The organism is Paenibacillus zeirhizosphaerae, from assembly GCF_030705605.1.
GTDB lineage: Bacteria > Bacillota > Bacilli > Paenibacillales > Paenibacillaceae > Paenibacillus > Paenibacillus zeirhizosphaerae.
Genome location: NZ_JAPCKK010000018.1, coordinates 1 through 57,671, shown reverse-complemented (window position 1 = coordinate 57,671; position 57,671 = coordinate 1). Strand labels below are relative to the sequence as shown.

Below are 57,671 nucleotides of genomic sequence, written 5' to 3'. Positions count from 1 at the left end.
ACGGACGGCAATTGTACTCGCCTGCTCCAGGTCGTGTTCATCCAATTCGGCAATTGCCTGCTTCAGGCGTACTGTATCTTCAGAATAGGTCGCTGAACGTAAAGTCCGCGTGAGCAGTACTTTTCGCAGGTGAAAACGGTTGTACAGCCTGTACCCGTTGTCCGGGTTACGTTTGGACGCGATAAGTCCGACATTCTCCCAATGACGCAAGGTTGTGGCTGGCACATCGTAGGCCATAGCAGCTTTACCGACGGTCATCCAGTGGGTATCGGCTTGCTCGCTATTTTCAGAATTTTCTTCTTCGTTAAGCTCCCGCAGGCTCTGCATGGCTAATTGTCTGCTCTTGTAGAGCTGTAGTTCACTTTCTTTCACTCTCCATAATGCTTTGTCGATGTCTTGGGATTGGATAGCCAGAAGCACCTCTGCCGTAACGTCCATGCCAAAAGCAGGGGCCATGCTTTGCAGGCAAGCCAGGTAGGCGGCATGCTTGTCTGTATAGCTGCGGTAACCGCTCGCTGTTCGTTGCGCCGGAGGAATCAATCCCTTTGCCTCATAGTTTCTTAATGTGCTTGTGCTGATGGAAAATGTTCTGGCAAGATCCTTAGGTCTCATATTCCTTTGCTTGAGTCTCCTTGTTATAACATTAAAGTTGTTTGTAAAGCTTAACCGAAAGTATGGTCTTATATCAAGGATAATTCGGATTAAACCTTTCAATTGGCTTTTATGTTGTAGACTGAAGTTGAAAAAAAGTGATGGAGGCGTTCATTCATATGAAAAAACAATTACCCGTTATGGAGAGTGGCATGTCAATGGAGACGATCGGTGAGGCAGGCAATCGCTACATTGCTGCCGTGTGGGAGGAATTGTATAAGGAAAGGTATGAGCAACTGGCCCAGGCTTTCCTGGAGATTGAAGATGCGGCGTATGGTCTATATCTTGATCAGCTTATGCCGCCTTTGTTTGATCGCTTGGAGGAGGCCGGATTTCGGGCGCTTGGACCTGTAAAGGAAGATAATTTCATCATCGGTAAATGTCTGAAATTCAGCGATTCCCTGGAGAAATGGGGCACAGAGGACCATCGCATCCGCCTTTTTTGGAATGTGATCCGCAATGAACGTCACGAACCGCTCGGTACCCTGATTACGAGTATTCCTCACTCGCATCTGAAATTCGAAATCCCGAGAGCACCTCAGCTTTATGTTCTTGCACAAACAGAAAGAGAACAAATCGTGAAAGGTATGCGAGAAATCATGAGTGAGTCGGGCGAGGCGTGATACAGAAGTGAAATTGGGGAGATCTAATGCTTGAGGATTTTGGTTTAAATAGTTTCGAAAGTCCTCCACATATGAATTGGGCTCTACGATTTTAAGATTTGTGCCGAAACTCGCTAAAAATTGAAATCCGATATTGTTTTGAGGAACATAAATTGTTGCTAATAAAAATTCAGAACTATAGTTTTCAATACTTTTTCGACCGTACCTTTCAATGAATTGATCTTTTATGCTGGCGTGATCAATGCCTTAACAGCGACAAGCTGCGGTTGATAACTTGCTTCGTGTTCTTGTTCTAATCGATATTCTCTGGGGTTAAATGTGTTTTCATCCATAGTAAGACGATCGATCCGAGATAATTTAAACCTTCTATATCCCATACGATGTAAACAGAATCCTTTCAGATACCAGCTCGTTTCGCTGAAATGAAGTTGATAGGGTTCGACAATTCTCTTCGTCGTAATGCCATTTTTATCGATATAATCAAATGAAACCAACCTTCTCTTTAATATGGATTCTTGACATGTCTTCAAGGTTTCAAGTATCTCAGACCGACCCTCCCAATCATAAAATGACAGTTGAATTGAACTATTCAGAGACAATGGGCTAACCATTGCTTCTATTTTTTTAATCGTCATTTCAACTTCTTTGCTAATTAGGATTTTTTCTAATCCGCCGAGCGCAGTTAATATATTCTCTAAATCGGAGCTGCTTAAAAGACGTTTATCGACCTTGTATTCATCCATAATGCCGTAACCACCATTAACTCCATTGACAGAATAGATCGGGATGTTTGATAAACTAAGTGTCTCCATATCGCGAAGAATCGTTCTTTTGGAAACATTAAATAATTGTGCGAACTCTGTTGTTGAAACGACCTCTTTTTTCAGCAATATCATGATGATAGAAATGAGTCTCTCAACCTTATCCATATTTGCCCCCATTTTTTTCTATACTTAATCTAAGAAATGGTGACAAACCGTTGTCACCTTTTATAAATTATACTACATGTATCACAAGAAGGAGGTATTGCTTTATGACAGCTATTGCATATTTAAACTTCGATGGAATTGCAGAACAAGTAATTGAATTTTATGCGGAGGCTTTAAATGCAAGTGAAGTGAAAAAGGTTAAATTTAAAGATTTTCCACAAGATCCAAACTACCCACTGCCCGAAAATGAGTTGAATATGATCATGGAATCTTCCATTGAATTCGCAGGCGGGAAAATCATGATGTCGGATGTTTTGCCTTCTATGCAGGCGGTAACAGGCGAATTGGTCAAAGGAAATAATGTAATGATTAGTCTAGTCATTGATGATAAACAAAAACTGGAAGAGTACTTCAATCATTTGTCTGCCGGCGGCCATGTTATGATGCCGTTATCCAATACTCCTTGGTCTTCGTGCTTTGGGATGCTGGTTGATAAGTTTGGGGTTTCATGGAAATTCAATAGTGACGCAGATAAGTTTCTGGACAGAGTAATTTCCAACAAACTGTAATTCATTCTAAAAAAATGGTCTTTCTAGGAGACCATTTTTTTATGGGATATTTTGATCCTTATGTTTGCCATCTCTAATATTGTGTATGCTTGAAGCAGCAGCAGGAACCGCTTATACCTTCTTTATAGCCTGCTATTATGGGGCATATGATCAATTTAGAAAGGATGGTGCATTTTATTTATGGAAATTGAAAATTTAATTCCAGTTAAATCGAGAGATGATTTGAGGATTTGGTTACAGGAAAATTGTAAGATTGAAAAGTTCTGCTGGGTCTTGGTTAGCATGAAGCCTGTCCCTGATAGGTTGTTATATTTGGACACGGTTGAGGAAGCGTTGTGCTTTGGGTGGATCGATGGGGTCAAAAAGAAAATTTCTGAAACAGAGCTGGCTCAGAGGCTGTCTCCTAGAAGTGAAAAAAGTTCATGGACTGAATTAAATAAAGAACGAGTCCGCCGCCTTGAAAAGTTAGGGCTAATGAGAGATGAAGGAAGAAAGGTTCTTCCTAACATGGATCAGCATTCTTTTAGAATAGATAAAGTTATAGAGCAGAGGCTACAAGAGGAAAAGCAAGTATACGATAATTTCATGGCATTTCCGGATCTTTATAAAAGGATTCGGATCGACACAATACAAAGCATTAAAAATCAGCCGGAATTGTTTAGCAGCAGATTAGATAAATTCATAACAAGCACTAGAGATAATAAAATGTACGGTCAATGGAATGATAATGGACGTCTACTGGATTATTAAGATGCTCTGTTGTGAACTGGGGAAGGGTTGTCGACCGTAATGTAGAATACTTCTTATGCAGTCGGAATTGCAAAAGTAATTGGGAGCTGGGTATGATGAAGGGAAAAGCGGTATATTTGAGGCCGATCAGAAAGGAAGATATGACCAGCTTTTATGAATGCGTCCGTGATGAAGAAACCCGGTACATGACGGGGACAAAAAGGACCTTTACGATGGAGGATCTGTATAAGCACTATGAGCATATCACCAAGGATGAGACTAGGCATGATTTCGCCATCTGTTTAATAGACGGCGATAAGATTATAGGCGATCTGTCGATAGTGGACATCGATGCGGATAATCGCAAGGGATTTTTTAGAATTGCTTTGCATAACAGGCTCTATTTTAACAAGGGGTATGGGACCGAAGCGGTACGGCTGGCGCTTGAGTTTTCCTTTGAGAAGCTGAAGCTGAACCGGCTGCAGCTGGAAGTATTCTCTCATAATGTTCGAGGTATGAAATCCTATGAAAAAGCCGGATTTAAAAAAGAAGGAGTTTTAAGACAATCGCTCCTGTACAACAATCAATTCTCCGACGAGATCATCATGGGGATGCTGAAAGAAGAATATGACAAATTAAAGGCCGGGGGGAGGACAAAATGACGGAAATCATCATGGTAAAAGAATATTCCAGCGGGCACCAGCCACAAATTGTGGATTTAATCCTGAATATCCAGCAAAATGAATACCAAATCCCGATTACCGGGGAGGATCAGCCTGATCTGTTGAATGTAGAGGATTTCTATCAAAAGGGGGCAGGGAATTTTTGGGTCGCCCTGCATGGTGACAAAGTGGTGGGTACGGTGGCACTGCTCGATATACATAACCGTCAGACAGCTTTAAGAAAAATGTTTGTGGCGCAGGAGTATAGAGGAAAAGTTTTTGGTACAGCAAGTCTGCTCCTGAATAATGCCAAGGCTTGGGCTGAAGCCAAGAGCGTTGATGAAATCTATCTCGGAACAACGCTGCAGTTCGTGGCGGCTCACAGGTTTTACGAGAAAAATGGCTTTCAGGAAATACCGGTTGATGCGCTGCCGGAGAATTTTCCGGTCATGCAGGTGGACAAGAAGTTTTACAAATACAACGTTATCGGATAAGTGAAATCAGGGGATAGATCATCATCCTTTTTACAGGTCAAGAATTGGGGGAGTGCTCCTGATCTTGACCTTTTTTGCAATATCACCATTCACAGGGAGCGATATCATTGTTGTTAGGTATGAATATGCACGCAACAGCGGAGGGAACGAAGCGATTCCGGAAAAGCGAAGCGGTCGCCTTTGCCCCAAAGGGGCAACAGCGATTGTAGGAATGCTTCGTTCCCGGAGCGCCCCACAACACTCAAATTTAACACCCAATTGACATCATGCTTGCAGAATTTTGAAAGTATTGTTAACGTATTGTTAACGTTCAAGAAAAATATCCAGGACGGAAAAGGTGAACCCCTATGCTCCGGCGATATCGCATTCCGTTTAGATCCAACCCTCTGTTTGCCCTGCGGCGGCTTTCGATTAAAAACAGGCTGCTGATCGCTTTCCTGATCACCTCGCTGTTGCCTGTTGTCATTGTAGCTTTGTTTTCCAATATGAAGTATGAAGCCGCCATTTCGGAAAAAATCAGCGCCTCCTCAACGCAAATCCTGGATGAGCTCACTCAGAATGCTTCCCGCGAGCTTGAGCAATACGAGACATTAAGCGAAACGATTATTATGAATTCGTTAATTCAAACCAACCTGCCGAGTTACGCCACGATGACCGATTACGAGAAAAACGCCATGCAGAAGCGAATCGGCGACGAGCTGGGCGAGCAAATCTTTCGAATCAGCAACCTCGCCAACGTGCTTGTGCTTACGAGCAGCGGGGAGACATTTTTCGATCTGGGTTATGATTCCTATTCCAAAAATTTGCCGGACATGCTCAAGGCGGTTAACGATTCGCCCGGAAATGCATATTGGACTTATCTCCGCACAGACCGCGGCTCGAATAGAATTGCGCTGAGCCGCAAAATTTATTCCGAGCATAATTTAAACCGCCAACTGGGCTATTTAATCATTTTGATCGATGAAAAGGTTTTCTCCAGAAACATTTACCGTTTCGTCGATCTTGGCGAAGGAAGCCGCATTTATATTTCGGATGCGAACGGCATGATCGTCTCCTCTGTCGCTCAGGACATCCAGCAAGGCTCGTTCTTTGCCAAACAGGCTGTGTTTGACCGGATTCGGTCCAAGGATTTGCAGGAGGGGCTGCGGCCTTTTTATGCTGATGTTGAAGGCAGAAAGACGCTTGTTACGAGCTCGTATATATGGGCGGCTGACTGGTACCTGGTCGGACTTGTGCCTCATTCATTTCTCATATCGGAGCTGACGGCCATGCGTGGCAGCATCGTGCTTTTTTGCCTTATTACCCTCTTCCTGTCCGGTCTGCTCGCGATGTGGATTTACTTTAGCATCCAATCCCCCATGCGCAGTTTGCTGCAGTACGCCAAGCGTATTCGTATGGGCAAGCTGGAAACGACCATTGGGACGGCTTATGCTGACGAAATGGACAATTTGACAGAAACGATTAATGGCATGGTTGAGCAGCTTAAGCAGCTTATTTATCAGGTGGAGTCGGAGCAGCAGGCCAAGCGGGAGGCGGAGCTCAAGATGCTGCAGGCGCAGATTAATCCGCATTTTATGTTCAACACGCTGAATTCATTGAAATGGAGTGCGATGATTAGCGGCCATAACACGGTCACACAGGGCCTCGAATCATTGTCCGAGCTGCTGCGTAATACGATTCTTGTGACGGATGAGCTGATCCCTCTGGACAAAGAAATCGAAAATTTGCAGCACTATGCCACGATACAGCGTATTCGGTACGGTGATTCTTTTACCCTTGACTGCGAAATCGGAAGCGAAATTACTACCTGTCTGGTACCCAAATTTATGTTACAGCCTATTGTTGAAAATTCCATCCTGCATGGCGGTGAGGAAGATGGCCGTCGGGTCGATATTCACGTCAGCGCAAGGCGGGAGGGCTCCATCATGCGTATTCGGATTGTGGATAACGGCAAAGGCTTCGACGTCAAGGAGGAGCAAACAACGAGCAGCTCGTCCGCCAAGCTGTCAGGGATCGGCATTTCCAACGTGGACGAGCGGATTCGGCTGCATTTTGGTTCTCCTTATCACTTAAAAACAATGAGCGAACCCGGAAAAGGAACCGAAACAGAAATTTTATTACCCATTAGGATGAAAGAAGGTCGGGAATGTGTATAAAGTACTCATCATCGATGATGAAATCATTGTACGACAGGCCGTAAAATCATTAATCCGCTGGGATGGCAGCGATTTCACCTATGCCGGTGCCGCATCGAACGGGAAAAATGCGATGGAAATGCTGAGCCGGACAGGCGCGGACATTGTGATTACGGATATTAAAATGCCCGAAATGGACGGCATCGAGCTGATTAAACGAATGAAGGCCGCGGGTTTTGATGGAGAGACGCTTGTACTGAGCAACTATAACGATTTCGAGCTTGTCAGAGAGGCTTTAAAGCAAGGCGCTTACGATTATTTATTAAAGCTGACGCTCAAAACCGATAATTTTATGAAAGTGCTGGGTGAAATGAAAGACAGGCTGGACGAGCGGCGATCGGAACGGCCAAAGCGGCTGGTTAACGCCGCAGAATCTATACCGGCTCAGCCGCACAATGACGCAAGAGCGATACGTGCTGCGCTTGCTGTACTGGACAGGGAGGTTGAGGCTCTTGCAGGTGATGCGGATAGGAGAGATAGCAGGGAGGAAGAGTGCGTCTGCTTCACTGGAGAAGCGATGCGTATCTATTTGTTTATTGTTCGAATCTCGGATGATGAACAGCAGCGGCGGGCAAGAGATTTTGATCAAGCTCTGGAAACGCTTGCTTCAGCCCTGTTCACAGGCAGCAGTTGGGCGTATGCGGTACAGACTGCGGAGCTTCGCTTTATCCTTGCAGTGGCCTATCCTGACGGCGCATCCGCAATAGACCCGCGTGAATCGGCTGTCCGTCTGATCAGTCTGACAGCCATGTATCATGGCGTACCTGTCCATGTCGTTTATGCAGCGCCGGCATCCAATCGGGAAGGGCTGATTAAAGAACTGCTGCGGCTGCGGGGGACAGAGCCTGTGCTGTTCTATAAAGCGCTTGGGGAAGGAGGAATTCCGTCTGACAGGCCGACCGTAAACGCAGGAGATGAGGAATTCCGGAAAGCGGAAGCACTGCTGCACGACACCGTTCCGGGTCCGTCGCAGACAGAGATTGAGCGCTGGGCTTATGCTGCTTATCGGCTTATTGATGCCGCTGCGGCTTGTTGGCTGCATCCTTTTGCATTGAAGCGTGTGTTGAATGGCGGCATTTGGAGCGCGGTGAATGCAGCGGAGCTTCGCTGCCGGGAAGAGCTGGACGCCTCGCCGTGGCTGAAGCGTGTGGAGGACGCCGCATCGGATCAAGAGCTAAAGCAGGCTGTTGGCGAATTGGCCGCCGAGATTGCCGTACTTGCAGACGAGGACCGGGAGCCGTATCCCCTGCTGCGGACGGAGGTGCGCGCAGCGCTGCTGTATCTTGAAGCACATTATGCAGACCGTGTGTCGATTGGTGATGTTGCTGCGCATGTCGGTTTGTCGGAGCCTTACCTATGTCAACTGTTCAAGGCTGAAACGGGGCGCGGTATCGTCGCCCAACTGAATGAGATACGGATGAAAAAAGCGTATGAGCTGCTCGCTTCGGGCCGGTATCTGGTAAAACAAGCCTCGTTTGAGGTTGGCATCCATGATCCATTTTACTTTAACCGGCTGTTCAAGAAGCGGTTCGGCATCTCGCCCAAAAAAGTGAAACAACAGTGACGCAATATTCCGTGTTACATTTGCTGAAGAACAACTGGATGATTTTAAGAAGAAACTGTACAATTTTATGATTTTGCATGACAAGGCATGTTGCTTTATGGAATCGTCCATAAACTTCATGCTTTTTGTTTATTTTGCGGGTCTCCTGCTGTTGCTATAATCTCAGTAATCTTTACCACACAGCAACCAAGGGGGATGTTCGAGTGAGACAAAGAAAATGGTGGAAGGCCGTTTGTGCTTCGGTTCTGGGAGCTTCGATACTGGCGGGCTGTGGCACAAGCAGCAATGAAAGCTCGAATGCGGGTGAGACATCTGGAGAAGGGCAGGCATTTGAAAATATGGAGCTGGATGTCGCCGTGTTCCAGGGTGGTTACGGACGCGAGTATTGGGATGGCATAGCGGAAAGCTTTATGGCCGATTATCCGGGCACCAAAATCAAGATCACCGCAAGTCCCAAGATCGCTGATATCGTAAGGCCGAAAATTGTTGCCGGCAATCCGCCTGACTTCATGTACATATCCGGAAGTGATAACACGCCCATCCTGGACGGTCTGATTAAAGACCATGCACTGCTGGATCTGACAGCGCTGTTTAACGAACCGGCCGAGGAAGGCGGGCAGGCCTTGAAGGAGAAAATTTTGCCTGGCGTGCTCGAATCACCATCCATTTCGCCTTACGGTGATGGCAAAATTCATCTGGCACCATTCAACTACGGCGTGATGGGGCTTTGGTACAATAAAGCACTGTTGGATGACAAGGGCATTCAAGCGCCGGCAACCTGGGACGAATGGTTCCAACTGAACGCCACCGCGAAGGAGAATAATCGCGCACTCTTCACGTATCAGGGGCTGTATCCGGGTTATCTGGAGGAAATGATTGTGCCCGCAATTTACAGTGTAGGTGGTCAGGAAGCGCTGGACCAATTTTTCAACTACGATCCCGAGTTTTGGAAAAGCGAAGCGTTCGCCACCGTCTGGGGCAATCTTGAACGCATTGCGGGTGAGGATAATGCGCTGATGAAAGGAACGGTCGCGCTCAATCATACCCAGGCGCAGACGGCGTTCATGCAGGGGCAGGCGATGTTCATTCCGAACGGCACGTGGTTCGAAGATGAGATGAAGGATGCACCGCGGGAAGACGGCTTCCAATTTGGATTTCTTGGTGTACCAGCGTTCAAATCGGGTGACCCGGTATTGGCGTTGACCAACGTCGAGCAGATGGTAATCCCGGCGAAGGCGAAAAACCCGGAGCTGGCTAAAGAATTCCTGAAATATGTATACACCGATAAAAGCGTGCAATTGAACGCAGAGAAATCAAAAGCGGTTATGGCGGTCAAGGGAGCGCCGGATTTGGCGAAAAGCAGCCTGTCCGAAACGACCTACAATGTGTACAAAGCGGTGGATAACGGCATGATGGCTGTGGCAGGCACCTTTAAGCCGGTAGCGAAGGGCAGCAAATATAACCCTAGCGAAGAAGTGTATTCGCCGATTTCTTCCCTGATGAACAAACAAATGACGCTGGAGGAATACGGTAACAAGCTGTATGAGATTTATACCGACATTCAGGCGGAGCTTGCACCATGAATATGAAAATAAGAAGGCGGCTGTTCATCGCAGCCTGCCTCATTCCGGGCCTAGTGATCTTCGCGTTGTTTAAAGTGTATCCGACGATTCAGGTGTTTGAAAAATCGCTGTTTCTATGGACAGGGATCGGTGACGAGCCAAAGTTTATCGGCCTCAAAAACTTCACGGATCTGTTCCAGGATGATGTCTTTCTGCTTTCGCTGCGCAATACGGGTTTTCTTATGCTCGTTGTACCTGTCTTTACGATCCTGATTGCACTCATCAATGCTTCGATATTGACCCGGTCCAGGCTGAAGGAACGCGGGCTATACCGGACGCTGTTTTTCTTTCCGAGCGTGCTGTCTTTTGTCGTCATCGCGATATTATGGTCGTTCATCTATCACCCTACGATTGGCTTTGTCAATTCTGGTCTTGAACTGCTCGGGCTTGGGGATTGGGCAATGGCCTGGCTGGGCGATCAGCGGACCGTATTGTGGGCGCTTGCGATTACACTTGTCTGGCAAGCGGCCGGTTATTACATGGTGATGTATATGGCGGGCATCGACGGCATTTCACCCGATTTGTACGAAGCAGCCAGCATTGACGGGGCCACGCCCATTCAGCAATTCTGGCACATTACTATACCGATGCTGTGGGAAATTATTCGTGTCACCATCGTATTCAGCATTAACGGGGTACTGACGATATCCTTTGTCGTTGTGTCGATCATGACGGCCGGTGGCCCGGACCGCCACTCGGAGGTTGTAATGACCTACTTATACAGCCAGGCATTTACGAATTCCAACTTCGGTTATGCGATGGCGATCGGCGTTGTGATTTTTGTACTGTCGCTTCTGCTGGCACTGATCAGCAACAGATTGACCGAGAGGAGGGTGAATTAGATGCCGGGGCTATTCTCTACGGCGGGCCGTTCCCTTAGCTTTGCCGGGCGTTTATTGCTGCGTGTTTTTCTCATCGTACAGTCACTCGTGGTCGTCTATCCCCTGTTCTGGAATGTGCTAGCTTCCTTTAAGACGAACGAGGAGGTGATGGAAAGCCCATGGACGCTGCCTGCTTCGCTGAATTGGGACAATTATGTCCGTGCATTCACTACGGCACGCATGGGCGATTATATGCTGAATTCCGTCTTTGTCGTCATCATTTCCATGCTGTTCCTGCTTATCATGGCCGTACCTACCGCTTATGTGCTTGGCCGGATGGCCTTTCGGGGCCGGGGGTTCATCACCAATGTCTATATGGCGGGATTATTTATCGGCGGAGTGTATATTATCGTGCCTTTGTTCATTCTGATGAACAATCTGAATATGCTGGACAACCGATTTTGGCTGAGTGCCGTTTATGCTACGGGCAGCCTGCCGTTTTCCGTATACCTGCTGATCGGCTTTATGAAGTCGATCCCGCATGATTTCGAGGAGGCGGCGATGATTGACGGATGCGGATATTTCGCAACCTTGTTCCGGATTATTATGCCCATGACACGCCCGGCGCTCGTAACGCTGATCGTCTTCAGCTTCTTTGATTTCTGGAATGAATATGTGCTGGCGCTCACGCTCATTACGGACGACGCAAAGAAGACGATTCCGATCGGGCTTGCCAACCTCATGCAAATTCAACAGTATGCAACGGACTGGGGTTCCTTGTTTGCGGGTCTTGTCATTGTGCTTGTCCCGACGATTGTCATTTATACGCTGCTGCAGAAAAGGCTTACGGACGGCATGATGCTTGGAGGCGTGAAGGGTTAAAAAAGGTTCAAGGCCACTACAGAAACGGGGTGCAAAAAATGCCGGTGCTTGAAATCCGTGGAGATCAGTTTGTTTATGGGGAAAAACCGCTGCAAATCTTGTCCGGTGCGGTGCATTATTTCCGCATCGTGCCGGAATACTGGCGGGATCGGCTGCTGAAGCTGCAGGCGTGCGGCTTGAATACGGTGGAAACCTATATTGCCTGGAATGTGCATGAGCCGGAGGAAGGCTGCTTCCGGTTCGACGGCATGGCTGATGTGGAAAGCTTTATCCGGCTTGCCGGCTCGCTAGGGCTGCATGTCATTGTGCGGCCCAGCCCGTATATATGCGCGGAATGGGAGTTCGGTGGTCTGCCGGCCTGGCTGCTGGCGGATGCCAATATGCGGCTGCGGTGCTTCAATAGGGCGTATTTGGCAAAGGTGGATGCTTATTACGACGAGCTGCTGTCCAGGCTGCAGCCGCTGCTATGCACGAACGGCGGGCCTATCATTGCCGTGCAGATTGAGAACGAATACGGCAGCTTTGGCAATGACAAGGCCTATCTCGAATACATTCGTGATGCGCTGCGCTGCCGGGGCATCGACGTGCTGCTGTTTACCTCGGACGGACCGGAGGATCATATGCTGCAAGGAGGCACGATCGATGGTGTGCTGGCCACTGTTAATTTTGGCACCCGTGCGAAAGAGGCGTTCGCCAAGCTGCGCGAATACCAGCCCGACGGTCCGCTCATGTGCATGGAATTTTGGAACGGCTGGTTTGACCATTGGATGGAGCCGCATCAAGTCCGGCCAGCGGTTGAAATCGCAGAAGAGCTGGAAGCTATGCTGGAGCTTGGGGCATCCGTAAACCTTTACATGTTTCATGGCGGGACAAATTTCGGTTTTATGAATGGGGCCAATCATATTCAGCGTTATGAACCTACGGTATCCAGCTACGATTATGACGCGCTGCTTAGCGAAGACGGCGAACCGACGGAGAAATTTTATGCGGTACGTAGCGTATTGGAACGGCACCTTGGTTTGCCCCCGCTTGAGCTTCCGCCGCCGCTCCCCAAGCGCTCATACGGAACCGTACACCTCACCAAGCGTGCGGAGCTGTTCAGTCAATTGGATCAATTGTCTTCTCCGGTCCGTACAGCTTGTCCGGAACCGATGGAGAAATTGGGCCAGGCGTACGGATTTATTCTCTACTCAACGTTTGTTACCGGTCCGCGTTCAGGTATGGAGCTGGTGCTGCAGGAAGTACGGGACAGGGCCCTTATATTCGTAAACGGGGTACATAAGGGCACGATTGAACGATGGAATCCGCAAACCCTGCCGCTCGATGTGCCTCCAGAGGGCTTGAAGCTTGATATTCTCGTTGAAAATATGGGCCGGATTAACTATGGGCCCTTGCTGCGGGACCCGAAAGGGATTACGGAGGGGGTACGGCTGGGCAATCAATTTCTGCATGATTGGACGATCCGGCCGCTGCCGCTCGACAAGCTCGACCAATTGACGTTTGCGGAAATTGAGACTGAAGCCAAAGCTTCATCCGGAACGGGCCCCGCGTTTTACCGCGGCATATTTCAGGTGGACGAACCGGCAGATACCTTCGCACAAACAGACGGCTGGACCAAAGGTGTTGCATATATAAACGGTTGTATGCTCGGCCGTTATTGGGATGCCGGACCTACCCGCACTTTGTATATCCCTGCGCCGCTGCTGCGGAAAGGCGGCAACGTGTTGGATATCTTCGAGCTGCATGGCACGTCCAGCCTTTCCGTGGAGCTCACCGACCGGCCTGAGCTTGGTCAAGAGAAAGGAGTGCAGACTGAATGAATATCGAAGAAGTATTCAATATCACACCGTCCCGCAGGCAGTATGAATGGCAAAGACTTGAATTCTACGGTTTTATTCATTTTGGCATCAATACGATGACAGGCCGTGAGTGGGGCATGGGCCATGAGGACCTGTCCCTATTCAATCCCAACAAGCTGGAGGCGTCCGAATGGGCGGCACTGTTCAAGCAAGCAGGCATGAGGGCCATGATCTTAACCTGCAAGCATCATGACGGTTTTTGCCTGTGGCCGAGCCGTTATTCGTTGCACACGGTTGCTCAGACGCCGTGGAGGAACGGCAGAGGGGATGTGGTACAAGACCTTGCGGAAGCATGCCGGCAGCATGGTTTGAAATTTGGCGTATATCTCTCGCCCTGGGACCGGACGGAGCGAAGCTATGGTGAAGGCAAGAACTATGATGATTTCTATGTGAATCAGTTGACAGAACTGCTGACGAATTACGGTGAAATTGGATGTGTCTGGCTTGATGGGGCCAATGGTGAAGGGCCTAACGGCAAAAAGCAGTACTACGATTGGGACCGCTATTATGAAACGATCCGCCGTCTGCAGCCGCAATGTGTGATCAGCGTCTGCGGCCCGGATATCCGCTGGGTCGGCAATGAGGCCGGGCATACCAGAAAAGAAGAATGGAGCGTAGTGCCCAAGCTTTTGCAGGATGTGGAGAGAATTTCCGAAAAGTCCCAGCAGGTGGATGACGGTCACTTTTCGCGCTCATTTAACTCGATGGATGAAGACCTGGGCGGCCGGGAGGTAGTGACTGGCTACCGTGGGGAGTGGATTTGGTATCCCGCAGAAGTGAATACCTCGATTCGGCCAGGCTGGTTTTACCATGAAGAAGAGGACCAGCAGGTGAGAAGCGACCGCGAATTGTTTGATATTTATCTGAATGCCGTCGGCGGCAACGCGACCTTTCTACTGAATGTTCCTCCGAATAAGGAAGGGGTGATTGTGCAGCAGGATCAAGAGGTTTTAACAAGGCTGGGCGGCAGAATCGCTCAATTGCAGGATACTTCGCTCGTACACAATGCCGAATTCACCGCATCCAGCTCCAAGCATCCTTTGGACCAATTCAGAGAACTGACAGACGGCAGATTGGAAGGCTGTTGGCAGCCGGATGAGGACGATCGTGAGCCCTGGATTCAAATGACCTTGCCCGCGACGATTGAGCTGAACACCATCATTTTGCAGGAACAGATTTTACACGGACAGCGGGTCGAGGCATTTGAGGTGTGGGCTGTTGTTGATCACGGTGAATGGAGCAGGATCGCGGAGGGCACTATCATTGGCTACAAAAAGATTGTGAGAGTTCCGCACACGCGCGCAGACCGATTAAAAATCGTATTTAAAGAATTCAGGCATTTTCCTACCCTGGCCCACATCAATCTTGTGAAATTAGAGGACTAGCCATGCGAAAACAAACGGCGCGTAAAGGATACCGGCGGTTCGTTGTGATTTGCGTTCTGTTAACGGTGTGTGTTTTGTCTCTGACAGCATTTCTTTATCTCCCCAAAGCAGACCGGGTTGCCTCTGTCGGTCCATACGAGATCACAGCCGCAGAGCTTTCTTTCCATATGAAAAGGCTGCAGTCTCAAGTACAAAACGAATTCCAAACCCAATACGGCATCACGCTGGGGAAAGACGATTGGGAAAAGGAGTTTGCGGGCAGGAAGCCATTGCGTGAGCTGCAAGAGAAAGCGTTGGCAGAAATCATCCGCGATAAAACCATCTTTATTCTGGCGCAGGAAGCACATCTGATCGACTATGTTGACTTTTCCGACTTTCTGAAAGCGATGGAGCAGGAAAATCGAAACCGGAAAGAAGCTGCGGCCAGCGGGGAAGTCGTGTATGGGCTGATGAATTTTTCGGCTGAACCGTATTATTCCCATGTGCTCAGTTCTTTAAGAACAGCATTAAAAACGGCTCTAAGTGAAAACGAAAGCGATCCTTTGTACATTGAAAGGGGGGAAGTCGAAGCTTATTTTGACGCGAACAAAATGGATTGGGCAGTAAAGGGCACAAGCTATAAGCTGACCAGGCTGACCATCCCTGCGGCACAAGAAAACAGAACAGCAGTACAAGCTGAAGTCCAGCGGCTGTTATCACACAAAGCGGATCTGACTGAAATTCGCAGTACATTCAGTGATGCGCAGGCAGACGAAGAGGTGCTGGCAGAAGAAAGCGTTTCCTATCAGAACACGTTTGACTACGAGCTGCTGCTGAAACTGAAGGACATGGCTGCAGGCGAAATGACGGCGCCAATGGAAACTCGCCAGGGATTGACCGTATACCGCTTGGACGAAATTGTTTTTGATGAACAAAAAGCGCTAAACGGGTACCGGTACCAAATGACGCAGCAGTTGTTGGATGAGAGACTGAATGAGTATTTGGCAGGTTATCGAAAATCACTGGAAATCGAGGTATATGAGGAGAAGCTGTCCTCAGTTACAACCACGGGTTCATAAAAGGAAAGTAGGGCTCCAAAACCATTTCTGAGGGAGGTTCGGTCATGTCAATGATAAGAAAAAGCTGTTTTTTGCTGATATTGCTTTCTTTGTTCGTTACGTTGGTTCCCTATCTGGCTCCATTTGCTGTGTATGCCGCTGAATCCGATCAAGCCGAAATAGACGGGAATTTGTCCAATCCATATGGAGGTACAGATTATTATGTTGATGCGACCAAAGGCAAGGATACGAATAACGGCATGTCCACAGGAACAGCGTGGAAAACGCTGGGCAAGGTGAACAATACCACATTTGCTCCAGGCGACCGAATCTTGCTGAAAGCCGGTGAAACCTGGAGTGATCAGCAATTATGGCCCAAAGGCTCGGGCGCGCCCGGCAAACCGATTACCATCGATATGTATGGCGATGCCGAGCTTGGCAAACCCTACATCGCCACGAACGGAAAAGTGAATAACCCTGTGAAGTGGAATGGGAACGATTTTGTAAAGAACAAAGACCTGGTCGGCTTGACGGGGGCTGTGGTGCTGCGAAACCAGCAGTACTGGGAGATTCACAATCTGGAGCTTTCGAATGATGATGATTTTAACACCGACATCAATGTTTCCGCGAAGACCCGATCGGTCGTGCGTGACGGAGTTTCTATTACGATTAATGCGGATCTGCTGGGAAAGAACGATGACAAGATCATGGACTATTTCCGCATCAGCAACTTATATGTTCATGATATTGACGGACCGACGGATTGGCAAAAAATTCATTACGGCGGCATCGTGTTTCAGGTGTTCGGCGAGAAAAGCTACAAACAATATGACGAAAGCGCCTATTACTTCCAGGATGTCAAAATCGAGAATAATCAATTCTACAAAACCGAGCTGCATGCGATCCAGTTTGCCTTTAACTGGTTTTATGACCGTGACAGCAGTGCCGGCGAATATGATGAGACAGGGAAATATCATGAAGGCTGGGAGCAGCTATGGGTAAAAACCCGCGATTTGTACAGCCGCAACGTGTATATCGCCCATAACTATGCCGAGGACATCGGACAGGGCGCGATCCAGCTTGCCAATACGAAAGACATGATCGTGGAATTTAATGAAGTCAACGGCTATCTGCAAAGATATAATGCGGTTTCCTGTGGTCTGTATTTGTGGGCCGGGGCGGATTCAGTGATGCAGTATAACGAGGTGTACGGCGGCCCTTACGGGGAGTATGATGGAACTCCGTGGGATCTGGAATACACGAATTTCAATGTAACCTACCAATATAACTATTCCCATGACAATGCGGCCGGTTGGATGGCGTACATGGGGAATAGCTCCAATTCCGTTGCCCGCTATAATTTAAGTGTCAACGATAACGGTGTGCTTGTCAAAAACATGCTGTCCACGAACTATTCTCCTACGTATATTCTCAATAATGTATTCGTCTATGATGCTGACAAAATGGACTGGTTCCATGATGAAGTGTTCAAGGATAAGGTCTATTTCATGAACAATATCTTCTATAATATGTCGGAAACAACGCCGACCAAGTGGTACCGAAAAGACAACGCTTTGGACAAAGCCGTATTCTCGAACAATGCTTATTATGAAGCAGGCGGAGTCTACTCGGAGCAGCAGCCGAAGGATGCAAATGCTGTATTTGGAGACCCGATGTTTGTTAAGGATCCGGCGCAGTACAAGAAAAATAACGGTGTCATCAACATTGTGGATTCGGCGGCAAACTTCAAATTGAAGGACAACTCGCCGTTAATTGATGCCGGGCGCTATAACCCGCATGTGGGAGATGAGGACTTTTTTGACACACATCTCTATTATGGAGACAGTATAGATATCGGCATTCATGAAAGCAAAATTGGCGATAAAGTGGAAAATCCGGTGGATTCGAACCCGATTGAAGAAGAGGGACAATCCGACCGTGTGAATTTGGCCTTGAACAAAAATATTACAGCCAATTATACGCATCCCAGACCCGGTCTGGAAGCGGATAAGCTGGTGGATGGCAACACAACCACCCGTTGGGCCAGCGCCGACCCGGACGATATGACGGACGGGTACCCGATTATCATTACGATTGATTTTGGTAAAGAGACTGCATTTGATGAGATTTACCTGGATGAATACACGGACGGATCGACAAATCCGAGGATACAGGCATACGAGCTGCAAAAGTTTAACGATGAGACGCAGCAATGGGAGACATTTAAAGCCGTGACGAACGGCATGGGACATGATGTAACACTGGACGATTTCGGCGAGGTGACCAGCAGCAAGCTTCGGTTGTTAATCACGAAGCAGAAGGAGACGGAGTACTGGACGCCTACCATGACGGAAGTTCAGGTGTATAACGATGGCGGAAGCGGGGAAGAGACGAATCCTGCGCTATCTGTCGATCATGCAGCCTATGATTTAAACGAATCCAGGGTTAACGATCCGAGCAATTCGGTGACAGTTGATGTCTATTTGAATAACGATGTGCTTAAAACCATCCGGTACATCGGCACAGAAGGCAACGTATTGTCCAGCTTGACAGAGGGTGAGGACTATATTGTTGAAAATAGCTTAACCTATGTGCTTTTGCCGGCTTTCTTGCAGAGCCTGCCTATTGGGCAGTCCGGCTTGCAATTCGAGTTCACATCCGGTAAGAAGCTGAAGCTCGATTTGAACATTGTCCATTCCATTGGTAGGAATGGATTTTAAAGAAAAATGCTGCGATCAGGATGACCACGAGGTAGCAATCCAAACCATAAAACGCTATAATGGTCCTAAATCCTACTATAATCATAGGAATAAACGGAGCGATATTATGGTTAAAGCGAATCCCTCACCTGCTAACATAAGAAAAGCAGTTTATGAACGAATTGCGCAGCAGGACGATATTTCCAAGGCGGAGCTGATGGCGAAATTCACCCTTACCGGCAGTAGTCTGACCCGGCTTCTGGAGGAGCTTGTAGGCGAAGGCTGGATCAGCGAATCGGGGTTGGGGCAATCCACCGGCGGTAGGAGACCGATTTTATATCAGATTAATCCTGCGCACCGGTATATCTTCGGGCTGGAAATATCCAGGCTGTACTCTTCGCTCGGCTTATTTGATATGAAACTGAATGCCCTGTCGCACACACGCTGGACCATGGACGAAACCATGACTCCCGAGCGTCTGATTCAATACGTGCAGGAACAGGTTGAAGTGATGCTTGAAGCCCGTCATGTCCCGAAAGAACAGGTGCTCGGCATCGGGATTGGCGCTGTAGGTCCGCTGGACCGTAATCAGGGAGTGATCCTGAATCCTCTCTATTTTCCGGCCGACGGCTGGTCCAATGTGCCGATCTGTCGGCTGATTGAAGAGAAGACAGGGATACCGGCGCAGCTTGATAATGGAGCGAATGCGGCTCTGGCCGGTGAACATTGGGCGCTGCGTGGTGAGAATATCCAGCATATGCTGTATGTGCATGCAGGTACAGGCCTGCGTTCAGCGATGATGTCCGGCGGTCAGCTCGTGTATGGGGCGGTAGATATGGAAGGCTCTATCGGTCAGATGATTATTCAGGCAGACGGTCCGCGTTTGCATGGGACTGGGAATTACGGAGCTCTTGAAGCCTTCGCCTCCGTGCAGGCGCTGGAGCAGCAGGTAAGGACGCAGGTCAAGATGGGCCGCAACCAACTCAAGGGCGCGGAAAACATCCAGCCGGAGGCTATTCACTTCGGGATGCTGACCGAAGCGCTCCATAATGATGAACTGTTTGTGCATGAGCTTTTTTCCCAATCGGCAGCTTACATGGGGATCGGGCTGGCGAATCTGATCAATATTTTGCATCCCGAACTGATTGTGCTTGGTGGTGCCCTGATTAACGCGCATGGCTCGTATTACGATACGGCCGTATCTGTCGCACAGAAGAACATCTATTATTATCCCGAATATCAGCCGGTCTTTTCGAAAGGCATGCTCCAGGAGAATGCGGTGGCTGTGGGAGCGGCTGTGCTCGTGCTCAAGCAGCTATATATATAGAAGAAAGGCAGGAGGGAGTGCTTCCCAGCCTGCCTTTCTTCTATTATGAAACCACTTTTCAAGAGGGAATAGTATTGTTTTTGGTTCCATCCATTGAAAAAGCAGGATAGAAGGTGAAGGATACGGAATATTATTTATAATCTTTTTTTAATGGAGTGTAGTGATGATAAGTAAAAAACTATTGAAAACTTTTGGAATGTTGGCGGATGAGATTGAGGTAAAATTAAGTGAAGGTTTTAGCTTGGCTCTTTTGAAGCAGATGAATTCCACATTTCCTTTAAGTGAATTATCACTTCTGTTAAAAGAGATTACGGACCAGAAAAAAAGATCCTTCGCATTAAATATGAATATCCAAATCAAAACCTTGTCTAGCAAACCTTTTCCTGATTCTCAACTAATCACCATATTAAGAACGAAGTATGCAAAAGAAAAAACAAAAATATTATTTTACCAAGAAATCTTTAATCTTATATTCGATATCTATGGCGAGCCTGAAGAACTCACCGCTGACAGATTTTTGAGTGAAGAACGCAGAATCATCGGGAAATATGGACCTGCCCACTATTATTGGGGATTGCGCATGTTTCCGATCAAGGATGACAGCATAGAGCAGCGTTTCTTTGATTTCGGGAAGCAACTGACAACTTTTACTGATGTTTCAAAAGAAGTGGCAGTGACTGGCGATTTGACTTTCCCCAAAGATGAAGCTAAAGAAGAAAAAGAGAGTTCTCTTGTTGCCAAGGAACGAGGTCTAAGAGTAAAGGCAGAGAAAGAAGTAGAAAGTCTAAAGAAACAACTGAGGAGTTTAGAAAAAAGCAAGAGTCATTTACAGCAAAAAAACGAACTTTTAACATTAGAAAGACTAACGTTGCAGGCAAAGCTTGAAAAGCAAACAGCAAATGAGCAACTGAAAATTCAAGATTATGAAGATAAAATAGTAAAGTTGAAAACTGGCGAACAAAGGATCATTCAAAGGTATGAAGCAGCACTAAATAAAATGAAGGAGGAAAACTCCTCTTGTAATATAACTTTGAACGAAGCAGGAAAGATGTTGTTAGAGTATCTGCAGCAAGGTATTGAGCAATATGTTGCTCAACTGAAAGCCGGTCTTGAAATCCGGACAGAGCGAGAACAACTAAGGGGAAAAATAAACGATCACTTTCAGCTCATGAATGCGCTGGAGTTGCTTCTGGAAGAAGCAAAAATACCTGATGTACCTGACGTTCGAGTAGCACCGAAAAAAAATGCGGAAGGGCATTCTGCACTGCAGATTGAGGCATCTCCAAAGACAAACAATCAAAGTGATGAAACTATCCGTTCACAAACAGGTACCTTTTATCGAATGGATCATGGCGGTTATATTAAGCTGGAAAACGGTGCTGCTTTCAATATCCCGGAGTCAATGGTAAATTCCTTGGCTTTAGAGCATGAAGCTGAAGTTGAATGTGAACCTACACGTAGAGCAGATGGTTCTACACATTATTTTATTCGAGTACTTTTACAAGGGGATGACACCTACGCCCCAATTACACAATATATGGGGTATATTGAACTTGGTGAGCACTTCAAATTTTACTGTGTGGATATTTCCGATCCAACTCGCCGGTTCCCATTGTATGACAAGGATGCTGAAATTCAGAAGCCTAAAGATGGTGATCCGTGTTTATTTAATGTTGCTCACGGTGGAGAGCATGCCCGATTATCTAAACTCTTCACCAGGTATGAAAAGGAATATCTCACCAAGGAGAACCTGAAAAAAGAACAGTCCGTCAAAGGAAGTAGCGGTACCGGATCCAAAGAAAAATTTGGACAGGCTGTTGCCGAAGTCGAGCCCTTCCTCGAAGGGTGTAAGATTGTCATCATCGGGGGATTAAAGAAATGGTTCGACTCCATTGTCGAGGAAACGGGGGCTGAGTTCTATCATGATAATGGAGAAACGTCAGCTAGAATCCATCCGAAGCTGCGTCGAGCCGATGCGCTCTTTTATCTTATAACTGCCAACTCTCATGAGGCAACAACGAGTTGCATTCCAATTGCGAAAGAACATAATATTCCTCATTTTAAGATTGAAGGTTCGAAGTCTAATCTTCGTAAGCTGCTTTGGGAGAATCGAGATAGTATACGGAAAAATAAAAGACAATAGCTAAATATCGTAAAAGAGGAGCGCCTCTGACTATGGGAAAACTCATTGTTGGATGCGCTTTTTTGTTTAAGAGATGAACAGAAAGATAGACTTCAAGGCTATACCTATTTACAGAGAGGTTTGTTTTCCCCGCGACTTTAACATAACCTCTCCTTCCTCCTGAAGCGCCGATAACATTCGCCCTTTATATTCATAGGTGTAAGAGATTTAGACGTCTAGACTTCTTGGAAAGGGATGAATGGTGATCTGGTATTTACGTTCACTCGGCAAACGCAAAATCATTGAGTTTCTGGTACTGATCGTTTTTGTCGTGTTTTTCCTCGTTCCTTTATTGAACCTGCTGATTTTGGCCGTCTCCGGGAAATGGCAGTATCCGGCGCTGTTACCGCAAAGCTTTTCTCTGGAATGGTGGAGGTTTGTGTTGAGCCAGGATGACGTGCTCAGCTCGATGTGGCTTTCGTTCCTGATCGCTGTGGTGGTCACGGTGAGCTCGGTCATTCTGTGTGTTCCGGCGGCTTATGCCTTCGCACGGATTTCCTTTCCGCTCAGCAGATGGTTCCTGTTTTCCTTTTTGCTTACCCACGCTTTTCCCAAAATGGGGCTGTACGTGTCCATCGCAGTGCTGTTCTACAAGTTCGGGCTGATGAATACGTTTGTCGGCATCGTGCTCATCCATATGGTAAATACGCTGATGTATATGACCTGGATTCCGGCAGCGTCCTTTCGCAGCGTGCACCGGGCACAGGAGGAATCGGCACGGGATGTGGGAGCGGGGCCGCTGCGCGTATTCTGGAAGATTACCCTTCCCATGGCGATGCCGGGCATTCTGGTGGCTTCCGTCTTCACCTTCCTCTCCTCATTGGATGAGGCGCAGGGAACGCTGTTGGTCGGCATACCGGACTACAAAACGATGCCTGTGATCATGTATTCGATCATAGCCGATTATCCAAGCACCACCGGTGCGGTCTTTTCGGTCATTCTTACCTTGCCGACGGTCATCCTGCTGCTTGCCGCAAGGCGGTTTGTCAGTGCGGACGTGCTGGCAGGTGGCTTCCAGGTTAAATGACTTTTTCTGAAAAAGGGGCTTGAAGATGTCGATTCAATTATCCATTCGTGATCTGAACAAACGATTCAAGACAGGGGACGGCGTAAAGGGCATTTCTCTCGATGTGATGAAGGGAGAGCTGGTGACGCTGCTCGGTCCTTCCGGCTGTGGCAAAACGACCGTACTTCGCTCTATTGGCGGTTTTTTGGCTCCTGATAGCGGGGACATCCAGATCCGGGGCAGCAGCATCCTGCATCTGCCGCCGGAGAAAAGACCGACAGCCATGGTTTTTCAAAGCTACAACCTGTGGCCGCATATGACCGTCTATGACAATCTCGCTTTTGGACTTAAGCTGCGCAAAAAGAAAAAGGACGAGATCCGCAGCCTGGTACAAGAGGCGCTGAAGCTGGTCCAGCTTGAAAGCGCGGAGCACAAAACGCCGGGACTGCTGTCCGGCGGGCAGCAGCAGCGGGTGGCTTTGGCGCGTGCTTTGCTGCTGGAGCCGGAGGTGCTGCTGCTGGACGAGCCCTTCTCGGCGCTGGACGCCAAGCTGCGTATGGAGATGCGGGAAGAGCTGCGTGATATTCAGCGGCGAACCGGCATGACCATGATCTTTGTCACGCATGATCAGGAGGAAGCGCTGTCGATTTCCGACCGTATCGTTGTCATGCGGGCAGGTGAAATTGAGCAGTTGTCCACGCCGCAGGAGATTTACGATCAGCCGCAGACACTGTTCGTGGCGGGCTTCATCGGGCGCATCAATCTGATCAAGGGTACCGGCACTGGCCGCAGTGTGGCAGTGGGAGAAGCGCGATTCGAGCAGGAGCGCGCGCATGACGGCGCGGTCATTGCGGCTGTACGACCCGAGGATGTTTATCTGACAGAGCAGGAGACGAATTCCCTGCCCGGCATGATCCGCCAAATCATGATTCTTGGACACTATGCGGAGGTGTCCGTGGAAAGCGGGGAACAGGTGCTCAAAATGTTCGTTCCCCGTGAACAGTCCGCCCGGCTCCACCACGGGCAGCAGGTGCGCATTGGCTTCAGCAGAGTGGTGTCGTTTCCTTCGCCTGGGGCGTAAACCGGGTGCTGCGTTTCCTTCATCGCTTTGTTCATTAAATATTGACTCATTTGAGGAGGAGAAAGCATGTCAGTGAAAAAGAAATTCAGCATGATGTTAGCAGGGGTGCTCAGCCTGGGACTGCTGGCTGGTTGTGGAAGTGGCGGAGAAGCGGGTTCTTCCGCGACTGCGGGTGGAACTACGGAAGACGCTGTGACGGAAATCTCTCTCTACACCTCAGGATCGCTTAACGTCAAGGAGCTGTGGGAGACGCTGATTTCGGATTTCGAGGCCCAAAACAAGGATGTCAAGGTCAAGCTCGTGTATTTGCCTTCGGGCACCGGAGGAGCTACGACGATGGACCGGCTGATTGCCGCGAAGCAGAGTGGCCAGTCGAAAGGCGATATCGATCTGTATGAAGGAAGCCTGGACGACATTACGCGCGGAGCCAAAGAAGGGCTGTGGGAAACGCTGGACACAACCAAGGTGCCCAATCTCGCGAATGTGGACGAAGCTTACCTGAAGCAGGTCAACGACCAGGCTGTACCTTACCGCGCCTCTTCCGTTGTGCTTGCCTATAACAGCGCGAACGTGCCTGAGCCGCCGAAAACGGCAGATGAGCTGTATGAGTGGATTCGCCAGCATCCGGGCAAATTTGCCTACAACGATCCGTCCACGGGTGGTGCAGGCAGCTCATTTGTGAACACGGCCATTTATAACTTCCTGCCTCCGGAGGCTATGAACAGCAGTGATCCCGCGAACATGGAGAAGTGGGGTCAGGGGTTTGCGCTGCTGAAAGAACTGGGCCCTTATATGTATCAAAAAGGCGTGTACCCGAAGAAAAATCAGGGGACGCTTGATCTTCTCGCCAGCGGAGAGGCGGACATGATCCCAGCCTGGTCCGACATGGCGCTTGAGCAGCTGAACAAAGGGCTGCTGCCGGATACCGTGAAGCTGGCCCAGATCGATCCGGCTTTTACGGGCGGACCGTCTTATCTGATGGTACCTGCCCTCTCGACCAAGAAAGAAGCGGTGCAGAAGCTGCTGGATTACGTGCTTTCCCCTGAGGCTCAGACGAATGTCATTAACAAAATGTACGGTTATCCGGGCATTAAATGGGATCTGATGCCAGCGGAGCTGCAAAAGGAATTCGAAAGTGTGTCCGGAGGCTACCGCAGCTTTAACAGCGGCGATCTGCAGCAGGAAATCTACAAGCGCTGGCAGAGTGAAGTAGCGAGCGGATCATGATGAGCTCATCTTTTAAAAGAGGGATGCTGGGGCTGCTCCTGGTCATCCCCTCTTTTCTCATTCTGCTCGTTGTTGTGATCATCCCCATCCTGTATGCGATCAGGGAAAGCCTGATCGACGAGAACGGAACCGGTTTTGGCTTGGCGAACTATATCCGCCTGTTTACGGACGGCGCGATGCGCAAAAATGTGCTGTATACGCTCAATCTGACGCTCGTATCCACGCTTCTGACTCTGGTGATCAGCTACGCGATGGCGGTGTATTTGCGTTTTGGTTCCGGGTTTGTCGTGACCTGGATTCGTCGCCTCTATTTTGTGCCGATGTTCATTCCCGGCGTCATTGCGACCTATGCCTTGATCACGACCTACAGCAATCACGGCTGGGCGGCGCGTTTTCTGCTGACTCTTGGGGTCGATACGTTCCCTAAAATTATTTATGACTACAACGGGCTGCTGCTCGCCAATCTGTGGTTCAACATTCCGTTCACCACCATGCTGCTCAGCTCGGCGCTGGCTGCCATTCCGGATTCGGTCATTGACAGCGCAAGAGATGCCGGGGCACGCACGCTGCAGCTTTTTATCCGCTTTATCCTGCCGCTGTCGTACAAGACGATGTGGGTGGCGGCGACCTTTATCTTTATGGGTGTGATCGGCAGCTTTACCGCACCCTTCCTGATTGGCGCCAACTCGCCGCAGGTGCTGGGCGTAGCTATGCAGCAGGTGTTCTCCAGCTATCAGGAAACACATATGGCGAGCGCGATGGCGGTGTTTATGTTTATACTGTGTTCTTTTATGGGTTATTTCTACATCCGCACCATGGTGCAGGATGCAGACGCCAGCTAAGCTGAATTCCATGGAACATCAAGGAGGCGGGACTTATGACAATGGCAGAAAGCAAAACGGAAACTGAACGCACTGAACGTATGGGAACCGGGATTCAGGAAAAAGAAAAACCGAATGGCAGCGTAATATTAGCGCTAGAGGAGCAAGGACAAGAAATCAGCCTGCAAAACAGCTTTCGTTTCTCCTTCACGATGCCGGAGGACGGATTTGCGGAGCTGGATCTGGCGGCCAGATCAGATAGCGACTGGTCGGAGCCGGACCGGGAGTCCGCCGTCGTTCGTCTATACCTAGGAGAGCAATATAACCAGGATGTTATCCTTTTTTATGGTAGCAGCTCCTTCACTTATACTCGTGTGCTCGGGCATTTGGCGGCAGGGGATTATACGGTGGAAATCGTATTCAGGGCAGAAGCCTCTTCGCCCAAGGTGGAGAGAGCCTGGATCGATGCCGTGCAGATGCGTATCATTCCGGATTTATCCCCACAGGAGCTGGTGTACCGGCATGCCCCGCTGCTGTACGGCCGCTGTCTGGCTCACCCGTATGAGAACCGGTTCACGGATACGCCATTAATGATGTTTTATTCGCTGGATGTGCGGGATGGAAAAACAGTAATTGAATACCAGATGATGTTCAGCCATGAAGATGAAGGCACCCCGGCTCCTTTTCTGATGAGTAAATGGGGAAGGACGACGGACATCGAATGGATGTACCGTGTCGAGCTGGATGCAGCCGGAAATACGGTAACTGCGGAGTTCCAGGGGGAGCATCACATCACCACTTCCTTTGGCGGCGGATATGATCTGGGCGGGCATCCGGTGCTGCAGACCGCGACGGCGAACGGGAATTTCACGGATTGTATTTCTTCGCAATACCGGTTTTTACTGCCTCCCCTTTTCCAATGGAAGCCTGAACAGGAGCCGCGTGAGGCAGTCATGATGAAGCATCCGTTTGCCTTTCAGGTCACCAATTGGGAGATGAAGCGCCAGGAGCCGTTGGAGCTGCCCCCTGTGCTGTCCTCCATTGCTTTGACGGACCAGCGTTATTATGTGTTTGTCCAAATGTTCAAGCAGCCGCTGGCAGCCGGTATTACGGAGCTTGAGGATATGCCCAAAGCAGGCTTCAACAGCCGTGAGGAGGATGGGTGCGTGGATATCCAGGTGCGTCTTAAAGGTTCGGATGAATGGTATTCGTCCTGTTATCATGATTTGCATGCAGACGGTTTCCGGGCGGCATATGAAGGGGCGGAGGCTCATTTTTCGACAACGATCAAGCTGCCCTGTCTGGCTGTATTAGAGGATATTGCAGAGATCAGGGCCGTTCTGCTTGAGGGAGGGGCGGAGCGAATGCGGGTTGGGGAGCTGCGTGTTTTTGTCCTGGATGAACAGTATAGACCGGCAACCTGGGAAATCCGTTCTTCATCCATGCGGCTGCTGACACGCGACCAGCCTGTGTCCGTGTTATGGGTGGCAGAGGAAAGCGGTGTGGTATGAAAAGCATATATAATGCGCAAGGCTTGGTTTTCCCGGACTGCACGCACAGCCATATAACGTATGCATTTCATATGCCTGAGCCAGTCCAGGCTGTCTGTGTTCGTTTTGCCTACGATCCCAAGCTGTTAACCGATGAGCAGCAGGCGAAGGAGATGATACAGGACAGCATGTGGAAGTATGGATACGCCGGGGAAGAGACTGGAGGCGATGAGTGGAGGAGGTACGCTCCCCTCAAAAACCTGCTGACCCTGTCGGTAGACGATTCGGTTCGCCATCGTGGCACCGCGCACAGGCATGATCCGCAGCAGGAGCATCTTTTGGGCCGGACCGAGGCATCTCCGGGATTTCTGGCAGGAGAAAACCCGGCAGGGATCTGGCGGCTAACCGTCAGCCTGCATGCGGTAGTGACCGAGAGGGTGAGCTACCGGCTTGAGGTTGCGGTCGAGACGATGCAGGAGGGAGGGACGCAGGATGAAATGGATTCCAGCCGAGCTGCACACTCACACCTTTCATAGCGACGGTTCCCAGACGCTGCAGGAACTGGCTGAAAGCGCGGCCCGCCTTGGGCTGGGCTGCATTGCTTTGACCGACCATAATACGCAGTCCGGATTGGCGGAGGCGGAGCGGGTGGAGAGGCAGACCGGCATCCGCATTGTGCCAGGTATGGAGTGGACGACATTTTACGGGCATATGCTGACCCTGGGGGTTAAGGAGTTTATCGATTGGCGGTCATTCGGACCGGCAGACATTCATACAGGCATACGGCTTGTGCATGAGCAGGGCGGTATTGCAGGTCTCGCTCATCCGTACCGGATCGGCAGTCCGATTTGCACAGGTTGCTTTTGGGAATACGGTATCCGGGACTGGCATGACGTCGATTTCATTGAAGTTTGGTCCACGCTTATGCCTTCCATCAAGCGCGACAGCCAAAGAGCTTTTGCGCTGTGGACAGACCTGTTGAATCAGGGTTACCGGATTACGGCAACGAGCGGCAGGGATTGGCATGGAACTAAACCTCACGATCCGTTGCCTGCTGTCACTTATATTGGACTGGCGGAGGCTGATAGCGAGGATATCAAGGAGGAGCGTATGATTGAAGCCCTACGGCAGGGCCGCGCTGCCGTCACGATGGGGCCGCTGCTTACATTGTCCGTCAAGACCGAAGACGATGACCACCAGTACCATATGGGAGAATGTATTGAAATGCAGGGGCCCGGACTATCCGTGATGGAATGTTTCGTCAGATTGGATATGGAAATCAGGCGGGAGCACTACAAATTTGCAGGGGAGCATTTCCGCCTTGTGCTGAGAAGCAGCCAAGGAGTATGCAGCGAGCTGCAGATCCCGTCGGAGACGTCAGTTTACAGCTTCGTTATCTCTGCTGAAGCAGCATCGCAATGGGTGCGTGCCGAGCTGTTCGGCTGTCTGGGCAATGCCGTTGCCCTGATTGCTTTTACCAATCCTGTGTATATTCAGGCGGCGTCCGTTCAAGGAGCGGCTGTACAGAGCAGCAGATGCTTCGAATCTTGAAGAAAGGAAAGAGGCTTTATTGTGGCATCCAAACAGGAAAAAATCAAACAGCGGATTGAGGACTACATACGTGACAGCGGCATTGGGCAGGGAGAAAAGCTGCCGCCCGAAACCGTGCTTGCGCAAGCCTTTCAAGTGTCACGCACCACGGTCCGTGGAGCTATCCAGCGGCTGGAGAGCGAGGGCAAGTTGTTGGTCAAGCATGGCAGCGGAACATTCATTACACGTCCGCTTCCCGCTATTCCAAGCTCTCTGGACCGCTTGTACAGCATTGGAGACATGATCCGGTCCGCAGGGCTGCAGGAAGATGAACAGTTGGAATACATCAAGAGACTGGATTCATGTCCGCATGATATTGCGGAACCTATGGAACTGAGGCGTCAGGACCCGGTTATTGTTCTTGAACGAACCAGAACGGCTAATGGGGAAGCGGTGGCGCATTCGATTAATTACATGCCCGAACAGATTGCGGAAGCGATTCTGGTGGATGGTTCCTTTGCCGGGTCGTTGTTTCAAAATCTTGAATACAAGGCTGGAGTGCGTATTGTAGGCGCTTACTCGGAAATTACCGTACCGTCCCGGACGGATCTCCACGCCCGCCGCCTCATCACTTCACCGCAGTCTGCCGTGCTTTTGTTCAAGCAGCTCCATTATGATGAACTGAACAGGCAAGTGCTCTATTCGTTTGATTATGTGCGCAGCGATATCTTTCAGTTCTGGATTCGGCGTAACCGCTGACAGGAGCGGAAAAAGGGATAGATAAAGACGTAATAAGCGCCAAACCCACCGCTAAAGGTTGAAGTCCTTCGGTGGGTTTGGCTGTTCATCGTAACAGATGCGCGCCGTGAGGCACACCTCGTTGTTCTGAGGGGGGCCGCACAGGCGGCAGTTGATGATCGCAAGCATACGGCGACTTACTTTGAAGATGGCACTATTAAACTATCGTCGTTAAAGTTACAACTTTACGATTTAATCGCACTTCTGAATAGTCTGCTGGATGTATTGCCTGAACTCTTGTATTGTCGTAAACAGCTTGTAAGGTTGCAGCATTTGCAATAGCTCTGTTTCGGCAGTCTCTGCCCACGCGGCGGACACAATCGGAACTCCGGCTTCCTTCGATGCCATAATATCACTGGGTGCATCCCCCACATATATACTATCCGCAGACGCGATTCCAAGTTGTTTCAACACGCTTTGAATCCCCTCAACTTTTCTCGGACCTTGAGGAGATCCGGTTTCAATCGCCTCGAAATACGAACGAATGCCAAACATGTCCAACGTAATCTTTGTGCTTCGCTCACCCTTACCCGTAACCAAAGCCAGCCGTATATTCTGGTCTTTTGCGTAATCAAGGACCTCTCTCATGCCCTCAAATGGAGCGGCACACATTGCATGCAAGTCGCGGTAGTGTCTTAAATAATCCTCAACTCCTTGTTCGTAGTAGTCTGGAATCAAAGCTTGGACAGTTCCTTCTTCGGAAGGGCCAAAGGTATCGATAATTTCCTTATCGCTCAGTACCTTGCCAGCCAATGGTTCAATCGCTTTCTTGAAAGCAGCAATACACAGCGGTAATGTATTTCCAATAGTACCGTCAAGATCAAAAATGATGCATTTCATTGTATTCATCCTCCTCTTCATTTGCACGAAAATACTTAAGCCGATTTCACTTCTTCAAACGAAGGCTTATCTTCTTTATGGTAGGTTAACACCGTTGAAGCCAACCCCAGCGTTGTTAAACATGCGGCTACCCAAGTCAAGCCACCAAATCCTGCTCCTGTATCCAATAGAAATGCACCAAGTGCTGCTCCGCTCGCATTTGCCAGATTAAATACGGAGGAAGCTAATGTGCCGGCTAGAGCAGGCGCCTCTTTTCCAGCTAGGACAAACTTGGCGTTCAAAAGCGGAACCGCCCCGAATACTCCTGTACCAAAAAGAAAGCAGAACATAAATGTAGTCACATAAGAAAGCGGAATAAAGACAGAAGCAGTTGTGAATAAAAGGGTTAAGGCTGCAAAGAAAAGGGCCAAATGTTTCGTCAACATCGAAGGTTGAACACGCCCCGATAAATAGTTGCCTGTAACAGCACCACATCCACAGATAAACAAGGCGATAATTATCATTCTTACACTGAATCCTGTAAACTCGCGAATAAGCGGTTCTATAAAGGTGTATACCATGAAAACGCCAGAATGGCCTAATAGGATGACCATGCAAATGAGCAAAATGTTTTTGTTGCTAAAAATCCGCAACTCACGTTTAATATCAGGCTGATGATGTTGCTGGTGATCAGGTGTAACTAACCATAAAGCGATCAGAACAATGGCACCTATGATGGAAACCAACAGAAATACCAAGCGCCAATTAAGTATATCCCCCAGATAGGAGCCGAATGGAACGCCTACTAAAATGGCCAGGGTTAACCCACCATTAATGGAAGCCATGGAACGCGTGCGTTTGTCAGGCGTACTCATTTGATAGGCAGCAACCAATGTTATTCCGAAAAACGGAGCGTGGATGGTTGCAGAAATTAGCCGAGCCAGCAACAATACGGTAAAATTAGGTGACAGAGCTGCAATAAGATTACTGATAACAAATACAGCCATTAACGCACTTAATGAAGTCCTTAATGAAGCCTTCAACATCAATAGGCTTATTAAAGGCCCAAGTAAGGCAACACCAAGCGCATAAACGCTGAGAAGCAAACCTGCCTTGGCAATCGATACATTAAAATCAGCAGATAGTTGTGATAGTAACCCTGTGATTACAAATTCCGTCATTCCTATGCAGAATGTCCCCAGCATAAAAAACATTAAAATAACAGGCAAAGAAACTTTCAAGCGTTTCATCTTGCAGTCTCCTTCAAGTACAGCACGCGCGGCTAAAACGTTTCTTTTTGCAAGGCTTGCAAAACCAATGTAATTTGTGAAATGCTTTTCATGTCAAGCAAATTATCTGTAATATATTTAAGGCAATATGGGCGAGTCTCGGGAAGGGAGTAAGGATAATGGCAAATATTAAAGATATTGCAAAGCTAGCCGGAGTGTCGGTTACAACGGTATCACGCGTGATCAATGGCATTCCTTATGTAAGCGATGAAAAAAAAGAAGCAGTTTTACGCGCAATGGAGCTCACGAACTACGAGCGGAATATGAACGCCGTTCATTTAATTAAAGGAAAAACAAATCTCATAGGTGTAGTTGTCCCCTCTATAAAAAGGCCCTATTTCGGTCTCGTCATCGAGGGAATCGCCGAGGAAGCCTTGAAGAATAACAATAACCTGGTGCTGATTCAAACCAATTATGAAGAACATCGAGAGTTAGAAGCTTTAAAGATGCTAAAACTGAAACAATTAGACGCCCTGATTATTTGTTCAAAAATTAGCAATTGGGAAATTGTAGAGGAGTACGCCAATTATGGTTCAATTATTGTATTTGAAGATGCAAGAGGGCGATCCGTTTCGTCCATTTTTGTCGACCATTATAAAAGTTGTATGGAGGCGTTAACGTATTTAAGTGGTAAGAGCCATCGTAAAGTTGGCTGCTGCTTGGCCAGAAAATCAGGAACAAGCAGTAAACAAAGGGAATTGGCATACCGGGATTATTTGCATAACATGGGTGAACCGTTTGATCCGAATTACATCTTTTATGACGCCATTCATTTTGAAGATGGCGAATGGATCGTACAACGATTGACAGCGATGCACAATCCCCCGACTGCGCTTCTCGTTACGAGCGACCAAGTAGCAGCTGGAATTTTAGCATGTTGCAAAGAACGAGAAATTGATGTGCCGTCCAGACTTGCCATCGTCGGGTTTGATAACCAACCGATCGCTAAGATCTTAAATATCACAACTTTTGAAATTCCCTTAATGGAAATTGGCAGGGAATTGTTCCTTCGATCCATTAGCGGAGGCTTCTTTCAAAAGGAAATACCAGTCAAGCTGATTGAACGCCTTACCGTATAATAAGAACGATGTCTGGAAACATTCAAAGCATTAGCTGGCTCATCCGTGCCGACCAGGTAGACGAAGCCTATGATCGAGTCCTCCGCAGTGATGTGCGTCACCGGTTATGCGAGCTTTATCAACCTGACAGATTTTTATCCTCTTTTGCCAAGCTTGACCGCTTCAGTAAATTGATACAATCTTCGCAGTCCCTCGTCAATCTCTTCGATCGTCAGATTTCCGTAGCCCAGAATCAGCCTTCCAGGGTGATTGCCTTTGATTCTTGCATAATCTTCAAAAGTACCGAGCCGTACGCCGTATGACTCTAGCTGGCTCCAGTCAGTACCTCCGTACACCTCCGGGTGAAATGCGATCTGTACGTGCATGCCTGCCTGCCTCATCGCCCAGAATCTGGGCTTCGTCCTTGAATAGATGTCTGACCCTCTCTTCCAGAAAAATACGTTTCTTTCTATACAGCGCCTTCATCTTATGGATGTGTTTTTCGTAATGGCCGTCATTCATGAAGCGGGCAAGTGCCGATTGTGTTAAACCGGACGGAGCCAAATTCATGTCAAACTTCGTTTGAAGCACCTGATCCATAAGCTTTGGAGGAACGATCAGAAAGCCGATACGCAGGGCTGGTGATAAGGTTTTACTGAACGTCCCCGCATAAATAACCCGGGCAGGGTCCAGGAGCTGAAGGGGAGGAATGGGCGTTCCCTTGTGGCGAAACTCGCTGTCATAATCGTCTTCGATAATGTAATGCCCCGCCGCTGCAGCCAATGTTACAGCTTCCTGCCTGCGTTGCATGGACAGAACACTGCCTGTCGGATATTGGTGGGAAGGCGTAACAACGATGAATCCTCCGGGTCCTGTGTGAGGTATGTGCTTCACAACCATACCCTCACTATCTGCTGGAACGGGATAAATATTATACTTTAAGCGGTCGAAAATATCGCCGGTAAACCCAATCGTAGGTTCTTCGATATACGCCGTTTGAAATTGGCCGGAGAGGGCGGATGCAAGCAGCAGCATGCTGTTCGAAGTGCCGGAAGTAATGATGATATCGTCTGCACTGCAGAGGATGCCTTTGGCACGGTACACATATCGCGCGAGGGCCTCCCGGAGTGTTTTATGGCCTCGACAATCCCCGTAATCAAAAATATTGTCCAGCTCGTAGCTCATAGTTTCCCGTACATACTTACTCCAAAGCATGCGTGGAAAATGCCGCAAATCAGGTGTGCCTGCATCAAAGTCAATGTCCCTTGTTTCAGGCTCCTGAACAGACGTGGCAGCTTCCGGTGCCAACTGCTGGATGGGCTGCTTTTGAGCATCTTCGGCGATATACGTGCCGGAGCCGATATGTGTGCATAAATATCCTTCGGCGGTTAGCTGCTCGTAGACTTCGATCACGATGTTCCGTGCGATGCCCAGCTCCTGGGCGGCCCTTCGAGTCGGAGGAAGCTGCAGCCCGGGGGCAAGCAAGCCGTTTTCGATTTGATCACGCAAATAATTATATAATTGCTTCGTTATGGAACCGGCACCAGTTGCCGGAGCAAATCCAAACAATCCTATCCCTCCCGATTGGTTCCTGAAAATAAACGGTTATTGGCTCTTATGGCCGTTAATGTCTCTTATTATACTGAACAGGAACGAAAGAACAAAGGAGATGAAGCGGATGTTCACACGCCAATTGGGGAGATCGGGAATAGAAGTCAGTGCCTTGGGTCTGGGCTGCTGGGCGATAGGGGGGCCTTGGCATGATGCGGAAACCGGGGAAGCCTTTGGGTGGGGGGAAGTTGATGATCAGGACTCTATTGCCGCCATTCACTGCGCGATTGACGCAGGCATCACATTGATCGATACATCGGATAACTATGGGGCTGGCCACAGCGAGAGGGTTATCGGGCAAGCTCTGCAGGGGCGCAGGTCTCAGGTGGTGATTGCCACTAAATTCGGTTTTGTTACCAATGAAAAGACGAAGCAGGCAACAGGCCAGAATGCCAGCCGGGCTTATATTAAGCAGGCATGTGAAGCGTCTCTCAGGAGACTGAATACCGATTATATTGATTTGTATCAATTTCATCTCGGCGATTATCCCAAGGAGCAGGCCGCAGAGGTCATGGCAGTGCTTGAAGAGCTTGTGTCTGAAGGGAAAATCCGTTATTTCGGCTGGTCTACCGACCTGCCCGATCGTGCCCGTATTTTTGCCCAAAGTCCGCACTGTGCCGCTATCCAACACGAAATGAATATATTTCGGGACAATTCGGACATGATCAGCTTGTGTGAAAAACATAAACTGGCAAGCATCAACCGGGGGCCACTTGCGATGGGTCTGCTTACCGGAAAATACTCGGATGCTGTTACTGTAACAGATCCGAAGGATATTCGTGGCAGAAGCAATTTGGACTGGTTGACGTATTTCAAAAACGGCATGCCTTCGCCGAGTATGATCACCCAATTACACCATATTCGTGAGATTCTGACTTCAAACGGCCGCTCTCTGACCCAAGGAGCCCTGGCCTGGTTGTGGGCCAAAAGCGACTTGACCCTGCCGATTCCGGGATTTCGTAACGTCAACCAGGTGCTGGAAAATGCGCAGGCGGCAGAGTTTGGGCCGCTGACCCAAGCACAGATGGAGCAAATCCAGTTGCTGCTGACTCAGGCGGCAGAAAGCTCAAACTGAAAATGAAGATATCAGCAAGCATATAAGGTCAAGGACCGGGGGAACTTTCTCGCCGTTCTTGGCCTTTTTATCTGAAAAATTCACAGTATGAACGGCAAGGAAGCTTGACGTTATCCTGAAAAACAATAAAACTACTAAATGTATACAATGCAACAAGATAGAGGGGGATATTCAATCATGGATGTACGGGTGCTCGTGGCCGATGATGAGCGGGAAATACGTGAGCTGCTGACGGCCTATCTGGAGCGTGAGATGTACAGCGTGGATGGAGCCGCGGACGGGGAAGAAGCTGTGCATCTGTTCGAGCGTAACCATTATCATATGGTCATTCTGGATTTGATGATGCCCCGGATGGACGGGATGGAGGTATGCAGAAGAATCAGGAATCATTCTAACGTTCCCATTCTGATGCTTACGGCCAAGGATCAGGAGCTGGAGAAAATTGTCGGTTTGAGCATAGGAGCGGACGATTATATCACGAAGCCTTTCAGTATCCATGAGGTGGTGGCGCGCGTGAAGGCGCTCATGAGGAGATTCCTTGTCCTGGGAAGTGAAGGGAACCGCCCGGATCAGTCCGGTATTGCCTACAAAGGGTTGACTATCGATCTAAAAAGCTACACGGTGCAAGCTGCCGGAGTGAACGTTGCCCTGACGGCGAAGGAGTTTGAGCTGCTGAAATTTCTCGCCTCCCACCCTGGCCAGGTATTTACGAAGACCCAGCTTTTTCGCAATGTCTGGAACGGCAGTTACATAGAGGATGATAACACCGTTATGGTGCATATCCGCAAGCTCCGCAAAAAAATAGAAGCTGATCCTTCCAACCCGGCTTTTATCCAGACTGTCTGGGGGATCGGCTACAAATTTTCAGGTGAAAAGGTATGAGCAAATTCGTGCTTCAATCTGGGCAGTTCATCCTAGTGTGCTGTCTTGCGGTGCTGTACATGGCCGGTGAGGGCCCGGGGGCATGGGGGTTACCGCTGCTGTCATTGCTTGGTGTGGTCGCTTTGGTTTTGCTCTGCATGGAGGTTCAAGAGCGCAGGAGGCTGTCCCGTTTGGCGGACGGACTGCGGGATGCCCTGAAGCCTAACTACAGGACACGCCTGCTGGCGAAAGGAAGCCGGGAATGGAGGGAAGTGCTGTTCGCGGTCAATGAATTCATAGACAGGCTGGAAAAAATGCAGATGAGCGCCCGGCGCTCCGAAGCCGCGAGGAAGAGGCTGCTCTCCAGCATCTCGCATGACATCCGGACACCCTTGACCTCGATCATTGGATATGTCGATGCAATCCAGGACGGGGTTGGCACAACCGAAGAGGAGAAGCAAAAATATCTCCGCATCTTGTCCGACAAGTCTAACGCACTTAAATCGCTGATTAACGATCTCTTTACGATGGCCAAGCTGGATGCGGATGAGCTGGTTCTGACGAAAAAAGAAATCGACCTGACGGAAGTGCTCCGTGAGGTACTCATTGAGCAATTGCCCGCTGCCAACGAAAATAGCTTGGAGCTAGAGATCCGCATACCGGAAGAGCCATGCCTCATTTATGCGGATGCATTCAGCCTGATGCGGATATTCGGGAATATCATGAAAAATGCGCTCCAGTATGGCGGGCAAGGCGGAATTATGGGTGTCGAGTTGTCCGTGAAAAACGGCTTTTATGAAGTGATGATCTGGGATCGCGGCCAGGGTATGACGGGCGTGGAGCTTAAGCATATCTTCGAGCGTAGCTGGCGTGGGGACCGCGCCCGAAGCATGCATAGCGGGGGAAGCGGTCTGGGGCTGACCATTGCCAAGGCTCTGACGGAGAAGAATGGCGGAACGATCCATGCAAGCAGCCTGCCTGGGGAACGGACTGTCTTTGTTGTTTCTTTTCCCGTGTTTGAGCCTGATGTGAGTTAAGCAACTGTTAAGAAATGAATAAGAGCTATTTAAAACCAGGGTCTTATAATAGGAGCCATACCAAGCGAAAGAAGGTGCTCCGTCATGCAAGCAGTCATCAGAACGCAGGGGCTGACCAAGAGATATGGAAGCCAAAAGCCGGTGGATGATGTGAATTTAACGGTAAGACAGGGTGAAATATATGGTTTTCTGGGCCGCAACGGCGCCGGCAAAACGACGACGATTCAGATGCTTACGGGGCTCGTAAAGCCGACAAGCGGCCGGATCGAGATATTCGAGGATAATCTGTTCACCAGCCCCAGGAAGGTTTTACGAAGAATCGGCTCCATGATCGAGGTTCCGGGTTTTTATGAAAATCTGACAGCAGCCGAAAACCTGCAAATTAACGCCAGGATTATGGGCATGCACAAGAAAAATGCTATAACCGAAGCGCTGGAACTCACGGGTTTACAGCATGAAACCAAAAAAAGTTGTAGGCAACTATTCCCTCGGCATGAAGCAGCGTCTTGGCATTGCCAGAGCGCTGCTGCATTACCCGGAGCTGCTGATTCTGGACGAGCCGACTAATGGGCTTGATCCTATCGGAATCAAAGAAATGAGGCGTCTTATTCTTCATTTGGCCCAGGAACGGGACATTACCATTTTCATCTCCAGCCATATTTTATCCGAGATGGAGCAGCTGGCGGACCGTATTGGCATTATCCATGGCGGGAAGCTGCTGGAAGAGCTCACGATGGATGAGCTGCGGGGCCTGAATCGAAAGTATTTGGAATTACAGGTGTCGGACGATAACAGGGCCGTGCTGTTGCTTGAAGAGCATTTTGGCGTTGCCGATTATGAGGTGCGGCATGGGGGCGTCATCCGTGTGTATTCACATTTGGACGGGATCAGTGAAATCAATAGAGAGCTTGTGCGGCATGATATTGACGTGATGAAGCTGGCTTTGAGCGAGGATAAGCTGGAGGAGTATTTTGCCAAGCTGGTGGGAGGTGGCCGGATTGGTTGATTTACTGGCTGTGGAGCTGCTGAAATTGAAACGGTCCAAAATGCTGCTGCTGAGCATGATTGGAGCAGGGCTTGCCCCTTTTATGGTCGTGCTTGCTTTTTATATCAACAGGACATCGGCAGACGCTTCTGGAGAACAGGCGGTTTTTGAAACCTTGTTTTACAATACAAGCATGTATACGGTGCTATTGATCGGGGTGCCTCTGTACAGCATAGTTGCGGCCTATTTATTTCTTAGAGAGTATACAGAGGACACTTTAAAAAATTTGCTGACCATTCCTGTGTCCAGAACGGGCTTGATGATTAGTAAAATGCTTTTGCTGCTCGTGTGGATTTTACTGCTGTCGCTGGTTGCCTGGGCGCTCACCATCCTGTGTGGGCTGTTGGGTGGCTTTGACGGGCTCAGCGGAGCGTTAATCCTAGATTATTTGATCAAATTTGCGGTTGAAGGCGCTCTTCTCTGGGCGCTTACCACGCCGGTCATTCTGGTTACGATTGTCATGAAAAATTATGTGCCATCCATGATTGCAGCCATATCGATCACTATGCTGAATGTGCTGGTCTTTAACTCGGAGCATCGGGGGCTTGTGCCCTGGACGGCGGCCTTTGACATCACCCATCAATCCCTGCTGCCGCTCTATCCGGCAGAGCTTTCTTACCTGTCGATCGCAGGGGTATCCCTAGTCGGCTTCGCCAGTATCCTGATTTATTTCGGAAAAGTGGACATTCACTGAGGGCTTATTTTCTAGGTGATCCATGTCATAGGTGGACCGTGTTATAATAACTAAAAAAAACCAAGTAGGTGCGTTAAATGGCAGATAGTAAGACCAAACACGGCTGGCGGGCAGATAAGCTCGACCATCTCGGCTCGTCTATATTTGCGGAGGTGGCTGCATGGAAGGAAGAAGCGCTGCAGGCGGGAAAAGATGTGATCGATCTGGGGATCGGCAGTCCGGACCGCGGCCCAACGCAGGAGGTACGGGAGGTGCTGAGCAAGGCAGTTCTCGCTGAGGACAGCTATGCTTATCCGTCATCAAGCGGTAGCCCCGCCTTCCGTAAGCAAGCTGCCGCCTGGATGGCGCACCGTTTTGGGGTAACGGTAGACCCGGAGACGGAGCTGCTGGCGCTGATGGGGTCGCAGGACGGGCTGGCCCATCTGGCCCAGGCGATTTGCAATCCGGGAGATATGGCGATTGTTCCCGATCCGGGTTACCCGATTTATGTTGGCGCGCTGGCTATTGCTGGCGTGAAGCCGTATTTGCTGCCCTTGCGGCAGGAAAACGGATTTTTGCCTGATCTGGATGAAATTGCTGATGAGGTGTGGGCAGAGGCAGTTTTTATTCTGCTTAATTTCCCGGGTAATCCGATTGCCGTGCAGGCGGAATATGCCTTTTTTGAAAAGCTGATTGCTTTGGCGAAGAAATGGAACGTGCTCGTTGTACATGATCTGGCTTATTCAGAAATGGGCTTCGACAACTACCGCCCGCTCAGCATTTTGCAGCTTCCCGGCGCGTTGGATACGGCTGTTGAGTTTCATTCCTTCTCTAAAAGCTTCAATATGGCCGGGTGCCGTATCGGATTTCTGGCTGGCAACCGGGAGGCAGTCGGCGCACTGCGCAAGCTGAAGGGAAACATCGACTACGGCGTATTTGAGCCGATTCAGACGGCGGCCATCGCTGCGCTTAAACAGGCGATGGAACGGCCTGCAGGGGACCGCGGGGTAGCACCTCTATATGAGCGCCGCCGCGATGCGTTTGTTGAGGTCCTGGCAGCACAGGGCTGGGATGTGCCGAAGCCAAAGGCGACCATGTTTCTGTGGGCTCCGCTTCCGGAGCGCTTCCGCATGGGGCCGGAGCGGTGGAGCTCTCGCCGTTTTGCCCGTGAGCTGCTGCTGTCAACAGGGGTGGCGGTCATTCCGGGAGATGCATTCGGTGCCCAGGGAGAGGGATTCGTGCGGATCGCTCTGGTGCAGGAGGAGGCAACGCTGTTGGAGGCAGCGCGCCGCATCGGCACTTTTTTGGACGTTCTTTTCCTTTCCGAAATAACAGATTAGCCTTCTCAAAAAATAACCCTGCCAATTTGACCTGGCAGGGTTTCTTTCGTCCGTTTTGTCTTTAAAAGGGGTCTATTTCGATGACGCTTCCCTGTCTTTGACGAGCTCCGGCAGCGTTAACGTTTTCTTAGCGTTCATATACGTTTTAATTTCATCGGTTGAATTTTGCTCCGTGAGCAGCTTCCCGAAGGTCATGGCATATACCCACTTGGGCTGCCTTTCAAGCACCTCCGCGCTCGGCACATCTCCATTTTCACCGATGGCGATCGGTTTGCCGCCGGCCAAGAAGAGCAAATTCCGATAGTAGGAGTCCTGAAAATCATTATCGTAAATATCAGCGGCCAATATATCTACTTTGGCAAGCCCCGGGAAAGTAGGGGCATACGGGCCCGAATGTTCATCCGGCGCGTTCGGATTCCATACCCATATCAGATTATTCAACTGATGTACATTGACGAATCTGTCATACATAATATTCCACAGTTGAGCAAAGTTCTCTTTCTTTCCCCACCAGAACCAGTCTGCATTCATTTCGTGATAAGGTCGCCACAGGACAGGAACCTTTGCATCTCGCAGCTTTTTCAAATATACGGCCGCGTCATCCAGATCGGCGATTAATTTATTATATTCCTGCGTTCCCGGAGTTACATACTTGTTAAACTGCTCCTGGGAAAGCTTGCTCTGTACATTTTTCCAGGTTCGCGCCGTTCCGGGCAAAGACTGGTGGAACGTCATGGCGACGATGCCACCCTTCCGGTCCCATTGAATGGCGGAAGCGATTACTTGATTCCGCTGTCTGGCTGTAGTCTGCGCGTTCTGATTCGAGACGGCCCCCAGCTCATAGCCGTGTAATCCGGCATAACTGCCGCTCAGGGATTTTAGCTTATTGTTCAGTTCATCCGGACTTTCCAGATAGTCATGCTGGCCTGTAATCATCTGTTTCCCTGAAATGCCTGAAAGATAGGAGAGAAGGCTGCGGACCTCCTGGGAGGCATTGGCGTTGACGGGCTGGGCTGCCGCATGAGCAGGAAGTGATTGCTGCGATTCCACAAACAAGAGAACATAAAGGAGGCATACAACGGCTGATTTCACAATCATCTTTCCCTTTCGTGGTGTTTTCACATCCATCTTCCTTTCTTCTTGAAATGGAGAAAAACTCCGAATACGCGGATTCTGATAAATATGTCTTGACTGAAATTTCCAAAACCTTAATGTCGAAATATGTATGTAGGATTAGTCTCTATATTATAACCTCTGTAAGAAGCTTGCAACTTTTACAGAAAACAATGGTACTAATGAACTACTATAATTTAACGATTTGTACAAAAAACCGCCCACAAGAGTGAGCGGTTGGTCATATAAGAGGGTTACTTCATCCATTCCGGTTCTGGCTCCGGCAAGCTTTATTTTTATGATCGAAAAGCGAACTATTGTTCTTATTTATGATTCTGTTATATAATAAAGGACGGTTTGTAATTATTAGCGGCTCTGCCCGTACAATTGAGAAAGGATGCTGTACAACATGATGGGAAGAGCCCATTTGATCATCGGTACGGGTATCTCGTTATCCGTGCTTGCGCTGACTGGACATGAAATTACGTTTGCGGCGGCAGCCGTCGCTGCTGTCGGTTCGCTGCTTCCAGACATTGATGAACCGAATTCGCTGCTGCTGACCCGTACACTTTCCGGTCGGATGCTCCGGGTGCTTCAAGTGCTTATGGTCGCCGCTGCCGGTTGGGTGCTTTTTGCGGAGGCGGTGTCCGCTCCATGGAATCTGGTTCTGGCGATACTCATCGTAGCGGCTTCGTTTATGCCCTCGCGGACGATGCGCAAGGTGATCATATTCGTGATCGGCGCAGCCATTGCGTGGTATGGCACGTCCTATGCGCCCTGGAACTACCTTGCAGGCTGTCTGCTGATGATTTGCACGGTCGTTCCTCATCGGGGGCTGACGCATACGGTCTATGGGATCGCGGCCTGGACTGCGCTTTTGTTTGGCACTACGCAGCAGTACGGAGCCAGCATTTGGCTTGCAGGCGGGATTGCGTATACGCTGCATCTGCTCTTGGATTCACTGACGAATAACGGGATACGCCCGCTGCCGCCACTGCCTTGGAAGCTGCGCTTCAAGCTGATGAGCACCGGGACGAAGAAAGGGGCAAGGGTGGAGAAGCTTGGCATCGTTTTGACGCTCATGCTGGCGATCTACGCCGTTCTGCAATCGTTCATCTAATCGTCTGCAGTGTCTCAGAACATGACAAAGGGGAGCCCCAGGTCAATGGACCTTTGGGGCATCCCCTTTGTCTTCATAATACTCTCGCTCAAGCATTTTCGATAATCGTATTCAGTGTTGTGCGATCAAGGTTTTTGACCAGTGTCACAATCAGTTCTTTAGCTGCATCGTAATCATCCGTATGAATGATGGAGGAGGAGGTATGGATGTAGCGTCCGCAAATGCCGATCACGGTGGAAGGAACTCCGCTTCCGCTAACATGAACTTGTCCAGCATCTGTGCCTCCCGGAGAAATAAAATACTGGTACTTGATTTTGTAAGTATCCGCCGTATCCTTTACGTATTCCAGCAGGCCGCGATGGGTGATCATTGTCGGATCGAACACGCGCAGCAGAGCACCCTGGCCCAGGTGCCCGAAGGCATTTTTATCCCCAGTCATATCATTGGCTGCACTGCAGTCGAGCGCAAAGAAAATATCCGGTTGAATCAGATTGGCCGCCGTGCGTGCGCCGCGCAGCCCCACTTCTTCCTGGACCGTAGCGCCTGTATAGAGGGTGTTCGGCAGCTTTTCTTTATGCACCGCTTCGAGCAATTCCATTGCAAGTCCTACGCCATAACGGTTGTCCCAGGCCTTGGCCATAATCTTCTTTGGATTCGCCAGCGGCGTGAACCTACAGACAGGTACAATCTGCATGCCTGGCACAATGCCGAGCTTTTCCACATCAGCGCGGCCGTCCGCACCGATATCCAAATACATGGCCTTCAGATCTACCGGTTTGTTGCGCGCCGCATCGTCCAGCAGGTGAGTTGGTGTAGAGCCGACTACCCCTATGACAGGACCGGCTGGTGTAATCACCTGCAGCCGCTGTGACAGCACCGCCTGGCTCCACCAGCCTCCTACAGGCTGAAAACGGATCATGCCGGTGTCGGTAATACCGTTCACGATGAATCCTACCTCGTCAAAATGGCCGGCTACCATCACCCTTGGCCCCTGATCATCTCCGCGGACAACCCCGAACAGGCTTCCAAGGTTATCCTGTACGAATTCGTCCGTATAGGCCGACATCTGCTCCTTGACCCAGGCACGGAGCGCCCGTTCATGTCCGGACACGGCCGGAAATTCGGTCAGGGTCTTGAATAACTCCAGCGTTTGTTGTTTCATGCTGCTTCACTCCCTAATTTACCAGTGGTCATCATTTTCTTTTTAGTATGCCTTTATTGAGCTTGAATGTCCACGTTTAATGCTTGCTTATCATTTTCCATTCATAAGGCTGGACAGGATTGCAAATAATGAAAATGCATTACCGCCCAAGTGCGGAATCCTTGCAGGGGGTGTTGATCATGGCAGCCAAATCCGGACCGGCCGGCACTGCTACAAAAACGGGCGGCCTGCGGCAAAAAACTACCCCGTCCTTGAATATACAGGAACAGGAGTATCAAAAAATTGCCAAAAAGCATGAGCCGGCCCGCAAAATCGTCGGTAATTGTATCCGTGCCTTTGTTGTGGGTGGACTGATCTGTGTACTGGGTCAGTTGATCCTGAACGGCTTTATGCGCGGATTTCATATGACAGCCAAAGAAGCTGGAAACCCGACCGTAGCTGTGCTGATTCTTATTTCTGTTATTTTAACCAGCATGGGCGTTTATGATAAGTTTGCCCAATGGGCCGGGGCGGGTACCGCTGTTCCGGTGACCGGGTTCGCGAACTCCATGTGCTCGGCGGCTTTGGAACACCGTTCTGAGGGCCTGGTGCTCGGCGTTGGAGCAAAAATGTTCAAACTAGCTGGGTCTGTCATCGTATTTGGAGCTGTGGCCGCTTTTATCGTAGGGATCGTGTACGCGATTCTTGGCGTAGGGGGGAATCACCTATGAAGCTTCAAGGGGGGCAATCCTGGAAGTTTGAGACGAAGCCGCGCATCAAAGGCAGCGCCACGGTGGTTGGCCCCAAGGAGGGCCAGGGGCCTTTAGGCTCCAATTTCAGCTATGTATACGATAACCTTGAAATTGATGAAAGTACATGGGAAAAGGCAGAACGGCGTCTGTTTGAACGTGCCTCTTCCCTGGCCCTCGTTAATGCCAATTTGACGAAAGAGGACGTCCAGTTTTTCATCGGCGGTGACCTGATGAACCAGATTATCAGCGCATCGTTTGCCGCGCGTAAGCTGGCGATCCCCTATATGGGCGTGTTCGGCGCTTGCTCCACTTCTATGGAAAGTCTTGCGCTTGCTTCCCTGATTGTTGACACAGGCGGGGCGAACTATTCCCTCGCGGGAACCGCAAGCCACAACTGCACGGTGGAGAAACAATTCCGGTATCCTACAGAATATGGAGCGCAAAAGCCGCCAACGGCCCAATACACCGTTACTGGCTCGGGCTGCGCTATCATAGGGCATGCCAATCAGGGGGTCATCGTGGACTGTGCGACCATTGGCAGGGTTGTGGATATGGGGCTAAAGGATCCTTTCAATATGGGCGGAGCGATGGCGCCTGCCGCAGCGGATACGATTTTGTCGCATTTTAAGGACATGGGGCGAGGCCCCGAGGATTACGACATGATTGTTACGGGGGACCTTGCTTCCGTCGGACTGCCGATCTTGAAGGAGCTGCTTAATAAGCAGGGTGTTGACACCGAAAAAACCGAAATGAACGACTGCGGCCTGATGATCTACGATAGAGAAACGCAGCCCGATGTATTCGCGGGAGGCAGCGGCTGCGGCTGTTCGGCTGTTGTTACTTACGGATATCTGCTTAAAAGGCTGGAAAAGGGAGAGCTTAACCGTATACTTGTCGTCGCAACTGGTGCGCTGTTGTCCCCTCTGTCCTATCAGCAGGGAGAAAGCATTCCGTGTATCGCGCATGCCGTTGCGCTTGAATCGGGAGGATGAAATAAATGGAATATTTATGGGCTTTTCTAGTGGGAGGAGCGATTTGTCTAATCGGTCAAATCATGATGGACGGTTTCAAAATGACACCGGCTCATACGATGGCCACGCTTGTCGTGTTTGGTGCCATTGCTGATGCCGTAGGCATTTATGATCCTTTGATTGAATTTGCGGGGGCCGGAGCGACCGTTCCGATTACAAGCTTCGGCAACCAGCTTGTTCACGGCGCGCTGACCGAGTTGGAACAAGATGGCTGGATCGGTGTGATTACAGGTATTTTCAGCCTGACAAGTGCGGGGATTTCGTCTGCCATCATTTTTTCATTCCTGGCGGCGCTAGTCATTCGCCCGAAAGGATAAACGATGATTTGCCACCTAACACCCCAATATGAACTTATCGGGGTGTTTTTGGTGTCCTTTAAAGGGGGGGATTGGAGAAAGATGACGGGACTGCCAGTGAAGCAAAGTGTACTCTGTGACCTCCATCATGTACAATAATAGGAAACATGTTGTTATTTTTTTAGGAGGTTTGCAATTTTATGCCGGTTCGCCAAGAATCCTTTCAAACGATCTCCTCAATTCGAGCCAACCTTGAATCCTGTATTCTGGGAAAATCCTTTGAAATACAATTATTAATGACAGCACTGCTTGCGGGGGGACATGTCCTGATTGAGGATGTGCCGGGCACGGGCAAGACACAAATGATTAAGGCCCTGGCCAAGTCCATGCGTGGCGATTACCGCCGCATTCAGTGTAATCCTGATATCTTGCCGAGTGATATCACCGGTGTGTCTATTTTTCACCCCCGTGACGAGCGCTTTTATTTTAGACCCGGTCCAGTGATGACCAATATTTTGCTTGCGGACGAAATCAATCGTGCAACGACCAAGACGCAGTCGGCGCTGCTGGAAGTCATGGAGGAACGAAATGTTACGGTTGACGGCGAAACACATGAGCTGCCGAATCCATTTATGCTGTGTGCCACGCAGAACCCGATTGATTTTGAAGGGACCTATATGCTGCCTGAAGCCCAGCTTGACCGTTTCATGCTGAAAATCAGCTTGGGGTACCCCGATGCGGAGACCGAAAAAAATCTGCTGCTCAGACATCGGGAAGGCCAACCTGTCGACCGTTTGCAGCCTGTTGCCCATATGGAGCAGATCGCTGCAATTCAGAAGGAAATCCGCAATGTGCATATCAGCGATGCCGTTACCACTTATCTGCTGGATATTGTCCGCGCTACCCGTGAAAATCCCACCGTCCTGCTCGGGGCCAGCCCGCGCGCCGCGCTTTCGTTTGTGATGGCGGTGAAAGCTTTTGCTTTTCTGCATGAGCGTGATTATGTGCTTCCGGATGATGTGAAGAGACTGGCTCCTTATGTACTGGCCCACCGTCTGCTGCTTCGTCCCGAAGCGCGGATGGAAAATTCCAACGCTACGGGTGTTGTACACGCCATTCTGCGCCAGGTCAACGTTCCGGTTCAGTTGGAGCGGGGATAAGCGATGAGTTCCAACCGAATGATGCGAAAGAGGAGTGGAAGATCCGGCAGGATATGGGTGTTTGCCGCGATATGGCTGGTGTGTATGCTGTACGTGCTGTTTCAGGGGGGGAAAACCTCCTTTATGCTGCTGTCCATGGTGACGCTGCTGGGTATTTACCTGTGGATCGGAAGCATGAGCGGAGTTAGCCGTGCCCAAGGGACAAGGTATCTATCCAGCGGGGCGGAATACAGTGAGACGCTGCATGCAGGAGATCAAATTCATGTCAGACTGCACCTTTCCATCCCGGGATTTTTGCCGTTGCCTTATGTGATTGTCAGAGAAGTTCTTAAGCGCCACACAGGTGAATCCTGGTCGTTTGAAGAAAGTATTATCCCGAGCATAAAAGGAAACGGGCAGCTCTCCTTTCAGACAACACCGCTGGAAAGAGGACGTTATTATTTTGCCGATACAGAGATTATCACCGAGGATATCTTCGGATTGATGGAGAACAAGGGCCTGGTAAGTGCCCCTGGGGAGTTCCGTGTTCTGCCGCGTGTCGTATTTATTCCTTATTGGCAGCTAAATAACCGCAAAACAAGGCTGGCTGGGCCCGATTCCGTCCTGACCCGGACGCGGCGGGAGACGACCCAGATCAACGGTGTGCGTGATTATGTATATGGAGATCGGCTTTCTCGTATCCACTGGAATGCTACAGCCAAAACAGGCAGCTGGAAGTCCAAGGAATTCGAGCATGAGACCGTCCCAAAAACAATGCTCGTATTGGATCATCTGTCTGCCCATTACAGATCAGGGGATCAGTTCGAGCTGGCCGTATCCACCACAGCTTCTCTTCTGGAGTTTGGCGGAAGAGAACGCATGGGAATTGGACTGTGTACAGCCGGACAAAAGGGAGTAGTGATCCAACCGAGCGAGAATGCGATGGAGCGGCAAAAAATGCTGCATCACCTGGTCGATCTGGACCTTGATCCTGCCGGAGATATGATGGGTGGCCTGGAAAGCTCCATTCGGCTGTTCCCGCAGGGCTCCTTCTTTGTACTGGTAAGTCCGATGGCGGACGAAAAAGCATTGGAAATCTTTCGCTGGGCTGACGCAAGGGGCATGATTCCATGTTATGTCCATATTAACGGTCCCGGACGTCAAGCAGGACAGGATCAGTGGATGGAAGCTGTACGCAAGAGAGGCATTCACGGATACAGTGTATCTTCGTTGCAGGAGCTTCCTGCCGTAATGGGGGGAGGAGCATAAATGAAAAAATGGCTGAATTCCCTGGTATCATCCTGGTATCATGCCTTAACCTTTTTATGGATTACGCTAATTGCCGTCCAATGGCTGTCTTTTACATCAACCATTTGGTTTGCGGAAACCAACGCGCTTGTACTTACAACGCTGGTTACGCTGGCTGCGATAGAAATTTTGCTTCCTAACAAACCGGGGTGGAAGCTTGGCGCGAAAGCCGTGGCAGTCTTTATTATCCTGTACAGAACGCTCAGCTCCTATTCCATACTTGCAAATTCGGGTACAGCCGGAAGCCGGATGAGGGAGTTTATCGACAATCTCACCCCGTATATCTGGTTTTCACTGATTGCCTGGCTGCTCCTGGAGCTTATTCCGCTTGTCGTGATCACCAGGCAGCGAATCCTTGTTTTTCTCGGAATCAATATTATTGCCTTTGGCATATTGGATTCTTTTACACCTTCTATACTATGGGAGGAAGTAGCCTGGACCGTATTTGCCGGGATGGGCTGGCTTGTTTCGAAGCATTTTCAGAGCTTCAGCCTGCGTTATCCTCAAGGCTGGAAATATCTCCGGCGCTCCCCGTTCAAGATTGCAGCCAACATTGCCATCATCTTTTCATTGGTGATTGTCGCGGGCGTCAATATGCCGGAAGTTCCTCCGACCCTAACAGATCCTTATACGGCTTGGCGGAAATACAGTGGCACTGCTGAGGTTACAATGGCCGGTGGGGCTGGAACGCTGAATCAGCAGATGAATACCGAATCAGGATACAGCAGGCAGGATAATCAATTGGGCGGGGGCTTTAATTTCGACTACTCACCGGTGATGAATGTGGTTACAAGCCAGCGCAGCTACTGGCGCGGAGAGACCCGCAGAATATACACAGGCACAGGGTGGGTGGAAGATGCGAACCGGAGAAGCGACTTTGACACCGTCCAGGCAAATCAGGAGCTAGATAATGAAGACCACCCTGCGATCGAGACGGAACAAGTGGTTCAGACCATAAATATGGCCGGTGAGGAGTCCTATCCGGTCCTGTTCGGTGCTTATTCGATTAACCGTGTACAATCGGTTGATGGCGGCACGAATACCGACTGGCTTAGCTGGAAATCGGAGCAGTCGGAAATGTACTGGAATTCTGCGCGGCGGGGTAATCCTTTTCCACGGACCTATACCATCATCTCCGAGGTGCCGATTGTGCCTGAAAGTGAGCTGCGCAAGCAGACCTTCGATGCTCTGTATTCCGGCCGTCAAATCGATGAGTATGTGCAAATGCCGGATGATTTCCCGAAACGTGTAACGGATCTGGCGCGGCAAATCACGGAGTCGGCGGATACGCCTTACGAGAAGGTTGGACTGCTGCAGCAGTATTTGCAGCAAAACTTTTCCTACACGAATAACCCGGATGTATCGCGGGCGCAAAGCGATGATTTCGTGGAAAGCTTTCTGTTTGATATTCGGGAGGGATACTGTGATTACTACTCCACCTCGCTCGTTATGATGTCCCGTTCTCTCGGGATTCCTGCACGCTGGGTTAAAGGCTACGCACCCGGACAGCAGGTATTCCTTGACGATACCCAGGCGGTAACGGATGAAGAGAATATGACAGCCTACGCGGTCTCCAACGCGGATGCCCATTCCTGGGCTGAGGTATATTTTGGCGACTATGGCTGGATTCCGGTCGAGGCGACGCCGGGATTTGATATGCCGCTGCTGACACAGCAGGAGGAAGTTGAGCCTGTAATTGCGCCCGAGGTGGAGGAAGAACAGCCTGAGCAGCAGGAACAGGAGACCGGTCCCGCAGAGACGAACGATGAAATGGCGATTAATGCGGGCTTTGTGTGGGCAGCCGGTGCGGTATTAATGCTATGGGCAGGATATATCGTATGGAGAAACCGCATAGCTTTGCATTTCTATATGCTTCATCTTCGCACAGGCAGACCGCTTACGCCTGGCGAGAAGGTGGTTGTCGAAACTGAGCGCTGGCTTCGCTACCTGCAGCGGAAAGGCTGGAGGCGGGGAAGCAATGAAACGTTGCGTGAATCGATCACGCGGTGGGAGCAGGATACTCCTCGGCTGTCGCCGGTGCTGAGGCAGCTTCTGCAGGTGTTCGAGAAGGCAAGATACAGTCCTTCAACCGTCTCGGAAGAGGACTGGATCGCTGTGCGGAAAGCTGCGGCAGAGCTACGTGTTGCCACGAAATCGACCCAAACTCATGTCCAGGCCGGACCCGGCTGACAGAGCTGCTGTAAGCCGTCCGCATGCCTTGCGGACGGCTTTTTACTAACTTCCAAGATTATGGTATAGTTTGCTGTATGAAACAGAGGTGAACGAGTTTGTTTGAAATGTTTATGCCCCGGCTGCGGGTGGATACTGTATTTGATATTGACCTTGACAGCTTGTATGCGCAGGGGTACAAGGGAATTATTACCGACCTGGACAATACGCTTGTTGGAGCCAAGGAGCCTAACGCTACGCCTGAGCTTGTCATATGGTTTGAGAAGGTGAAGAAGGCGGGCTTTAAGTTGGTCATTGTGTCGAATAACAATATGAATAGGGTGTCCTTGTTTGCGACTCCGCTCGATATTGAGTTTATTCACGGTGCCCGCAAACCGTCCAATGCTCCATTTCGCAAAGCGATGAACATGATGGGGCTTACCCCGGAGCAGACGATTGTCGTAGGGGATCAGATGATGACGGATGTGTTCGGAGGCAACCGCCTCGGGCTGCACACGGTCCTTGTGCTCCCGATTTCTCTGAACGATGAAGGCTGGACAACCCGTATCAACCGGCGGCTGGAGCGGATCGCCCTGTCACAGCTTCGCAGGAAAGGGATTTGGAATGAGGAGGAAGAAAAGAAATGACAGAAATATCTGACGGCCTGCAAGCCGTCAAATGCAGCGGCTGTGGAATCCGGCTCCAAACAGTGCAGCCAGAGCTTCCGGGATACGTTCCCGAGAAAGCGCTCGACAAAGAACCGGTGATATGCCAGCGCTGCTTCCGTATTAAAAATTACAACGAATCGTCTTCCGTAACGGTCGACCAGGACGAATTTCTCGCCCTGCTTAGCCGCATCGGTGACAAAGACGCACTCGTTATTCATATTGTTGATCTCTTCGACTTTGAAGGAAGCCTCATCTCGGGGCTTCAGCGTTTTGTGGGAAGCAACCCGGTTCTGCTGGCAGTTAACAAGACCGATCTGTTGCCGAAGGTAACGAACTGGAACAAGATCCGGAATTGGATACAGAAGCAGGCTAAGGAGCAAGGGCTGCGCACGACCGATATCGTGCTGTGCAGCGCGAAGAAGAATCACGGGTTTGACCGCCTGCTGGAAGCGGTGGCTGAGCAGCGCGGCAACCGTGATGTCTATGTTGTCGGCGCGACGAATGTCGGTAAATCCACTTTCATTAATCGTCTGATTCGTGATTACAGCGATATGGAGCAGGAATTGACAACTTCGCGTTATCCCGGAACGACGCTGGATATGGTCAATATCCCGTTGGACGATGGGCACTTCATTATTGATACCCCAGGAATCGTCTATCCTTGGCGCTTCAGTGAAATCGTCTCACGGAAGGATTTGGCTGCTGTCATGCCTGACAAGCCGCTGAAGCCGGCCGCCTATCAGTTGGACTCCGGGCAAACGTTGTTTTTTGGCGGTATGGCGCGCTTTGATTTTATTGAAGGAGCTCATCAATCCTTTACCTGTTATATCGGCGGAGGGCTGAAGATTCACCGTACCAAGCTGGACAAGGCTAATGATTTATACGCGAATCATGTCGGGGAGCTTCTGTCTCCTCCTTCAAAGGAAGATGCGGACGCGATGCCCGAATGGACGAGACATGAATTCAGAATTCCCAAGGGATCTGAATCGGATATTTATATATCCGGTTTGGGATGGATTAAGGTGAACGGGAACAGCGGGGCGCTGGTGGCTGTGCACGCGCCGCGTGGTATCCGCGTATTAGTGCGCCCTTCACTGATCTAGCCCGGCCGGTATGCTGCATGGCGGTATGGAACGGCTGTTCCTACCGCCGTTCATACTTTAGGCATGAAGGGAAGACGTAATAGCCATGATGAGTACTGCAAACCATACCAAAGACAAAGGCCCTGTGCTGCTGGGAGTCATCGGTGATCCGATTGCGCATTCCAAGTCTCCGGTCATGATGGCGGCTGCGTTTGGGGCGGCTGGTATCGCGGGGGAATACAGACGGCTACATGTCAAATCCGATCAATTGGAAGAGACGCTGAGGGATATCCGCGGGCAGGGCTTTCTTGGAATCAATGTGACGATCCCGCACAAAGTTGCCGTTATGGATTATCTGGATGAGCTTGATGAGTCAGCGAAGAAAATCGGAGCTGTGAATACGATTGTGCATGCAAACGGCAAGCTGAAGGGATATAATACAGACGGAGCAGGTTATGTGCGTTCCTTACGGGAAGAGGCTGTTTCCGACCTGACGGGCAAGACGGTGATGCTGCTTGGCGCCGGGGGCGCGAGCAGGGGAATCGTGTATGCGCTGCTTCAGGAGCGGCCGAAGCGGGTCATCATCGTTAACCGGACGGAAGACAAGGCTAGACAGCTTGCTGGTGAATATAGCGCGGAGATACCGGTTGAAGGGTATTCCATGGAGCAGGCACGTGAGCTTCTTCTCGGCGTAGATATATTGATCAACACCACCTCGGTTGGTATGCATCCGCAGACGGAGGATATCCCCTTGCCGGTAGATATTATCCCGGAAGGGATCGTTGTCAGCGATCTGATTTACAATCCGCTGGAAACCAAGCTGCTTCGTGAAAGCAGGCTGCTGCGGGGATGTAAGGTGCACGGCGGCCTCGGCATGTTCGTGTACCAGGGGGCGATTGCTTTCGAATACTGGCTTGGCTTTCGGCCGGACGTACAGGTTATGCGCCAGGCTGTGCTGGATAGCCTGACCTAAGCTGTGCGTCTTATTTATTTAACTAATTTGCTAATTGAGAGAGGCTGCGATTCAGGTGCGGCATTTAACCGTTACCGAACAGCCGTGAAGGAGTATATATTATTATGTTAACAGGCAAGCAAAAGCGTTATCTGCGCTCGCTGGCGCATCATCTGGATCCTGTGTTCCAGGTAGGGAAAAACGGCACGAATGATCACCTCATTCGTCATATTAATGACGCAATTGAGAAGCGCGAGCTGATGAAGGTGTCTATCCTGAACAACAATCTGGATGACAAGCACGAAATTGCCGAGGAATTAGCCGGCAAGACCGGATCGGAGCTGGTGCAGATTATCGGCAGCACGATTATCCTTTACAAGGAATCCCGTGATAACAGGCAGATCGAGCTTCCATAATAGCGTATCTGGGATAAAGGTGGAGCTATGAGAATCGGAATTATGGGTGGAACATTCGATCCCATTCATATAGGGCATATGCTGGCTGCTGAAGCGGCATATGATGCTTTTCAACTGGATAGGGTATGGTTTATGCCTTCCCATATTCCTCCGCATAAACAGGGGGCGGGCGCAACAGGCGAGGAGCGGCTGCAGATGGTGAGGGAAGCCGTTCATGGAAATGCTGCGTTTGAGGTAATTGATGTGGAAATCCGCAGGGGCGGCGTATCCTACACGTTCGAGACCATTAGGGAGCTGCAGGAACTGCATCCCGGCATTCAGTTCTATTTCATTATCGGCGCCGACATGGTGAACTATCTTCCACACTGGGAGCATATCGAAGAGTTGGCGCAAAGACTTGTGTTTATCGGGGTAAGAAGGCCGGGCTACGAGCTCGCACTTCATGAGCTACCCGCTTTCCTGCATGACAGGGTGGTGCTGGCCGAGATGCCGGTCGTCGATATCTCCTCAACAGACATCAGAGAGCGCATAGCTGCCGGACATTCCGTCCGTTACATGGTGCCTGATCAGGTGTTTGAATATATTACAAGGGGAAGCATGTATGAAATATAGCCGCGAGAAGCTGATCGAGATCGTATCCGGCCAGATGCCGGAAAAACGCTGGCAGCATACACTTGGCGTGATGCACACCGCCACCCAGTTGGCAGAAAAGTATGGAGCCGACCCCGTTAAGGCGGATTTGGCAGCGATTTTGCACGATGTAGCCAAATATTGGCCTGTCCAGGAAATGAAAGACGTCATTGAGGAAAGCGGCGAAAGCAACAAAGAGCTGCTGCAGCATGACAAGCAGCTTTGGCACGCCGAGGTAGGCTTTATCGTAGCACGCAGAGACTACGCTGTGGAGGATTCCGAGGTGCTGAATGCGATCCGCTGGCATACTTCGGGCAGAGAAAATATGAGCCTGCTGGATAAAGTGGTGTGTCTGGCCGATTACATGGAGCCCGGAAGAGACTTTCCTGGTGTGAATAATATCCGCGAACTGGCTCAACATAGCCTTGAAGAGGCGCTGGTGGCCGGCTTTGATTCGACGATTTCGCTGCTGCTCACGCAGCGGAAAATCATTTACCCGCTAACAGTATTATCGCGCAATAATCTGGTACAACAATTAAAAATTCAATCTCTTGGAGGTTTGTGAATGACAATAAAGCCAAATGAACTTTTACAGCTTGCGGTTAACGCCGCCGATGACAAGAAAGCGATGAATATCGTGGCGCTTGACCTGCGCGGCATCTCCCTTGTGGCAGACTATTTTATGATTTGCCACGGGAACTCGGATACTCAGGTACAGGCGATCGTTACCGGGATTCGCAAAGAGGTGATGGAAAAGGGTGGAATCGTGAAAGGGATCGAAGGCATGGATTCGGCACGTTGGGTCCTGATTGATCTGGGCGATGTAATCGTACACGTATTCCACCGTGATGAGCGTGAATACTACAATATCGAAAGACTCTGGTCTGATGCCAAAGTAGTGGAGACGGTATGAATTTGATTGCTGGAACAATAGTCAACATCATGGTGGATCGCGAGGTATCACCTTACGGTTACTTTCTCAGCTATGGCGATCAGGATGTGCTGCTGCATTATACGGAGCTGACGCGAAAAATCGAAATTGGCGACCGGTTGGACGTCTTTATCTTTTATGATACGGAGGACCGGCTTGCCGCTACGATGAAGAAGCCTTATCTGACACTAGGCGAAATGACCAGGCTGGAGGTGGCGGACGTTCATCCGCGGCTGGGCTGCTTTCTCGAAATGGGACTCGGACGTCAGCTCCTGCTGCCGATCCGGGAATTGCCGGAAAACCGGGATTTGCATCCAAAGGTGGGCGACCATGTTTTTGCCATCATGGAGCATGACAAACAGGGAAGACTGCGCGCCAAGCTGGCGGGGGAGCAGGAACTGTCTCCATTGACCTTCCACGCGCCGGAATCCTGGATCAATACATGGGTTGAAGCGACGGTGTACAAGCCCTTGCAAATGGGTACCTTTGTGCTGGTAGACGGCGGTGTGCTCGGATTCGGCGCGATCGGCATGATTCATGCCTCCGAGCGCAGCCGGATGCTGCGGCTGGGTGAGACGGTCAAAGCGAGAGTCACGCATGTCCGGGAAGAGGATGGGCGTGTGAACCTAGCCATGGCTCCGCGCAAGGAAGTGGGACGCATGGAGGATTCCGAGCGTCTGCTTGAATTTTTGAAGGAGCGGCCGGGAGGCGGTATGCCATACTCTGACCAAACGCCGCCTGACATTATCAAGCAGCGCTTCGGGATCAGCAAATCGGCGTTCAAGCGGGCTCTCGGCAAGCTGATGAAGGAAGGTCTGATTGTACAGAAGGAGAACTGGACCTATTTGCAAGAGAAAATGCCGATGGAGCAGAGTAACCAGGATCATCAGAAGCAGTAAAACAGCTCTGTGCAGGAAATGGAAAGTGCGGTGTGAACATGTCTTCTTACCGGAAGTTTGCTTATGTATACGATGAATTAATGGAGGATATGCCCTATCCGGATTGGCTTCGTTTTGCAAGACAGGTATGGGAGAAGCACGGGATGCCCCATAGTGTGGCCGAGCTTGGTTGCGGTACCGGGGCTATCACGATCCCGCTTGTCAATTCGGGCTTTGAGGTTACAGGTATTGATCTCTCTGCAGATATGTTGGCCGTCGCCCGCAGCAAGATGGAGGCGACTTCCCAGGGTAGGAGATTATTCCGGGAAGGCAGCGTCCGTTGGTTGCAGCAGGACATGCGGGACTGGAGGCTGCCGGAATCGGTCGATACGGTTATTTCTTTCTGCGATTGCCTGAATTATTTGCTGGAGGAAGAGGATATCACCCGTGTTTTCCGCAGGACCTATGAAGGCTTGAAGCCTGACGGGACTTTTCTATTCGATGTGCATCACCCGAATACGTTCAGGCGTTATGCTGAAGAGCAGCCATTCGTGCTGGATGAACGTTCGATCTCTTACATTTGGACATGTGACCTGGATGTGCAGCGCTGTGAAATTGAGCACCGGTTGAGCATTTTCGCGCGTGCGGAGTCGGAAGGGCGCAATCTGTACGAGCGGTTCGAGGAATTGCATGTGCAGCGGGCCTATGATCCGGAATGGATGAGAACGGAGCTGGTCAAGGCGGGCTTTCGCGAGGTTCAGATCTATGCCGATTTTGAATGGGTGGAGGCGGGGGATGACGCTTCAAGGCTGTTCTACGTTGCAGTAAAATAAAGTTGAACGCAGGGGTGTCCTATGATGTGGGCACCTCTTCTACGTTCTGAGACGCTCCGAGAACGAAGCATTCCTGCAATCGCTGTTGACCCTCCGGCTAGAGTAAAGGGCAGGGATTCCTGCCCCTCCTCATCAAACCGTACGTGAGGTTTTCCCTCATACGGCTTTCCGATGCTCGTCATTCATGGGCATGCAGATTACAAAAGCGTTCTAAGTCCATG

The 57,671-nt window shown here is 49.9% G+C and carries 53 protein-coding genes and 2 pseudogenes (1 of these 55 running past the window's edge); 47 read left to right on the top strand and 8 right to left on the bottom strand.

Annotated elements, in window-relative coordinates:
- Window positions 1-612, bottom strand: partial view of a MerR family DNA-binding transcriptional regulator gene (locus tag OIN60_RS15445; protein ID WP_305755776.1) — the 5' portion only. Its footprint begins 96 nt before the window's first position; 612 of the gene's 708 nt are visible here — the first part of the coding sequence; its start codon is at window positions 610-612; its stop codon lies beyond the left edge, outside the window.
- Between the two features lie 158 nt (window positions 613-770).
- On the opposite strand from OIN60_RS15445, the gene OIN60_RS15440 reads away from it, so the two are divergent.
- Window positions 771-1,274, top strand: a complete 504-nt coding sequence (locus OIN60_RS15440; RefSeq protein WP_305755775.1) for a DUF6022 family protein — start codon at window positions 771-773, stop codon at window positions 1,272-1,274.
- A gap of 45 nt (window positions 1,275-1,319) precedes the next feature.
- On the opposite strand, the pseudogene OIN60_RS15435 reads toward OIN60_RS15440, so the two are convergent.
- Window positions 1,320-2,203: pseudogene (locus tag OIN60_RS15435) on the bottom strand (helix-turn-helix transcriptional regulator); the annotation flags it as partial.
- A gap of 104 nt (window positions 2,204-2,307) precedes the next feature.
- Here OIN60_RS15435 and OIN60_RS15430 point away from each other — a divergent pair.
- The 23 genes from OIN60_RS15430 to OIN60_RS15320 all read left to right on the top strand — a co-directional run bounded on the left by OIN60_RS15430 (window position 2,308) and on the right by OIN60_RS15320 (window position 30,144).
- Window positions 2,308-2,772 (top strand): VOC family protein, encoded by a 465-nt coding sequence (locus OIN60_RS15430; RefSeq protein WP_305755774.1) that lies wholly within the window; start codon window positions 2,308-2,310, stop codon window positions 2,770-2,772.
- Window positions 2,773-2,952: 180 nt separating this feature from the next.
- On the top strand, window positions 2,953-3,522 hold the full coding sequence (locus tag OIN60_RS15425) for a YdeI/OmpD-associated family protein (protein ID WP_305755773.1): 570 nt from the start codon (window positions 2,953-2,955) through the stop codon (window positions 3,520-3,522).
- A gap of 92 nt (window positions 3,523-3,614) precedes the next feature.
- A complete protein-coding gene (locus tag OIN60_RS15420; RefSeq protein WP_305755772.1) occupies window positions 3,615-4,163 on the top strand; it encodes a GNAT family N-acetyltransferase in 549 nt (182 codons plus the stop codon).
- Window positions 4,160-4,657, top strand: a complete 498-nt coding sequence (locus tag OIN60_RS15415) for a GNAT family N-acetyltransferase (RefSeq protein WP_305755771.1) — start codon at window positions 4,160-4,162, stop codon at window positions 4,655-4,657. Before OIN60_RS15420 ends, OIN60_RS15415 begins: the two co-directional genes overlap by 4 nt.
- Before the next feature lie 347 nt (window positions 4,658-5,004).
- Window positions 5,005-6,813, top strand: coding sequence for a sensor histidine kinase (locus OIN60_RS15410; protein WP_305755770.1), 1,809 nt, complete (start codon window positions 5,005-5,007; stop codon window positions 6,811-6,813).
- On the top strand, window positions 6,806-8,416 hold the full coding sequence (locus tag OIN60_RS15405) for a response regulator (protein ID WP_305755769.1): 1,611 nt from the start codon (window positions 6,806-6,808) through the stop codon (window positions 8,414-8,416). The genes OIN60_RS15410 and OIN60_RS15405 overlap by 8 nt, the downstream gene beginning before the upstream one ends.
- 203 nt (window positions 8,417-8,619) lie before the next feature.
- A complete protein-coding gene (locus OIN60_RS15400) occupies window positions 8,620-9,999 on the top strand; it encodes a carbohydrate ABC transporter substrate-binding protein (RefSeq protein ID WP_305755768.1) in 1,380 nt (459 codons plus the stop codon).
- Window positions 9,996-10,880, top strand: coding sequence for a carbohydrate ABC transporter permease (locus OIN60_RS15395; RefSeq protein ID WP_305755767.1), 885 nt, complete (start codon window positions 9,996-9,998; stop codon window positions 10,878-10,880). The genes OIN60_RS15400 and OIN60_RS15395 overlap by 4 nt, the downstream gene beginning before the upstream one ends.
- Window positions 10,881-11,741, top strand: a complete 861-nt coding sequence (locus tag OIN60_RS15390) for a carbohydrate ABC transporter permease (RefSeq protein WP_305755766.1) — start codon at window positions 10,881-10,883, stop codon at window positions 11,739-11,741.
- A 38-nt stretch (window positions 11,742-11,779) separates the two neighbouring features.
- Entirely contained in the window at window positions 11,780-13,561 is a 1,782-nt protein-coding gene (locus tag OIN60_RS15385; RefSeq protein WP_305755765.1) for a glycoside hydrolase family 35 protein, read from the top strand.
- Window positions 13,558-14,985 (top strand): alpha-L-fucosidase, encoded by a 1,428-nt coding sequence (locus tag OIN60_RS15380; protein WP_305755764.1) that lies wholly within the window; start codon window positions 13,558-13,560, stop codon window positions 14,983-14,985. Before OIN60_RS15385 ends, OIN60_RS15380 begins: the two co-directional genes overlap by 4 nt.
- Before the next feature lie 2 nt (window positions 14,986-14,987).
- The gene (locus tag OIN60_RS15375) at window positions 14,988-16,043 is read left to right on the top strand and encodes a peptidylprolyl isomerase (protein ID WP_305755763.1); all 1,056 of its coding nucleotides are present in this window, start codon (window positions 14,988-14,990) and stop codon (window positions 16,041-16,043) included.
- Window positions 16,044-16,087: 44 nt separating this feature from the next.
- The gene (locus OIN60_RS15370) at window positions 16,088-18,742 is read left to right on the top strand and encodes a discoidin domain-containing protein (protein WP_305755762.1); all 2,655 of its coding nucleotides are present in this window, start codon (window positions 16,088-16,090) and stop codon (window positions 18,740-18,742) included.
- A 106-nt stretch (window positions 18,743-18,848) separates the two neighbouring features.
- Entirely contained in the window at window positions 18,849-20,048 is a 1,200-nt protein-coding gene (locus OIN60_RS15365; protein ID WP_305755761.1) for an ROK family protein, read from the top strand.
- Window positions 20,049-20,211: 163 nt separating this feature from the next.
- Window positions 20,212-22,191 carry a hypothetical protein gene (locus OIN60_RS15360; RefSeq protein WP_305755760.1) on the top strand — a complete coding sequence of 660 codons (1,980 nt, stop codon included), beginning with the start codon at window positions 20,212-20,214 and terminating at the stop codon, window positions 22,189-22,191.
- A 241-nt stretch (window positions 22,192-22,432) separates the two neighbouring features.
- Window positions 22,433-23,257, top strand: coding sequence for an ABC transporter permease (locus tag OIN60_RS15355; protein WP_305755909.1), 825 nt, complete (start codon window positions 22,433-22,435; stop codon window positions 23,255-23,257).
- Between the two features lie 25 nt (window positions 23,258-23,282).
- Window positions 23,283-24,317: an ABC transporter ATP-binding protein gene (locus OIN60_RS15350; RefSeq protein WP_305755759.1), complete on the top strand. Its 1,035-nt coding sequence runs from the start codon at window positions 23,283-23,285 to the stop codon at window positions 24,315-24,317.
- A 66-nt stretch (window positions 24,318-24,383) separates the two neighbouring features.
- Window positions 24,384-25,544 carry an extracellular solute-binding protein gene (locus OIN60_RS15345; RefSeq protein WP_305755758.1) on the top strand — a complete coding sequence of 387 codons (1,161 nt, stop codon included), beginning with the start codon at window positions 24,384-24,386 and terminating at the stop codon, window positions 25,542-25,544.
- Window positions 25,544-26,386 carry an ABC transporter permease gene (locus tag OIN60_RS15340; RefSeq protein WP_305755908.1) on the top strand — a complete coding sequence of 281 codons (843 nt, stop codon included), beginning with the start codon at window positions 25,544-25,546 and terminating at the stop codon, window positions 26,384-26,386. The genes OIN60_RS15345 and OIN60_RS15340 overlap by 1 nt, the downstream gene beginning before the upstream one ends.
- 35 nt (window positions 26,387-26,421) lie before the next feature.
- Entirely contained in the window at window positions 26,422-27,876 is a 1,455-nt protein-coding gene (locus OIN60_RS15335; RefSeq protein ID WP_305755757.1) for a hypothetical protein, read from the top strand.
- Window positions 27,873-28,391 (top strand): hypothetical protein, encoded by a 519-nt coding sequence (locus OIN60_RS15330; RefSeq protein ID WP_305755756.1) that lies wholly within the window; start codon window positions 27,873-27,875, stop codon window positions 28,389-28,391. The genes OIN60_RS15335 and OIN60_RS15330 overlap by 4 nt, the downstream gene beginning before the upstream one ends.
- Window positions 28,348-29,406, top strand: a complete 1,059-nt coding sequence (locus OIN60_RS15325; protein WP_305755755.1) for a CehA/McbA family metallohydrolase — start codon at window positions 28,348-28,350, stop codon at window positions 29,404-29,406. The genes OIN60_RS15330 and OIN60_RS15325 overlap by 44 nt, the downstream gene beginning before the upstream one ends.
- A 21-nt stretch (window positions 29,407-29,427) precedes the next feature.
- On the top strand, window positions 29,428-30,144 hold the full coding sequence (locus OIN60_RS15320) for a GntR family transcriptional regulator (protein WP_305755754.1): 717 nt from the start codon (window positions 29,428-29,430) through the stop codon (window positions 30,142-30,144).
- Between the two features lie 231 nt (window positions 30,145-30,375).
- Here the strand turns inward: OIN60_RS15320 and OIN60_RS15315 are convergent, their stop codons facing one another.
- Both OIN60_RS15315 and OIN60_RS15310 read right to left on the bottom strand, forming a co-directional pair.
- Window positions 30,376-31,023, bottom strand: coding sequence for an HAD family hydrolase (locus tag OIN60_RS15315; protein ID WP_305755753.1), 648 nt, complete (start codon window positions 31,021-31,023; stop codon window positions 30,376-30,378).
- Window positions 31,024-31,058: 35 nt separating this feature from the next.
- Window positions 31,059-32,252 carry an MFS transporter gene (locus OIN60_RS15310; protein WP_305755752.1) on the bottom strand — a complete coding sequence of 398 codons (1,194 nt, stop codon included), beginning with the start codon at window positions 32,250-32,252 and terminating at the stop codon, window positions 31,059-31,061.
- A gap of 158 nt (window positions 32,253-32,410) precedes the next feature.
- Here OIN60_RS15310 and OIN60_RS15305 point away from each other — a divergent pair, with 158 nt between their 5' ends.
- Window positions 32,411-33,370, top strand: coding sequence for a LacI family DNA-binding transcriptional regulator (locus tag OIN60_RS15305; protein WP_305755751.1), 960 nt, complete (start codon window positions 32,411-32,413; stop codon window positions 33,368-33,370).
- A 134-nt stretch (window positions 33,371-33,504) separates the two neighbouring features.
- Here the strand turns inward: OIN60_RS15305 and OIN60_RS15300 are convergent, their stop codons facing one another.
- Both OIN60_RS15300 and pdxR read right to left on the bottom strand, forming a co-directional pair.
- Entirely contained in the window at window positions 33,505-33,735 is a 231-nt protein-coding gene (locus tag OIN60_RS15300) for a hypothetical protein (RefSeq protein ID WP_305755750.1), read from the bottom strand.
- Window positions 33,689-34,918, bottom strand: coding sequence for a MocR-like pyridoxine biosynthesis transcription factor PdxR (gene pdxR, locus OIN60_RS15295; protein ID WP_305755749.1), 1,230 nt, complete (start codon window positions 34,916-34,918; stop codon window positions 33,689-33,691). Before pdxR ends, OIN60_RS15300 begins: the two co-directional genes overlap by 47 nt.
- 109 nt (window positions 34,919-35,027) lie before the next feature.
- Between pdxR and OIN60_RS15290 the strand changes: the two genes are divergently transcribed.
- From OIN60_RS15290 to OIN60_RS15265, 6 genes and pseudogenes are all read left to right on the top strand, one after another.
- On the top strand, window positions 35,028-36,035 hold the full coding sequence (locus OIN60_RS15290; protein ID WP_305755748.1) for an aldo/keto reductase: 1,008 nt from the start codon (window positions 35,028-35,030) through the stop codon (window positions 36,033-36,035).
- A gap of 174 nt (window positions 36,036-36,209) precedes the next feature.
- Window positions 36,210-36,917, top strand: a complete 708-nt coding sequence (locus OIN60_RS15285; protein WP_305755907.1) for a response regulator transcription factor — start codon at window positions 36,210-36,212, stop codon at window positions 36,915-36,917.
- Window positions 36,914-37,933, top strand: a complete 1,020-nt coding sequence (locus OIN60_RS15280; RefSeq protein ID WP_305755747.1) for a sensor histidine kinase — start codon at window positions 36,914-36,916, stop codon at window positions 37,931-37,933. The genes OIN60_RS15285 and OIN60_RS15280 overlap by 4 nt, the downstream gene beginning before the upstream one ends.
- Before the next feature lie 84 nt (window positions 37,934-38,017).
- Window positions 38,018-38,939 (top strand): annotated as a pseudogene (locus OIN60_RS15275) (ABC transporter ATP-binding protein).
- Entirely contained in the window at window positions 38,932-39,672 is a 741-nt protein-coding gene (locus OIN60_RS15270) for an ABC transporter permease (RefSeq protein WP_305755906.1), read from the top strand. The pseudogene OIN60_RS15275 and the gene OIN60_RS15270 overlap by 8 nt, the downstream one beginning before the upstream one ends.
- 77 nt (window positions 39,673-39,749) lie before the next feature.
- Complete coding sequence (locus OIN60_RS15265; RefSeq protein WP_305755746.1) at window positions 39,750-40,991, top strand: aminotransferase class I/II-fold pyridoxal phosphate-dependent enzyme; 1,242 nt, start codon at window positions 39,750-39,752, stop codon at window positions 40,989-40,991.
- A gap of 72 nt (window positions 40,992-41,063) precedes the next feature.
- Here OIN60_RS15265 and OIN60_RS15260 read toward each other — a convergent pair whose 3' ends face one another.
- The gene (locus tag OIN60_RS15260) at window positions 41,064-42,113 is read right to left on the bottom strand and encodes a glycosyl hydrolase (RefSeq protein WP_370872505.1); all 1,050 of its coding nucleotides are present in this window, start codon (window positions 42,111-42,113) and stop codon (window positions 41,064-41,066) included.
- A 400-nt stretch (window positions 42,114-42,513) separates the two neighbouring features.
- Between OIN60_RS15260 and OIN60_RS15255 the strand changes: the two genes are divergently transcribed.
- Complete coding sequence (locus OIN60_RS15255; RefSeq protein ID WP_305755744.1) at window positions 42,514-43,224, top strand: metal-dependent hydrolase; 711 nt, start codon at window positions 42,514-42,516, stop codon at window positions 43,222-43,224.
- Between the two features lie 88 nt (window positions 43,225-43,312).
- On the opposite strand, the gene OIN60_RS15250 is transcribed toward OIN60_RS15255, so the two are convergent.
- Window positions 43,313-44,386 (bottom strand): M42 family metallopeptidase, encoded by a 1,074-nt coding sequence (locus OIN60_RS15250; RefSeq protein ID WP_305755743.1) that lies wholly within the window; start codon window positions 44,384-44,386, stop codon window positions 43,313-43,315.
- A 179-nt stretch (window positions 44,387-44,565) separates the two neighbouring features.
- Here OIN60_RS15250 and spoVAC point away from each other — a divergent pair, with 179 nt between their 5' ends.
- The 15 genes from spoVAC to OIN60_RS15175 all read left to right on the top strand — a co-directional run bounded on the left by spoVAC (window position 44,566) and on the right by OIN60_RS15175 (window position 57,450).
- Window positions 44,566-45,096 carry a stage V sporulation protein AC gene (gene spoVAC / locus OIN60_RS15245; RefSeq protein ID WP_305755742.1) on the top strand — a complete coding sequence of 177 codons (531 nt, stop codon included), beginning with the start codon at window positions 44,566-44,568 and terminating at the stop codon, window positions 45,094-45,096.
- Entirely contained in the window at window positions 45,093-46,109 is a 1,017-nt protein-coding gene (gene spoVAD / locus OIN60_RS15240) for a stage V sporulation protein AD (RefSeq protein ID WP_305755741.1), read from the top strand. Before spoVAC ends, spoVAD begins: the two co-directional genes overlap by 4 nt.
- Before the next feature lie 5 nt (window positions 46,110-46,114).
- Window positions 46,115-46,465 carry a stage V sporulation protein AE gene (gene spoVAE / locus OIN60_RS15235; protein ID WP_305755740.1) on the top strand — a complete coding sequence of 117 codons (351 nt, stop codon included), beginning with the start codon at window positions 46,115-46,117 and terminating at the stop codon, window positions 46,463-46,465.
- A 179-nt stretch (window positions 46,466-46,644) separates the two neighbouring features.
- On the top strand, window positions 46,645-47,604 hold the full coding sequence (locus tag OIN60_RS15230) for an AAA family ATPase (protein ID WP_305755739.1): 960 nt from the start codon (window positions 46,645-46,647) through the stop codon (window positions 47,602-47,604).
- Window positions 47,605-47,607: 3 nt separating this feature from the next.
- Entirely contained in the window at window positions 47,608-48,852 is a 1,245-nt protein-coding gene (locus OIN60_RS15225) for a DUF58 domain-containing protein (protein WP_305755738.1), read from the top strand.
- Complete coding sequence (locus tag OIN60_RS15220) at window positions 48,853-51,081, top strand: DUF4129 domain-containing transglutaminase family protein (protein WP_305755737.1); 2,229 nt, start codon at window positions 48,853-48,855, stop codon at window positions 51,079-51,081.
- Window positions 51,082-51,179: 98 nt separating this feature from the next.
- Window positions 51,180-51,707, top strand: a complete 528-nt coding sequence (locus OIN60_RS15215) for a YqeG family HAD IIIA-type phosphatase (protein ID WP_305755736.1) — start codon at window positions 51,180-51,182, stop codon at window positions 51,705-51,707.
- Window positions 51,704-52,831, top strand: coding sequence for a ribosome biogenesis GTPase YqeH (yqeH, locus tag OIN60_RS15210; protein ID WP_305755735.1), 1,128 nt, complete (start codon window positions 51,704-51,706; stop codon window positions 52,829-52,831). The genes OIN60_RS15215 and yqeH overlap by 4 nt, the downstream gene beginning before the upstream one ends.
- An 85-nt stretch (window positions 52,832-52,916) precedes the next feature.
- Window positions 52,917-53,783, top strand: coding sequence for a shikimate dehydrogenase (gene aroE / locus OIN60_RS15205; RefSeq protein WP_370872504.1), 867 nt, complete (start codon window positions 52,917-52,919; stop codon window positions 53,781-53,783).
- A 104-nt stretch (window positions 53,784-53,887) separates the two neighbouring features.
- Window positions 53,888-54,178 (top strand): ribosome assembly RNA-binding protein YhbY, encoded by a 291-nt coding sequence (yhbY, locus tag OIN60_RS15200; RefSeq protein WP_305755734.1) that lies wholly within the window; start codon window positions 53,888-53,890, stop codon window positions 54,176-54,178.
- A gap of 27 nt (window positions 54,179-54,205) precedes the next feature.
- Window positions 54,206-54,790: a nicotinate-nucleotide adenylyltransferase gene (nadD, locus tag OIN60_RS15195; protein ID WP_305755733.1), complete on the top strand. Its 585-nt coding sequence runs from the start codon at window positions 54,206-54,208 to the stop codon at window positions 54,788-54,790.
- Window positions 54,780-55,373, top strand: coding sequence for a bis(5'-nucleosyl)-tetraphosphatase (symmetrical) YqeK (yqeK, locus tag OIN60_RS15190; RefSeq protein ID WP_305755732.1), 594 nt, complete (start codon window positions 54,780-54,782; stop codon window positions 55,371-55,373). Before nadD ends, yqeK begins: the two co-directional genes overlap by 11 nt.
- Window positions 55,374-55,721: a ribosome silencing factor gene (gene rsfS, locus OIN60_RS15185; protein ID WP_305755731.1), complete on the top strand. Its 348-nt coding sequence runs from the start codon at window positions 55,374-55,376 to the stop codon at window positions 55,719-55,721.
- Window positions 55,718-56,638 (top strand): CvfB family protein, encoded by a 921-nt coding sequence (locus tag OIN60_RS15180; protein WP_305755730.1) that lies wholly within the window; start codon window positions 55,718-55,720, stop codon window positions 56,636-56,638. Before rsfS ends, OIN60_RS15180 begins: the two co-directional genes overlap by 4 nt.
- 38 nt (window positions 56,639-56,676) lie before the next feature.
- Window positions 56,677-57,450, top strand: coding sequence for a class I SAM-dependent DNA methyltransferase (locus OIN60_RS15175; RefSeq protein WP_305755729.1), 774 nt, complete (start codon window positions 56,677-56,679; stop codon window positions 57,448-57,450).
- Window positions 57,451-57,671: the final 221 nt, after the last annotated feature.

Bases quoted from the DNA above. Each gene is read 5' to 3' on its own strand.
- spoVAC (WP_305755742.1), top strand. From the start codon at position 44,566: ATGGCAGCCAAATCCGGACCGGCCGGCACTGCTACAAAAACGGGCGGC.
- OIN60_RS15430 (WP_305755774.1), top strand. From the start codon at position 2,308: ATGACAGCTATTGCATATTTAAACTTCGATGGAATTGCAGAACAAGTA.
- OIN60_RS15350 (WP_305755759.1), top strand. From the start codon at position 23,283: ATGTCGATTCAATTATCCATTCGTGATCTGAACAAACGATTCAAGACA.
- OIN60_RS15375 (WP_305755763.1), top strand. From the start codon at position 14,988: ATGCGAAAACAAACGGCGCGTAAAGGATACCGGCGGTTCGTTGTGATT.
- OIN60_RS15425 (WP_305755773.1), top strand. From the start codon at position 2,953: ATGGAAATTGAAAATTTAATTCCAGTTAAATCGAGAGATGATTTGAGG.
- OIN60_RS15415 (WP_305755771.1), top strand. From the start codon at position 4,160: ATGACGGAAATCATCATGGTAAAAGAATATTCCAGCGGGCACCAGCCA.
- OIN60_RS15305 (WP_305755751.1), top strand. From the start codon at position 32,411: ATGGCAAATATTAAAGATATTGCAAAGCTAGCCGGAGTGTCGGTTACA.
- OIN60_RS15280 (WP_305755747.1), top strand. From the start codon at position 36,914: ATGAGCAAATTCGTGCTTCAATCTGGGCAGTTCATCCTAGTGTGCTGT.
- OIN60_RS15420 (WP_305755772.1), top strand. From the start codon at position 3,615: ATGATGAAGGGAAAAGCGGTATATTTGAGGCCGATCAGAAAGGAAGAT.
- OIN60_RS15175 (WP_305755729.1), top strand. From the start codon at position 56,677: ATGTCTTCTTACCGGAAGTTTGCTTATGTATACGATGAATTAATGGAG.
- OIN60_RS15300 (WP_305755750.1), bottom strand. From the start codon at position 33,735: ATGCACGTACAGATCGCATTTCACCCGGAGGTGTACGGAGGTACTGAC.
- rsfS (WP_305755731.1), top strand. From the start codon at position 55,374: ATGACAATAAAGCCAAATGAACTTTTACAGCTTGCGGTTAACGCCGCC.
- OIN60_RS15315 (WP_305755753.1), bottom strand. From the start codon at position 31,023: ATGAAATGCATCATTTTTGATCTTGACGGTACTATTGGAAATACATTA.
- OIN60_RS15345 (WP_305755758.1), top strand. From the start codon at position 24,384: ATGTCAGTGAAAAAGAAATTCAGCATGATGTTAGCAGGGGTGCTCAGC.
- aroE (WP_370872504.1), top strand. From the start codon at position 52,917: ATGATGAGTACTGCAAACCATACCAAAGACAAAGGCCCTGTGCTGCTG.
- OIN60_RS15440 (WP_305755775.1), top strand. From the start codon at position 771: ATGAAAAAACAATTACCCGTTATGGAGAGTGGCATGTCAATGGAGACG.
- OIN60_RS15390 (WP_305755766.1), top strand. From the start codon at position 10,881: ATGCCGGGGCTATTCTCTACGGCGGGCCGTTCCCTTAGCTTTGCCGGG.
- OIN60_RS15370 (WP_305755762.1), top strand. From the start codon at position 16,088: ATGTCAATGATAAGAAAAAGCTGTTTTTTGCTGATATTGCTTTCTTTG.
- OIN60_RS15410 (WP_305755770.1), top strand. From the start codon at position 5,005: ATGCTCCGGCGATATCGCATTCCGTTTAGATCCAACCCTCTGTTTGCC.
- yqeH (WP_305755735.1), top strand. From the start codon at position 51,704: ATGACAGAAATATCTGACGGCCTGCAAGCCGTCAAATGCAGCGGCTGT.
- OIN60_RS15385 (WP_305755765.1), top strand. From the start codon at position 11,780: ATGCCGGTGCTTGAAATCCGTGGAGATCAGTTTGTTTATGGGGAAAAA.
- OIN60_RS15360 (WP_305755760.1), top strand. From the start codon at position 20,212: ATGATAAGTAAAAAACTATTGAAAACTTTTGGAATGTTGGCGGATGAG.
- OIN60_RS15340 (WP_305755908.1), top strand. From the start codon at position 25,544: ATGAGCTCATCTTTTAAAAGAGGGATGCTGGGGCTGCTCCTGGTCATC.
- OIN60_RS15255 (WP_305755744.1), top strand. From the start codon at position 42,514: ATGATGGGAAGAGCCCATTTGATCATCGGTACGGGTATCTCGTTATCC.
- nadD (WP_305755733.1), top strand. From the start codon at position 54,206: ATGAGAATCGGAATTATGGGTGGAACATTCGATCCCATTCATATAGGG.
- OIN60_RS15365 (WP_305755761.1), top strand. From the start codon at position 18,849: ATGGTTAAAGCGAATCCCTCACCTGCTAACATAAGAAAAGCAGTTTAT.
- OIN60_RS15380 (WP_305755764.1), top strand. From the start codon at position 13,558: ATGAATATCGAAGAAGTATTCAATATCACACCGTCCCGCAGGCAGTAT.
- yhbY (WP_305755734.1), top strand. From the start codon at position 53,888: ATGTTAACAGGCAAGCAAAAGCGTTATCTGCGCTCGCTGGCGCATCAT.
- OIN60_RS15265 (WP_305755746.1), top strand. From the start codon at position 39,750: ATGGCAGATAGTAAGACCAAACACGGCTGGCGGGCAGATAAGCTCGAC.
- OIN60_RS15395 (WP_305755767.1), top strand. From the start codon at position 9,996: ATGAATATGAAAATAAGAAGGCGGCTGTTCATCGCAGCCTGCCTCATT.
- OIN60_RS15310 (WP_305755752.1), bottom strand. From the start codon at position 32,252: ATGAAACGCTTGAAAGTTTCTTTGCCTGTTATTTTAATGTTTTTTATG.
- yqeK (WP_305755732.1), top strand. From the start codon at position 54,780: ATGAAATATAGCCGCGAGAAGCTGATCGAGATCGTATCCGGCCAGATG.
- OIN60_RS15330 (WP_305755756.1), top strand. From the start codon at position 27,873: ATGAAAAGCATATATAATGCGCAAGGCTTGGTTTTCCCGGACTGCACG.
- OIN60_RS15225 (WP_305755738.1), top strand. From the start codon at position 47,608: ATGAGTTCCAACCGAATGATGCGAAAGAGGAGTGGAAGATCCGGCAGG.
- OIN60_RS15220 (WP_305755737.1), top strand. From the start codon at position 48,853: ATGAAAAAATGGCTGAATTCCCTGGTATCATCCTGGTATCATGCCTTA.
- spoVAD (WP_305755741.1), top strand. From the start codon at position 45,093: ATGAAGCTTCAAGGGGGGCAATCCTGGAAGTTTGAGACGAAGCCGCGC.
- spoVAE (WP_305755740.1), top strand. From the start codon at position 46,115: ATGGAATATTTATGGGCTTTTCTAGTGGGAGGAGCGATTTGTCTAATC.
- OIN60_RS15230 (WP_305755739.1), top strand. From the start codon at position 46,645: ATGCCGGTTCGCCAAGAATCCTTTCAAACGATCTCCTCAATTCGAGCC.
- OIN60_RS15290 (WP_305755748.1), top strand. From the start codon at position 35,028: ATGTTCACACGCCAATTGGGGAGATCGGGAATAGAAGTCAGTGCCTTG.
- OIN60_RS15180 (WP_305755730.1), top strand. From the start codon at position 55,718: ATGAATTTGATTGCTGGAACAATAGTCAACATCATGGTGGATCGCGAG.
- OIN60_RS15335 (WP_305755757.1), top strand. From the start codon at position 26,422: ATGACAATGGCAGAAAGCAAAACGGAAACTGAACGCACTGAACGTATG.
- OIN60_RS15325 (WP_305755755.1), top strand. From the start codon at position 28,348: ATGAAATGGATTCCAGCCGAGCTGCACACTCACACCTTTCATAGCGAC.
- OIN60_RS15250 (WP_305755743.1), bottom strand. From the start codon at position 44,386: ATGAAACAACAAACGCTGGAGTTATTCAAGACCCTGACCGAATTTCCG.